A 57671-nucleotide genomic window follows, 5' to 3' on the forward strand; every position below is an offset into this window, starting at 1 on the left:
TCAAGTCGGAAGAAGCCTGTGCCACCCTTGGGTGAAGGCTTTACCTTCAGCCCACCGAATTTATCCAACAGAATCGTACTAGCGCTAGCAGCTTTCGTCTCCGAATGTGCGTCCCTGCTACTACAAACGGCATACGCTACAAGTACCGCCAGCAATAGGCCCAGGCCGTACTGAGACTGAAGAACTACCGCCCTCAACCTATGACGTAAACACCGCCAAAGGAGCAGAAGGTCTTGACGCCTCGATATCAACCTTCTCCTACCTGGGGTAGTAGCACTCTGTCGACAAAACGCGATCCTCATGGCAAGTCCCACTCCATGAGCTTACAAGAGTCCGTACATGTTTGAAGGATGCCTTCAAAACCTTCTACTTTGAGTCCGCTGACGCTGAATAGCTTGCTGCCGCATGACGCACGTTTTTGATCGGCCAAATAGGAGCATCTCCCCGCAGTGCCGGTGGAAAGCTCGCAATGATTCGAACACGAGTTTGTCGGAGCTCGAAAAACCGGGATCAAAGATTCGAAACCCCATCCCGGGCAAGAGCAACGTCGCTTGTATACCTGAATCTCCTCGAGGTTTCACCTTTTTCAACCGACTTGCTCTAAATGACAAAGCGCAGTAGGAACCTTTATGCGTCGGGTCACAAAAACGTCGTACCAGAGTTGGAAGCACATAAGTGCCCACAAGATACGGGTCTCCTTTGGACCCTGCAGGCCGTGGTCGAAGTAGTCGCGCAGGTGCTCTTGAATGGTCCCGGGGTTCAAGAAGCCATGATCGCGCCCCTTCTCCGGACCAAGGATGTCATAGATAAAGGGTCGTAGCGGGCCGATGAACCACTCGCGGTAGGGCACTGCAAACGCGTGCTTGCGACGCTGGCAGATGGTCTCCGGCAACAGGGGCTGGGCCAACCGGCGCAAGATGTACTTGAATACTCCGTTTCGTATCTTCAGCCTGGCCGGCATACGGAAAGCCCCCTCGACGAGCTTCTGGTCGAGGTACGGTGCCCGGGCCTCAAGAGAATGGGCCATGGTCATTTTATCTACCTTCATGAGTAGTTCATCTGGCAACCAGGTTTTGGTATCGACGTACAGCGCCTGATCGAGAGCTGGTCGGTCAAAAACGTGGGAGAAGTAGCCAAGACGCGGATCGTCTCCAGTTTCCTGATAACTTTCCAGCAGGCGTTTAAGCTCTCTCGAGTACAGTTTGTTACGCTGGTGGCTGTTCATTAAGTGACCGTACTGGGTGTAGCTTTGAGCAGGCGGATAGAGGAGGCCCAACAACACTTTGCGGCCTCGCTCCATCCACATACCCCCACGGCCGCCATCGGGAAGTAGAGGGAACAGATGCCGTCCCAAGCGGAGAATCGGCAAGGGTAACTGAGTCTGTAGCTCGTTCAACCGGTGGACGTAAAAATACTGCCCGTAGCCAGCAAACAGCTCGTCCGCACCCTCGCCCGTCAACACGACTTTCACGTGCTGGCGAGCCACCTCTGATACGAGCCATGTGGGTACCGAGGCCTCGTCGGCGATGGGTTCGTCGAGATGCCAGATCACCTTCGTGAGCAGGTCTGGCGACGATCCCTTCACGATGACCTCATGGTGGTCGGTGCTCAGGTAGCGGGCTACTTCCCGCGCGTGTTGCCGCTCATCATAGTCACCGTCCTCGTCGAACGCCACCGAGAAGGTCTTGAGCGGGCCGGTCGCGTGTCGGCGCATGAGCGCCACAACCACGCTCGAATCGAGCCCGCCGCTCAGAAACGCGCCGACGGGAACATCACTTACCAAGCGCAGGCGGATGGCTTCTTGCAGACTATCGTCCAACCACTCGAGCCAGTCCTCCTCCCGATCGTTGCAAGGCATCTCCGAAGCCGCCGTTGGCAGGTCCCAGTACCGTCGGATGCTCGCACGTCCCTGTGTGAATGTCATCTGATGTCCCGGCAGGAGTTTACTAATCCCCCGAAACATAGTCCGCGGACCAGAGACATAGCCCAGAGTAAAGTACTGATCGAGGCTAACGGGATCGATCTCGCGGGAGACCTCATGGCAGGAGAGCAAGGCTTTGATTTCTGAGGCAAACAGGAGGGTGTCTCCCAGTTGCGCGTAATAGAGCGGCTTCTCGCCCAATCGGTCCCGGCCGAGAATCAACTCCCGCGTGGACTCGTTCCACAGGGCAAATGCGTACATGCCGCGCAGGGACGCGCACAGCTCCTGGCCGAATTCCTCGTAGCTGTGGACGAGCAGTTCGGTGTCGCTGCGGGTGTAGAAGCAGTGCCCGCGCGATTCCAGATCCTTCCGCAGGAGCTGGAAATTGTAGATCTCTCCATTATATACGGTCCAAATAGTTCGATCCTCGTTGTGGATGGGCTGGTCGCCACCGGCCAGGTCGATGATGCTCAGGCGCCGCATCCCCAGCACCACCCCTGGCTGCACATAGAAGCCTTGGCTGTCCGGCCCCCGGTGGACGATGGTGGGGCACATCGCTTCCACTACTCCGCGGTTGGCTCGCCGGCCAACCATTCCAACAATCCCACACATGATCCGAGTCTATCCCTTCACGCGGCCAGAAGTGTGTATAGCCTGGAATACAGTTTCTCGGTTTCGGCTACCAGCCGATCGAACGAGTACTCTCGCATGACATAATCCCGCGCCCGCTCACCCATGCGCGCACGCAATGCTGGGTCAGCAAGCAGCGCGCACATTGCTTTCGCCAGCTCAGCGCTATCGGCAGGCGGCACCAACCAGCCTGTCTCGCCATGCAGGACGACCTCGGGGGTCCCATCTACCGCAGTAGCTACGATAGGCTTGCCGAGGACACCGGCTTCGATGGCCACCAACGGCAAGCCTTCGTAGAGGGAAGGCAGGACCACAAGGTCGGAAAGACGCAAAATGTTGTATACATCGTTTCGGTAGCCCGTTAGCACCACATGGTCCTTCACTTTTCGGCGTTCGACCTCCGCGGCGAGTTCATGACGGAGGGATCCCTCACCGACGATTAATACGCGGAGCTTAGGAAAACGCCGGAGGACATCAGGCAAAGCTTCTAACAGGTACCGGTGTCCTTTCTGATTCTCCAAGCGGCCGGGGACGCTGACCACCAACTCATCGCGAGGTACCTGGAATTCCCTCCGGAGCACCTCGACATCCCCGTCTGAGGGAGCCACGACGCGTGAAAGTTCGCGGCCGTTTCGAATCAGCACCACTTTCTCCGGCGGGAACAATTTGTCCTCTAACAGGTAGCATCGTAAGGAGTTCGAGATGGCAATATTCGCATCGACGCAACGATTCACCCAACGATCGATCCCGTAACCCTTCCAGATTCCCCGCCGCCACCCCTCTCGGATGCGGCAGGTCTCAACCACGACCGGTACACCGCATAGCTTTGCCACTGGGGCTACACACAGACTGGTCACGAACAAGTGGGTATGGACGATGTCGGGTCTAACCGCCCGCAGGGTGCGAGCCAGTCTTGCGAGGGCGACAAAGTTATAGGGCCGACTTAAAGGCGGCATGGCATGGATCGCAAGGTCGAGTCCCTCCAAGTCTCGCCCATACGCCTGCAGCAGCACGGGCGGGCAGGCGAACGCAACAGAAAACTGGTTTCGGTCGAGGTTGCAGAGGAGCGACAGGACACCCTCTTCAATCCCCCCGCGCACCTCAGTGGTCAGAATGTGCAAGACTCGAATTTTCCGCATCTCAGCCGCCGCCGCCTCTGCCCGGGTACTGAGCCCGGTAAGGATTCGCTCTGTGTAGCCATGCCTCGGCTCGACCATCGTTCTGGGCGTGCTTCTCATCACCGCTCACTTGATAGCGGATTCCATGAGCTTGTGCACATCGGTAATCGTCGTAACAAGCATAGGCGGCTTTACTGTTGCCAGCAGTGCGCCGGACGAATATGGGACCGACGGGTGAAAACCGTGCATTCCTGCCAGCGTCCCCCTGCCCAAAAAGCTGGGGACGATCAGGCAGCCCGCGTTCATCAAGAACACAACATCGCCCCGGTGTGAATGTGGTCCATCCAATCCTAACTCCTTCAACTCAGCCTCGCTCAGAATACGGCCGCAGGACAGGGAGGCCAGGTAAGCCACAATGCCCTCCCGGGCCTGGTCACTGAAAAACCAGAATCGCGCCATGGTAGAATCGTAAAAAGGCAAGTATTCCTGGGGAACGTGAAAGCCCAAGCGCTTTATCGCCGACCAAAGATCGTGGGTGCTTTTGGTCGGTACCATCCCGTGGTCGGAGAATACGTACATCTGCACATCGTCCCGCACCGCCTGCGCTCTTCTGTACAATTCGCGAAGCCATCGGTCGTATAGGGCCACTTTCTCGTCCACCCTGTCAGGTTCGTGACAGTGCCGATGGAGGAACATGTCTATTTCATTAAGATAGAGAAAATAGAACGCGCAGTCATCCTGGCCAATATCGCGCATCACCTGTTGAATGATCCTGTAATCCTTGCTGTATCGATGATATGTATACGAACGGAATGGGATCTTATATTCTTCGAGCGTATCAAAGATGGATTTCCCCTGGTTGATGCCTCCTGGGCGGAAGATGTCCCTCTTCTCGCAGTAGCTGAAGTACGGCAGAAGCTCCACCGGAACCGCGTAGAGGTAAAAATATCCCTCATATCCGGTCAGGTGGTGAGCCGCCCAATTAATGATTTTACGAGAGATTCGGTTATTCAGCAGCGCTGAGGGCAAAAGTGAGAGGGGGCGAGCCCATCGAAACGGCGAACTTACCGAATCGTGGTAAAAGAGGTTCCAATGCCCGTTGCTGGCCGGCAGCGCACCTGTCAGGATAGCGGGAATGGCGCCGGAACTGTAGCCGAGAATGGTGGTCAGCTCACCCCGATATTTGGCGATGTCGTTCAAGAAAGGCCGAGTGCGGATATATTCCCAGCCTAAGGCATCGACTAAGACGAAAATCGAAACGACTCGTGAATTTCGCACTGTTCAATGTCCCTAATGGACTGCGCTCTGCTCGCTTGTCTTGCAACTAATCACGGAGGAAGATGCGTCGGGCCACCAGCAATTACGCACAAACGCCGCCTCCGCAATCGGTGGCATAGATATCACCATATGTCTCCCTGGTTAGAGCAACACCCCTCTAAGATTGCTGAACACCAGTTGCTCGTGACAACACATTTACGCTTTCGAAGAGGGCGGGGCGACCACGTTTTGCCCACCCGGATTCGGAACTTGCCGGAAACCGCTCCATCACCATCGAAAGAGCGACTACTAGCCAAAGGTACCGCTGGTATTCTCCTGAGATGAAGAGGGCCGCCACTAGAAAAGCCACCAGACTGCCTTCAAGGCTGAAGCAAACGCTTTTCAAGTGAGGTTGAAGAGAAGGCTCGCTCCGTCGTTGGATTTTGCGTAACGTTCGCCAACTTTCGCGCAACAGCGCGAAAAAAACCGCCAGCGCTGGTAGGCCGAGTTCGGCCGCGACCTCAAGGTACGTATTGTGCGCTACCAGAGCAAAATCTCTTTCCAAGAAGCCCTTCGATTCAAACTTGAAATTTCCCAGTCCTACTCCAATTAGGGGATGCTGTTTGACCATTTCGATACCAGCAACGAGGAGTTCTTTCCGAAAATCCACAGACTCAGTATCACTGCGATCTGGAAAAAGTAATCTGGCAATAGGGGACAATGGGACAACCATCATCAAGAGACTCAGGAGTAACGCCAGTGGGATGATCCGCTTGTGCCATCGGCCGGAGCAGAACGCAAATACCATGAAAGCACCCATAGCCAGCAACCCGCCTCGCGAGCCTGTTAGGACAAGCGCAATTACGGTAACTACTGAGCACCCGAGGATCACGAAGCGATGCAGGTTACGTATTTCTAGGTCGAGCAAGGCCAAACCGAAAGGGAGACAGACTACTGCCCCCGTGGCGTAGTAATTTGGATCCCCCACAACCCATCCCGGCCGCATATCGGGAAAGATGCCATGGTAGAGTTGGAACTCCCGAATGACGTACAGCCCCCCAAACGCGACCCCCACCAGACTTGCTCGTAACGTATTCTGAAGCTTAGAGAAAGAGTCGACTAATAAGAGAGTCGAGATCACGAGGCTCAGCATCGATACATAGCTCTGAAAAGGAGCTACACTGGATGAGGTTCCAAGAAAAAGATACGAAACCGTTGCCATCAAGAATAGCCACATGAAAAGTGTGGTGGTACGATTCCAAAGAAATGCTGAGTAGCTGTGTCGGACGGCATAACATAGTGCGTATATTAGAACAATGACGCCCAGAACTTTAAAAACCGTTACAGTTCCGACTAATTGCATATTCCAAAGCCAGTGATTCTGCAACGCAAACAACGCTATCATGAGATAATATAGCCACATGTCCTTACACCCAGCTTGTCTTTAGAAAACGGTCCCACCCAGAAACGACTGCCCGACTCGCTTCGAGCCAGGTGGTCACCTCGTTAGCTCTCATTCGTCCAAATGGGAAATATCGCATAGCACGTTGGGCAGCTTCGTCCGGCATACTTGATCGAATATCCAGCCAGCCGCCCCAGTTGAAGTACAGCGTCGCGGCGACACCATATGTCAGAAAGCGGGGACTCCCGTAGTTTACCAATCGTGCTACGCTGAACCAGAAATCCGAATTTCGCCACCCAGCCTCAAGAAGACCCAGACGTAGCCAACCGCGCAGTCGCCATCGCCAGTCTTGGGCGCGAGCTAATCGTAGGGCAATATTAAGTGGGTCTACGGACTCGTCTAGTTTGCACTTCAACAGGCGCTCCGCTCCCCACACCCAGACAGATCGAACTAACTCCATCACTCGCAGGCATTCCTCTTCCACAATCCGATGTTGATCGACTTCGGGACATGCGCCTCTAAATATCTCCCCATAGGGAGAAGATTTGTTCGGATCAAGCTTAAAATACGTACAAGCTTCTACCCGCGTTGTGAGCTCCGACAGCCATGGAAACTCGCGGTGGTCAGAATGTTTTTCCAACTGCTTGAGCGCTTCCGCTCGTTGTTGATAGGTAGGCTGGTACGCTCCGAGGAAGTGAAGGACCATCGTTGCTAGCTCCAACTGAATCTTGAGGCAACTATACAAGAGTTTCGATACGCCTCCCGCTCCTTCGCTCCTCAGCGCATCCGCATAGACCAACTGTTCGATCATGCGATTCGCAACGCTACGCCATGCATCCCATTTCGGAATATCCTTTGGGCCGAAAGGTGGGATGAGAGCAAGGATATCGTAGTCTCCCCATAACACCTTACCGGTTGTCCGCAACTCAAACCCCATTATATGAGGGGGCATACACCGGAGAATCCTACAAGAAGGAACCCCGAAACTGACTGGGCAGTGGATCTCCCTTGTGGCGAGCTGCTGCTGAATCTCTTCGGCCAGCAGATGGGCAATGTTGAGAAACGGTTTTGTATCTGAGGGGGTTTTGAACACTGCGTACAATTCGGCGTCCCCAATTACGGTGGCGGACCCATTTTGTACCAAAACTGTTTCCTCGCGTCTTGCGAAGCTCCCGCTCATAACAATAGCGATTGGTCGAACGCGAGAGCGAGCCAAGATCATATCTACTGCGGTCTTCTCGATTGTTTCCCTGACAAAACTCAGATCGCAATTTAGCAGTGATTCTGTTTGCATCATCGATAACATTTGATTTCAAGATGGCACGTCTCTTAGCGAACCGTTCTTACGATGGCTGTCTTCGCCACATCTCGTGACTGGGCCTTAGCGCATATTGAACAGCCGCCACCACCGACGCCGCATTGAGTAGGACAAAGGTTGATGCCGCCCTGAACAAAAGTCCACCACGCGAAGCGAGACACAGGCCAATAGACCCGATCCCGTACATCACAAGTTGTAACACCAAGACCGACGAAAATATTGGACCGGCAAGGGTGACATTTGAAAGCAGTAACAACATCAGACAGTAAGGCATGAGTACCCTCGGCAACAGCATGTGTGACCAGTACCGCCAAATAGGCTCTCGTCTGAGTGGATTGAGCAGTGCGAGTTCAACGTGAAGGATCTGAATGTTGCCTGCAAGGGTCCGAACCTTTCGACGGAACTCGTGGCTATTCGACGGAGAAAGGCTATCGAAGGCGCAGGCCCCTGCCTCGAATACCACCCGGTAGCCGTTCAGGAGGATGCGCATAGGGGTCAACAGATCGTCAACGAGTGCCCCTTCCGGCAGCGGTCGGAAACAGCTATATCGGATGGCATAGATGGCGCCGGTACACACGACTGTGGACCCCGATAAGCTCTCGGCCTTGCGCAAGAACTTTTCATACTGCCAATAGAATCCCAGACCCTTTCCGATCTGGGCGTGATCCGTAGCCTCAAAGAGCAGTTCACCGCTCACGGCTCCAACCTCCGGATCGGCGAAATTCGCGACCAGGGCGCGCACGGCATCAGGTGCGAAGCGCTGACGGGCGTCGGCAAAGAGGATGACCTCGCCGGTTGCCGCCGCTACCCCCATGTTGAGGGCGTAGGCCTTACCGTGGTGGGTAGGGACGGTCAGCAACCTCACCCGACTCGGGACCTCTTGTGACCGTTGGTTAGAAGGTTCCCCCCACCCTTTTCCAGGCTCAATAGGACGTGAGGCGTAAGGGGGGGGTGACTTCCCCTTCCATATGCAGTATTCCTCCACGAGGCCCGCCGTGTTGTCTGTGGAGCCGTCCGAGACGATGATGATGTCGAGTCGATCTGAAGGGTAGTCTTGCGCCAGAAGATTTTCCAGCTTGGCCCCGATGGTCCGCTCCTCATTGCGCGCCGCGATGATACAGGTTACGGTTGGAAAGATCTCCCGTTTGCGAACAGGCTTGGGCGCAATCCGCCCGAGGAGCCAGATCAGGGCCGGATAGCCGATGGTTCCGTAGGCGACCAAGCTAGCTGAGAGCCAGAACAGCCATTCTATGAGAGACATGCTAAACTCTTACCCCTCACCTCCGTCCTCTCCCGCAAGGGGAGAGGAGATGTGCTTTGGTGCTCACCTTCATCCTCTCCACACCCAGAGGGTACCCGGGGGAAGGGGAGAGTATTGGATAAGCATCGAAAGTCATGATTCAAATTCACTCCGAGGTAGACCCGACTGTCGTATAATCGATTGGAGTGTTCCAATTCTAATCTCATCATGGTCCGGAACGGGGACCGTTACTGTGCCTTGAGGAAGGGTCTTTTGCATGACAATGTGGCTACCTCGCCGGCGACGTACCTCCGCAAAGCCGTGTTTCGTGAGAATATCGCACACCTCTTTGCCGGACAGTACACGAAGCCTACCCAACAGTTACCTCAACCTGGGTTACAAAAACCTCGCCGTGAAGACGCTGTTTGATCTCTTCTGGCGATGCAGCTTCAAAAAAGAGTTCCAGGGCCTCACGAAGATTGTCCCGCGCCTGTTCAACCGTATCGCCTTGGCTCGCGATGTCCAGCTCAGGACACAAGGATACGTACCCCTCGCCTTCACGCTCAATGACCGCCGTCAGTTTCATTACTGATCTCCTTCAACCCTATGTCGTCAGGCATCCTTGCATGCCCCATACTCCTTCAGTCGAGAACCGATCTATCTGGTCACACCTTGAGACTGTCACAGCGTCCCTGCCGGCCCGGCAGATAGGCGGGGTGAACCCCGCCCCTACATCCCCCAACGGCCCCCTCACCCGCACCCTCTCCCCCACAGTGGGGGCGAGGGGGAATGAGCCCCCCCATCCTGACCTTCCCCCGTCGAAGCCGTAAGGCGGGAGGGGATACGCCGCAATTCTACCCCTCACCTCCGTCCTCTCCCGCAAGGGGAGAGGAGGCGTATTTTTGGCGCTCGCCTCGATCCTCTCCACACCCAGAGGGTACACGGGGAGAGGAGGCATATATTGAGGTATTCCATCATATCGTCACGTGAGGCGTTAGGGAAATCATTTCGCTCTTACCCTCCCCCGGCTCTGGTTAGCCGACCTTTTTCGTCGTCGTACACCTGTGGTTTGTAGTGTTGACCGACCGGCATGGCGGAAGAACGCGATGATCTCTTCCGGAGTCTTATTGGCCAGTTTATCCGCCTGCTGGTCGCGAATTTTCCGAACCATCTCCACTGCGTGAACCGTAATCGTTTTCATATGTTATCACCTCTCGGGGCGAGTAAATCGTCCTGCGCGGATATCGTCAATCAACCATGTTGACCATTCCGCGAATTCATCGTCGAAGCAGCCGCCCAGAACCGACGTATCAAGATACACCTGCAAACGTTTCAATCGTTGTCCTCAGAACGCTACGGTTGCGTCCCCTCCCAACGCCCCTCCTACACCTTCCCCCCATCCTGACCTTCCCCCACCCAGGGGGGAAGGGACACGAGAGGGGTGACCGTTCCCCGCCACCAGGGGGGAAGGGCAATACGATTGTTAGCCCCCGGTCACTGGCTCCTCGATCGGGAACTTGCTCACGACAAACTCTTTCATCTCTACTTTCTTGCTGGCATTATCGATGTCGATACCTACGATATTGCCATTAATATCGTAGTCGAGAACAATTCCTTCCGAGATCTCTTTACTGTCGGCGCTGACTTTGCCGGACAGATCGATATACAGAGAATCGGTGTCTGGGTAGTATTTTAACCTCATGGCTTATACCCTCGATCCGGAAATGCGTTGTGTATGGTTATTTTATCAGAAAGCGTGACCACTCTCAGCACCTTGCCGTTCAGTTCATCGACCGCGCCCCAAAATCGATACCGATTGTGTTCCTGCGGTTCACTTCGTCGCGGATTTTCAACAATACGAATACACCACGCCTTTTTGATGTATGGCCTTTTGCGTAGCACCTCATTTTCGAAATACTTCGTGAACTTATACTTTTTCTTCGATTGCATCGAGCTAATGGCCAGGTCCCCTCATGTTGTCATCGCCTTCGTACGCCAACGCCGAGAGGCGGGAGGCGATGCGCCTCGATCTTACCCCTCACCTCCGTCCTCTCCCGCAAGGGGAGAGGAGGTCTATATTGAGGTGTTCCATCATATCGTCACGTGAGGCGTGAGGCGTTAGGAGACCGATCATAAGCCTGATCCCCCCCATCCTGACCTTCCCCCCGCCGAAGCCGTGAGGCGTGAGGCGGGAGGCGTAAGGCGTAAGAGGGAGCCCCGTATGCCTCTCGATCACAGCACCCTCCGTGAGGCGGGAGGGGTGAGGGGGAGCCCCTTAGGCCAGACGCCCATACGCGCCAGTTACGGCGTTTCTAATCCGAGATACTTCCGAATGTGTCGTGCAAGGACGTTGTCAATTTCTGTGTGTCGTGGTACTGCCTGCTTTTGACCAGTTTTGGGATTCATATACACATCGTGACGGGAACCAGGCCGAAGCATGATGCACCCCTCCCTCAGAAGTTGACGGACGAATTCCTTCCGCTTCATACGGTGATGGCTTTTTCATGATGCTCAGCAGGCACGTCTTCCATGACCATCATGTCGTACGCGTCCTTGAGGTTTTCCTCGAGCTCCTTCAGGGTTCTGCCCTGCGTCATGATCTCGGGGTGCTCCTTGAGTTTACCAAGCCAGAACTTCTCACCTTTCCAGTAGATCATCGTCATATGGAGACCCATTGTTTCCTCCATACTCTATGGGTGAACCGGGGATACGATCTCTACCCGCTTGTACTCATAAGAGGTCAACGCGACAGACGGGCGGGGTGAACCCCGCCCCTACGCCCCCCTCCCCCCCATCCTGACCTTCCCCCACCATGGGAGAAGGGACGCGAGAGGGACCGTGGCCCCAGGCAAAGCCGGAAGGCGGGAGGCGGGAGGGGTGAGGGGGAACCCCAAGTGTCGGCTATAGCGAGTACACGGGAACCAACACTTCGCGCGCTGCTTGACGGCGTCCACGCAGGCTTTCTCCGACCGTTTTCGGTACGTTCGCGGCATAGTAGCGTGTGCCACATTGGGTACACACGCCAGCGGGTACATTCTCGATCAGCACATACTGTCCGCGTACCTTACGATGCAGCGTGACCCGTTTCTCGACAATCTGGCTACCACAGTATTCGCAGCCTTCGCCTTCCCAGAACTCCATCAACGTTTTTCAACCCAAGGCCAGAGAGGCGGTACGGAGGTTCACAAGGGCAAATTCATCCGTCTGCAGGGTCTGCTCGGTCGCGCCAAACAGCTCGGTTTCCTTCCGGGTCAAGTCCTCACCATGCAGTTTATCAGCCATCAGGAACGCCAAGTCGACATCGCTGATCGGTGTCGCTTCATCCCGGGCAAAGGAGCCGTACAGCCAGAGCGCAACCAGACCCTCTATCGGGGCCACCCGCCAGGGCAGCGCTTTTACCCGATCGACGACATCCGTCGGTAATAACCGAAGCTTCGTCGTCATAGGCGAACAACCTTGCCTGTGCCGATGGACCGTCGTCCCCCCTCACCCATACTCTCTCTCGCAACATGAGGGCGGGGGATAATCACCCCCCCATCCTGACCTTCCCCCGCCAGGGGGGAAAGGAAAGCAGAAGGTAAACTGTCCCGCGACTGGGGGGAGGGAAACAATTGGGTACGATACGCGTGGGGGGCGGCAGCCCCTCGGCCGAAGAGGACGATCTTGACGGTGTCGATCAGGATGCGGAGGTCGAGGCTCAGCGACAGGTGCTTGATGTAGTACAGATCGTACCGTGTCTTCTCGGTCACATCCTCCTGGTTCACCGAATAGCCGTACTTGATCTGCGCCCATCCGGTGATCCCAGGCCGAACGACATGACGAAGTGCGTAAAATGGAATCTTCTCGGTCATGGATTTGACGTTGCCGGCTATCTCGGGGCGTGGACCGATGAAGTCCATATCGCCCTTGAGGATATTGAAGAATTGAGGCAGCTCATCAAGTCGGAGCATTCTCAGCCATCTGCCCACCCGCGTCACCCGTGAGTCGTCATTCCGCTCCCAGACCGACTCGGCCTGAGCGGATTCTTTAACACGCATCGTCCGGAATTTCAGCAGGGAAAACACGCGTCCTCTCAGCCCGACACGTTTCTGAATAAATAGGGCAGGGCGGCCGGAGTCGAGGAGAATGAGTACGGCGATGATGCCCATGAAGGGCAGGCTCAGGACCAACCCGATAGCCGCCCCCATGATGCTGACAAGACGTCGAGTGGCCGTTCGCCACACCGGGCGTTCGAAGTCCCGCGAAAAGATGAGATAGCTTGGCACCAGATTTTCGATGGCCAGTTTGCCCGTAAGGTATTCATAGCTGGTGATCCCGTCCACGACGACGGTGCCGCGTACGCGCATCTCCAGGAGATCCCTGACGGGGAGCCGTCCGCGACGCTCGGCCAGGGCGACCACGATCCGGTCGGGGCGCAGTTCCTCCACCAGGGGTGTAAGCCGCTCAAGGGATCCGAGGATCGGCGGCCGAGCGGACACCGCCGGTGTCAACGGGATCGAGTCGCCATCGTCGACGAACCCCAGCACCGTATAACCGAGATGCGGGGATGCCTCCATCTCCGCCGCGATCTTCCACGCCAGGGGCGATGTCCCAAGGATCAATACCCGTTCGGAGATCGCCCGGCTCCTCATCAGCGCATAGAATCCCGCCCTCACCGGGATGACCAGACCCCCCAGAATCAGCAGGCTTGAAAAGAACGGCCCGCTGGCGAGCCGGAGATCGGGAAAGATGGCATAGCAGAGGGCCAGGAGGATGAACGAGACCCCGATGGCCTGGATCAGACGGGCGGCAAACTCCCCGAGCCGCCGTACCTTCCGGATATCGAACAGATCGTTGTAATAGAAAGCGGTAACGCACGAAAGGGCCAGGATCGATGCCTGCCCCAGATAGGCGGCCGCATCGATCCAGTCCAGAATCAGCGGCCGATTCCACAGCAGGACGGTGCCGCTGATCCCAAGGACCAGCAGACTGACCTCGATGAACGCTAAGCGAAGAGCCATGGGAAGACAGTTACCAGTTACCAGTGTTAAGTGTTGAGTGTTGAGTTGTCGAGTGTTAAGTGTTAAGTTGAGGTGCGGGAGAAGGGACGGCGCAGCAGTTGCCGTAACCCACCGGCCATGCGGTCCGCTTCGTTATCCCGCCCATTCTGTTGGTGATCGTCGTATTTGTCGTATTTGTGATAATAGCCCGCCAGCGGTCGGTCATCGTTGTTGAAGACGATGCCCAATACCTTGGCCGGATCGAGCAGATTCAATGCCTCTTCCACCAGCTTGCGCGGGGTCTGGTGCGCCGCCACCACCAGGATCAGGGTATCGACCATCTTCATGATCAGGCGACAGTCCGACAGCGGAATCAGCGGCGGGGTATCCAGCACCACGTAGTCGTACTGTTTGCGTATCTCATCCAAGAGCGCATCGAAGCGCGGCGAATTCAGCAGTTCGTAGCTCGTAAGTTGCGGATGGCCCGCCGGCAGCACGGTCAGATTGAACTGCGGGCAGCTCATCAGATGGACCTCAAGCGGCAGGTCCGGTTTCAGAATCGCATCGACCAGCCCGCTGCCGTGCCGATGGCCGAGCCCCAGATATCGGGCGAGCGACGGGCGGCGCAGGTCGGTCTCGACCAACAGGACCCGCGTCTTCGGTCCCTGTGCCAGCGACCCGGCCAGGTTGATGGCGGTGATGGTTTTGCCGTCGCCCACGGACGGACTGGACACCCCTACCACCGAGATGCCCTTGGTCAGGCGCATCTGTTCAATCAGGTGTCGCAGGGCGCGGTACTGTTCGGCCTCAAAGGAGGTCGGCTGCAGCAGGCTGACGAGGTGTTGGTCCACCTCGGGAGGGGTGAGGCGGGAGGCGGAAGGGGGAGATGCGGGCTCGGCCGCGATCTGTTCGCGATCGTCCGATTCCGCCTGCCTGCGCAGGGCCCGATCCCGTTCCGCCTGCTTGAGCGCCTTGAAGAATTTACTCACGTGGTCCCCTTTAATCGTAAGGCGTGAGGCGTGAGGGGTGAGGCGTCATCTGAGGGCGTAAGGCGTAAGGCGTGAGGCGGGAGGGGTGAGGCGTCATCTGAGGGCGTAAGGCGTGAGGGGTGAGGCGGGAGGGGAGACAAGCGATTCGATTTTTGATGACGGATCAGACCGCTGATCATCTTGTCAACCCGATCCATTTGAGCATCCAGAATGCCCCACATGTCTCCCTGGAGATACCCGAGCCGCTTGGCTAAATCAAGCTGGGTATCTAATTCGCTCAGCGACCCTCGTGCGATGTGCAAATAATTCACGAACTCCTTCTTTGTTTGTCTTGCCGCACCTTCGGCGATGTTGCTTGGTATACTGACGGCCGCCCTTCTGATCTGCTGAGTTAAACTATATCCTTCCCTTGCAGGCAAGGATTCCGTCACCCGATACACCTCACTCACCAGATCCATCGCCACCTTCCACACATCAAGCCTCTTGTGCGGTTTCTCCATTTTCTCCCGCCTTCCGCCTTACCCCTCACGCCTAACGCCTTACGCCTTCCGTTACTGAGCCGGCCAATGCGCCAGCTTGGCGAAGATCTCCGGGTACAGGAGCATGGCGCCCACACCGATAAAGGCTACCGCTAGCATTATCGCCAGGATCATCTCCAGCCTTGAGCCCCTTCGACGTGCAGGCTCGGTCGATTCGCCGGTCGGTGACGACGGAGCCGAACTCACGGCCGTCGCCGGCGATCGAGACGTCCCCTGCTCCAGGTAGTCGATCGCCTGTGCGACGATCTCCCCGTCGATCTGCCGCTTCTGATCCGCAAAGCCGAACAGCAGACAGTGATCGCAGACCATATTCACCACCCTGGGGATACCGGCGGCATATTCCGCGATCCGGCCGATGGCCGCCTCGGTAAAGATCGCGCCGCCCGTGGCCCCGGCGATGCGCAACCGGCTGACGATGTAGTCTTGGCTGTCCGCCGGGCTCAACGGGTGGATGCTGCACCGCAGGCCGATCCGTTGTCGAAGCTGACGCAACTCATCAAGCGCCAGCCGTGCGTCAAGCTCGGGTTGGCCGACCAGCAGGATCTGCAGCAGCTTCGTCGTCGGGGTCTCAAAGTTCGAGAGCAAGCGAACCTGCTCCAGCGTCCCGGGTTCCAGGTGCTGCGCCTCGTCGAGGATCAGGACACTGTTCCGACCGACCCGGTGCTGCTCGATCAGAAACTCGTTCAATGCAAACAGCCGCTGCACCGACGACGTCGTCTGGGTTTTGACGCCGAAATCCTCGATGATGTATTCCAACAGTTCGTCAAACTGGAGTTTCGAGTGGACGACAAACGCCACCTCTGTCGTCTCCTCCAGTTCCTTGATCAGACTTCGCAGCAGCGTCGTCTTACCCGTTCCCACCTCGCCGGTCAGGACGATGAACCCCTTCTCCTCCCGAACCCCGTAGAGGAGTTGGGCGAGCGCCTCGCCATGCACCGGGGTCAAGTACAGGAACCGCGGGTCCGGCGTCAGGTTGAACGGTTTTTCTTTGAGTCCGTAGAAGTCTAAGTACATAGTACCAGATAGGAAAAGATAGTGTTAAGTGTTGAGATATAGTGTTAAGTTACCTGTAAATATAGGAACAGATAGTGTTAAGTGTTGAGCGCTAAGAACTTAACACTAAACACTTAACACTGCTTTTCACGCGCCGCCTTTCACCAGCATCCAGGCCAACTGCTCGTTTCCCTTGGCTACGAGATAGGACAGCGCGACAATGCCGATGATTCCCGCCGCCACCGACAGCGCCACTACCTTGGTTCGCCACTGTCTCTGAGCCAGATCGGCCGCCGTGATCAACGGCGGAATACTCACCAGGACCGGGACGGTGGTAAAGCCGCGCAGATCGTCCACCGTGTGAAACGAGGTATCCAACTGCTCGACCGCCATCACGACACCGACCGCCAGGCCCACGGAGAGTACCAGCCCCATCAGGATCAGGCGCAGGCGGTCCGGTGCGACCGGCCGTTCTGAGGGTGTGGCGGGATCGAGCACGCGGAACAACTCTCCCTTCTGGCGCTGCTCCATACTTTCGGCCAGTTTCGCCTCTTCGTATCGCTTGAGCAGCGACTCATAGGTCTCTTTTGTGGTCTGGTAGTCCCGGGCCATCGCCTGGAATTCCTGTTCCCGTCGCGGGGTATTTTCGACGCGCGACTGATAGGCCCCCAGGTCTTTCCGTAACCGCCCTGCTTCCGCCTTGAGGGCGGCGATCTCGCCATCGACCTCCCGCAGCGCCTGCTTCAGCCGCTGGGCGGCCGGGTTCATGAAGGTGGCGGTGTCGCCCTCCTCCTGTTCGCCCTTCTTTGCGGTCTCGGCCTGCTGCCGCTCCAACTCCTCAAGCTCGGCCTTCAGGCGGATGACCGTCGGATGGGCCTCGGTATACCTGGCCCGCGCCATCATCAACTCGTGGCGAGCCCTGCTCAGCGGATCGGCGGCGACACCGGGCGTATCGGACGGGACGCCCGCTTCACGTTCCGCCAATTGCGTCAGGATGTCCTGGCGACGCTGCTGGGCAAGGGGAAGGTTGTCGCTGTTGACCCGAAGCTGCATATTCAGCCTGGCGAGGGTCGAGAGGTTGGCGTCCAACTGTTGGGGCAACTCCCCCATGTTCTGTCGCTTGAAGGCGCTGACGAGCCGTTCCTGCCCATCCAACCGTGTTTTCGTCTCGTCGAGCTGTACCTTGAGGAACTCGGCGGTCCCGGCAGCCTGCCGTTCCCGGACCTTCAGGTTCTCCTCGATGTAGTAGGAGGCCAGCGTATTCGTCACCTGCGCCACGGTCGTCGGATCGCTCCCGCGAAAGCTGAGACTGAAGGCGATGGTGGCGCGATCCTTCTCCATCGGCTTGACGCCTTTCAGCTCCAGTTGGATGTCGCGCCGCATCCGCTCGATCACCTCTTCGAGGGAGATCCGTTTGCGAAGGTCTTTGTAGAGGCCGAACTGGGTGATGAGCGCATCCAGACGGGACCGACTGAGGATCTCCTGCGTGATGGCCTGCAGCCGCGTATCGACGGCGCTGGTGACGGTGGATCGAACGAACGCCTCAGGCAGTTGCTGCCCTTCGATCAGGACCGTAGCCGTCGAGCGATAGATATTCGGGAGAAAGAGAATGCCGCTGACGACCGCCACGAGAGGAATGATGAGGACGGCAATCGCCAGCCACTTACGCCGGCTCCATATCGCCAGTACGGATTCGAATCCCGGACTTTTTCGGACCTCGCTGTCCATGTGCGTGCGTCCCCCCCCAAGGACCCTACACGCTCAACACGATGAGGCGACTATCCATTCGGGTTCTTCCGGCGGGATCGGCCACTCGGTCATGGCGATCAGCTCGTCGATGATCATGGCGATCAGTCGCCGTCTGACCCATACCTCTCCCTGCTGAACGGCTCGAATCGCTTTGTCCATTGGGATATCATCGCTCTTGACGATGTATCCTCTGGCCCCAAGTTCAATCGCCTCCCGGATCGTCGCTTCCTCCGCACGACTCGAGTGGATGATCACCTTTGTGTCGGGACTCCACCATCGCACCGCCGGCAAGAGCTCCAACCCTCCGATCCCAAGCAGGTCGATATCGAGAATCAGGATATCCGGGTTCAGCCGTCCCACCGCCGCAATGACCTCTTTGCCATCGCACGCCCGACCGGCGATCTCGATATCCGGCGAGCACTTCAATTGCTCACACAGCTCCTCGTATGAGGGTCGCTCATCCGCAGTGACGACGATCCGTGTCGATGCTATCATGACATCTCCCTCCGAAGCCTCCATGGCTCATCAACACCCCATACGCCGACAGCGCGCCTACCGGAAATCGCCTCTCGCCACACCTCTACACTATAACAAATAACAACAGATACCCCCACCGACAATCGGCCATTCGGCGTATTTTCCACTGAAAAGATACCGGCATGGAGTAGTAGGGGTCTGTTGGGAATGGGGACGGGACCGGATAACGTGGCTACTCCACGATACGGTTAAGAACCAATTGCAACCGACGACTGATCTTTAACTTCCCGAAAATATTGCTTAGATGCGTCTTGACCGTCTTGTCGCTGATTCCAAGCCCGGAGGCGATCTCTTTATTGGTCCGGCCCTGGATCACCCACTTGACGACCTCCTGTTCGCGATCGGTCAGCGTATTTTGCATCTCTTGAAAGGACGCGTTTGCGCCATATACCTTTCGGCGCAGGTTCTCCAATACCCGAGTCAGAACCTTGCGCTCGGCCCAGATCTCTCCGTTATGGGTGGTCCGGATGGCCCTGATGAGATCCTTGTGACTGAGGCTTTTTGCAACACATCCCTTTGCGCCCAATTGCAACACATTGATCATGTGGTCATCGTCGGAGGATTCGCACAGGATCAGGATACGTGTCCGAGGAGATTTCTTGCGGATCAGCGGAAGCGACTCGATTCCTCCAAGTCCCGACATCTGGGCATCCAGCAGCAGGATATTCGGCTGAAGGGCCTCGACCATTCCAACGACCTGGAAGCCGTCGCCTGCCTCCCCGACGACCCGGATGTCGTCGGTCTGCGCCAGGAGCATTCCGAGTCCTTCTCGGAAGAGCGCATGATCATCAGCGATCAGCACCGTAATCTTCGGCATCAGCCCCTCCTGTCTCTTCGGCAACAATCCGACAGCTCAGCCGCCTCTTATCGGCCGGACATCAGCCGCAATAATACCCTATGCTACTATAATAGGTAGGGCGTGCGTCACGTACAATGGTTCGAATCAACGATATCCCTTTTATATGAGCCGGTCTTTAATTATCTTAAGTATTTTCAGCCAGTGTTGGTTAACTGTCAAGAAAAATGACAGTCAAATATCATCAAGATATCTCAGATTACACGCTACTGTAAATACGCATTTTGGCGCATATGGCCTGTGTGGAGAGGGGTGGCGAGTGTTAAGGGGTGAGTGGAGAGTGGTCAGTGTTAAGTGCAGAGCGGAACCCGGAATTGCACGCGACGGTAGGCGTGACGTGCCGATTGGGTGGTGGGCGGTATTGGGATCGAACCAATGACCTCCGCCGTGTGAAGACGGCGCTCTCCCGACTGAGCTAACCGCCCAACCATTTGCAGAATGTATTCTACATCCCACCCACAGGAAGTCAAGTAATTCCGACGGCGCGCCTATGTCGCTGCCTACGCCTACTGGTGTCGTGTGCTTGATATTTGTCGTATATTTCCGGACGTCATTCCGCCCCCGATCAGGTCGGGGGCCGTATCGCGGGCGCGAGCCAGAATCCAGGAAACAGCACGAGTTCTGGATGCCCGCGTTCGCGGGCATGACGGCTTTAGAAATGATGTCGAGGAGAGCGACAGAACGCTAACGCGGATTCGCCTTGAAGTTTCAGCGGTACGGGCATAAGATACGGTTGTTATTAGCGAGTTAGTGATTAGCGGATAGGAAAATGCCCCATGCGCCGCTGGTGCGCCCATGGGCATGAACGTCAGAGGCCAGATCGCCTCCGCTCCGTCGTCATTGCGAGCGACCAACGGGAGCGCGGCAATCTCACCGTCGTTGCCCCGAACGACTGTGAGATTGCTTCGGTCGCTACGCTCCCTCGCAATGACCCACACGGGGGACTTTCGGAACAATGAGGGATCGAGCAGGTGGACACACGACGGGTCGCGGTGATTACCGGCGGGACGAAGGGAATCGGCAAGGCGATTGCGCATCGCCTCGCCCAGGATGGGTGCGATGTCGTCCTCAACTATCACGGCGACGACGGCGCGGCCCAATCCGCCCTCCGGGAGTTCAACGACCTGCCGGTGAAGGCGATGGCCGTGATGGCCGATGTCTCCAATTCCGGCGGCGCGTCGCTTCTCATCGACACCGCGACAAAAGAACTTGGCGCTCTCGATATCCTGGTCAATAACGTCGGTCCGTTTCTGGTTCGCGCGTTGTCCGATACCACCGATGACGAGTGGAGACAGACCCTTGACAGCAACCTGAGCAGCACCTTTTACTGCTGCCGGGCGGCGCTGCGGGTGATGCGGGAGCGACGGGGCGGCAGCATCATCAACATCGGGGCGCTTAACGTCGAGCATTCACCCATCGGGGTCTTTGAGGCCCCCGCTTACTACATCGCCAAGTCTGCCGTAATCATGCTGACCCGGTCGCTCGCGCGATCCGAAGCGCCGTGGGGCATTCGTGTAAACGCCGTCAACCCCGGCTTCATTGAGACCGAGAGCTACGATCATTATCGCGCCGGAAAGAAAGCAGCCTGGGCACAGATGATCCCTCTTGGTCGATTGGGCGCACCCGACGAGGTCGCCGAGGCAGTGGGTTTCCTCGTCTCTGAAAAGGCGCGCTACGTGACGGGAACCATCCTTCACGTCCACGGCGGCCTCTGGGTCTAACGGGTCGGCGTATCACGCGCATGAAGATCCTCTTCATTACCGGCAAGCTGGCCGAGCGCGCCCTGAAAGAGACCTTAGCCGGGATGCAGGCGGACTTTGACTATGAGGTGACGGCCCTGAAGATCAGCGTCGCCGCCCTGATGACCACCCCCTTTATCCTCCATACGCTCCGCACACCCAGCACCGATCTGGTGATGATCCCCGGACTCTGTCGAGTGGAACCCTCCGAGTTGGAGCAGGCGCTGGGGGTGAAGGTTGAAAAGGGGCCGAAGGATCTGCGTGACATCCCCTACTACTTCGGGGCAGAGAAAACACGAGAAGGATATGGCGAATACGACCTGACCATCCTGGCCGAGATCAACGATGCCCCCACCCTACCGGTGGGCGAGATCCTTCACAAGGCCCGCTACTACACGGCCTGCGGCGCCGATGTCATCGACGTCGGCGGCACGCCAGGGCAGCCGGCGACCAATATCGGCGAGATCGTCTCGGCGCTGCGGTCCGAGGGGTTCCGGGTCAGCATCGACAGCGTCGATCCGCAAGAGATCCTGGCCGCCGACAAGGCCGGCGCCGAACTGCTCCTGAGCCTGAACGCGCAGAACCTGCACTTGGCCCCGGATCTTCGGTGTACCCCCGTCATCATTCCCGATTTCGGCAAGGGGCTGGATTCGCTGGCGGCGAATGTCGAGGCGGTAGAACGGCTGGGCAAAACGCACTACCTTATCGATCCGATTCTCGCGCCGATCGGCTTCGGATTTACCGAATCGCTCGTACGCTATGTCGAGGCGAGGCGTCGATTTCCGCACGCCGAGATCCTGATGGGGGTGGGCAACATCACCGAGCTGACCGATGCCGACAGTACCGGGATTAATGCACTGCTCACGGGGGTCATGTCGGAGTTACAGATCCGGTATGCGCTGACGACGGAGGTCGCCTCGTGGGCGGTAGGATCTGTTCGCGAGCTGGACCTGGCCAGACGCCTCATGTTTTACGCCAGGCAGCGAGGGGTACTGCCGAAAGGGATCGACGACGGCCTGCTCACCATCAAGGATCGACGGGTCGATTGCCCGTCCGAGGCGGAACTGCGGGACATGCAGCGGATGGTGACAGATCCCAACTTCCGCATCTATGCCGACCGCGAGGCGATCTATGTGTTCAATCGTGATCTCTTCATGAAGGACACCGATATCCATCGGATTTTCGATCAGATCAGGGCGCATCTTGGCCATGAACCGATCGGCCACGCCTTTTATCTGGGCCGCGAGTTGATGAAGGCGCGGCTCGCCATGCGACTCGGGAAGAAATATATCCAAGAGGAAGACCTGACATGGGGATATCTCGACCATGACCTTCCTCAATGACATGCAGGTCCACGGTGTGGAACACGAATGCTGGTGGAACACGAATGCTGTAGGGGCGCAATTTATTGCGCCCACGAATGCGAGGTGTATCGTTGATGCGGTGGGCCGACGGGCGCAATAAATTGCGCCCCTACGACAGGCGGCGCGTCGCCACCCGCCCCCTACACCCTACACCCTATTTGTAACTCATGATTATTGAGAGTATCGTCACGACGCTGAATGAGGCGGGAGAGGTAAACTTCGCCCCGATGGGGGTCACCATCGGCGAAGGAGATATTGTCATCCGCCCCTATGCTGATTCGACCACCTGTCGGAATCTTCTGGCGACTGGCGCCACAGTCGTCAATCTGACCGACAACGCCCGCCTGTTTGCTGAGAGTGCTGTCTCCAACCCCCAGTTCCCGACCTTTCCCGCAGAGTTAATCACTGGCGTTGTCTTGAGCGACGCCTGCTCCTATTACGAGTGCTCGGTTGGGCAGACCGATACGACACCCCCGCGCACCACCTTCCACTGTCAGATCGTCAAGAAGGGGGGCCTGCGCGAATTCATTGGGTTCAACCGCGCGAAGAACGCCATCATCGAGGCGGCCATCCTCGCCACCCGGGTCCGACTGTTAGGGGTAGCGCCGATCCTTCAGGAGTATCGCCGACTGTCCGAGATTGTCCAGAAAACCGGGGGTGAACAGGAGACCTTGGCGATGGCGTATCTCCAAGAGTACGTGGAGCGGCAGCGTCGATGAGGGTCACAGTCAAGGCCCATGGCCGGCTGCACTTCGGATTCATCGACCCGGATGGCTCATCGGGTCGCAAGTTCGGAAGTATCGGCCTGGCCATCGGCCAACCCGCAATCATCCTCGAGGCGACACCGGCCGGTCGCCTATCGGTCGTTGGACACGAGCGAAACCGCGTCCTTACGCTCATGCGCCGCTTTCTCCGCCACTATACGATCCGCGACGGGGCGCAGATCGCCGTCAAGGCTATGATCCCAACCCATGCCGGCCTCGGCTCGGGGACGCAATTGGCGCTGAGCGTTGCTGCTGCGCTGGCCCGACTGTTCTCTATCGACGCTGACGTTCGGGAGCTGGCGGCCGTGATGGGCCGAGGGGCGCGATCCGGGATCGGGATCGCCGCCTTTGAGCGAGGCGGGTTTATTGTGGACGCCGGGCGGAAAACAGTGTCGAGTGTTGAGTGCCAAGTGTTGAGCGGGGTAGAAAAGGGTGGAGGGTGTGGGGTGGAGGGTGTGGGGACGAGGCGTGACGCCTCACGCCTCACGCCTCACGCCTCACGCGCGGACTGCACGCCGCCGATACTTGCGCGCTATCCCTTTCCGGAGGACTGGACCTTTGTTGTGGCGATTCCCCGCGTCGGACGCGGGCTCGCTGGAACCGCTGAGACCAACGCATTTCAGGGTCTCGTCAACCGTCACAGCACCAGTGCAACAGACCGCCTCAGTCGCATTGTGCTTATGCGGATGCTGCCGTCGGTGCTTGATCGCGACCCCGTCGTCTTTGGTGAGTCGCTCACCCGGATTCAACGGATTGTCGGGGGATGGTTCCGTCCGGCGCAGGGTGGAATCTTTGCGACCATAGAGGGGGCGACGCTGGTCAAGGCAATGTCTCGGGCGGGAGCGTTAGGCGTGGGGCAAAGTTCCTGGGGACCGGCCGTCTATGGGTTGGCGAGAGATCGCCAGATGGCCGCATCGATTATAGAAAAGATGAGAACGATCGTACCCGCACAAATCGACGCTGACATCTTTCCGGCACGGGCCTTCAATCGCGGTGCGACTATTCGCGTATCGTCCCCCTAGTCGACCTCTCTATCCAATATCCGTACTATCCCCTACTTCGTATCGGCCCCATGTCCAGCTACTGACCTCGGGCTGTCCTTACCGTACGCAACGATGTACTGCCTATGCTCGATACGCTCGTCGCGGATCACCTGCTTTGGCATACGCGGCCCGGGCGCCCACGAGCGCTTCTCTCAGACCGCATCTGCAACAAAGAGCACGCAGGACGATTATTCCAGCCGTTTCTGGAAGCGGAGCGTGCTGGCCGTAAAGAGGACAGCGCCCAGGATCGCCAGGGCCAACATCTGGGGCCAGAGGACGGCCGGCCCGTTACCCTTGAGGAAAACCCCCCGGATGATGACCAGGAAGTAGCGGAGCGGGTTCACATAGGTCAGGTACTGGACCGCCACCGGCATGTTAGCAATGGGGAACATAAAGCCCGAGAGCAGGACGGCCGGCAGATAGAAGAAGAAGGTGGACATCAGCGCCTGCTGCTGGGTCTTGGAGACGGTGGAGATGAACAGGCCGATCCCGAGCGTCGAGAGCAGATACAAGGCCGTAGCCCCGAAGAGCAGAAGCAGGCTCCCCCGAATAGGCACCGTGAACCAGAAGACGGCAGCGGTGGTGATCAGGGCCACGTCAAAGAACCCGATCAAGGCGAAGGGGAGCGTTTTCCCCAGGATGAGTTCGGCGGGTCGGATGGGGGTCACCATAAGTTGCTCCATGGTACCGATCTCACGCTCCCGCACAATGGCCATGGAGGTGAGCAGCAGCGAGGTCAGCATAATGATGATGGCGATAACGGCGGGCACATTGTAGTTTCGGCTCCGCAGATCGGGGTTGTACCAGGCCCGCGACCTCAGATCGACTTCACCCAGGCGAGGCCGGAGGGCATCCGCGGGAGGTGTCCCCATGGCCACTTCCCGGACAGCGAGCGCCTCGTGCGCGGCCTGGCGATTGTACTGGGCGATGATCCGATTGGCGTAGTCCATGACCACGCCGGCGGTGTTAGAGTCAGTTCCGTCCACCAGGACCTGCACCACGGCGCTCCGGCCGCGCTTGAGATCCCTCGTGAACCCGGGATCGAACTGCAGGGCGGCCTTCACCGTCCCCCGGTCGATCAGCTCCTGCAAAGCCCGAGCCTCGCCCACCCGCTGGACAACGCGGAAGTACCCCGAGCTTTCGAACCGCCGCACCAGCTCCCTCGACTCCTGGGTGTGATCGAAGTCGGAGACCGCCATGGTGATTTGCGTGATGTCGGTGGTAACCGCGTACCCGAAGACCAGAAGCTGCAGGAGGGGTGTCACGAAGATGACGGCCTTCATCCGCGGGTCCCGCAGGATCTGGATGAACTCTTTGATCAACATGTGCTGCAACCGTTCCCACATCACGCGTGCCCTCTATTCCAGGTTCTTGGTGAACATCCGATTCGCCGCCACGGTGACGATCAGGGCGAAGAGGCCAAGGAATACCGCTTCTATAGCCAGCAGACGGAGACCGATCCCCTTGAGGAAAATCCCTTTCAGGATCGTGACGAAGTATCGGGCCGGAAAGGCGTAGGTGATCGCCTGCAACCACCCCGGCATGTTCCCGATGTCATACATGAACCCCGACAGCAGGAAGGAGGGCAAGAAGGTAATCACCATCGCCACCTGACTGGCCACGAGCTGCGACTTGGCCCTGATGGAGATCAGCATGCCCAGGCTCAGGGCGCCCAGGAGGAAGATCAGGGAGAGGCCGAGCAGCAGCACCAGATCGCCCCTGAAGGGTACCCTGAATATCAACGTGCCGGCCAGCACGGCGAGTGTCACATCGATGAAGCCGATCGCGAAATAGGGCAGCAGCTTCCCGAGCACCAGTTCCGGGACCTTGATCGGGGTGGCAATGAGCTGTTCCATGGTGCCCCGCTCCCATTCCCTGGCCACTGTGAGAGAGGTCAGCAGCGCGGCGATAACCATCATGATGACCGCGATCAGGGCCGGGACGATATAGTTCTTGCTTTCGAGCTCCGGGTTGTACCAGACGCGCAGACGGGTCTCGACGGGGGGATCGAGGCGGGTCAGGCCAGACTGCTCCGTGACGAGCTGCGTCGAGTATCGGCCGCTAATGGCTTCCAGGTAGCTGATCGCTATGGTCGCGGTGTTGGAGTCGCTCCCGTCGAGCAGCGCCTGAACGGGCACCTGACGACCGAGATCCAGGTCACGCGCGAAGTTCCGGGGGATCACCAGCCCGACCTGGGCTTTGCCGGAATCCAGGGCCCACTCCACATCCGAGTAGTTTCGGGCGATGGCCGCTACTCTGAAGTAGCCGGACGCCTCAAACTGCGCGAGGAAGCCTCGGCTTGCCGCGGTCCGGTCCTGATCGTACACAATGGTCTGCAGGTTGTCCACATCCAGTGTCAGCGCATACCCGAACAGGAAGAGCAGGATCATCGGGATGACGAAGGCCATGCCCAGGCTCCGTGGGTCGCGACGGATCTGGATCACTTCCTTTCGAGAGACGGCCAGTAGCCGCGCGATGCGCATCTCAGTTCTCCCGCAGTGGCGTCCTGGCCGCTGCCCGATCTTCTGCCTCGATCAACGACACGAACACGTCCTCGAGCGACGGGAGGATCTTCTCAATCTGGTCCACGCGGATGTTCCCGCGCTCCAGCGCGCCCCGGACGGCCGGCCCATCGGCGGCTGCATTGGCCACCACCACGTGGAGCAATTTCCCAAAGATGGCCACTTCGCGGACTACCGGTTCTCGCGACAAGAGTTCCAATGCTTCCACGGGGCGATCAACCGTCACCTCGAGGACATCCTCCGGCATGTGCTCCTGCTTCAGTTGATCCGGCGTCCCAAGGGCAATGATCCGTCCCCGGTAGATCAGGGCCAGCCGGTCGCAGTATTCCGCCTCGTCCATATAATGGGTGGTGACAAAGATGGTGACCCCCTGGTAGGCCATCTCGCGAATGAAGTCCCAGAAGTTCCGTCTGGAGATCGGATCCACGCCAGAGGTCGGCTCGTCAAGAAACAGGATCGCGGGCTCGTGCAGAATCGCGGCGCCCAGGGCCAGCCGCTGCCTCCATCCGCCCGCTAGCTCCCGAGTCAAGCTCTTCTCGCGGCCGGTGAGACCGGCCATTTGAAGCGCCCAGGTCTTGCGGGCCGGCTTCTTGTCTTTAGGAATCCGGTAGATTCCCCCATAGAAGTCCAGGTTCTGCTCCACGGTCAGGTCCTCGTACAGGGAGAACTTCTGAGACATGTAGCCGATGATCTCCTTAATGGCCTCGCCTTGGGTTCGGATGTCCCGTCCCCCGACCCAGCCGGTCCCACCGCTCGGGGCGAGGAGGCCGGTCAGCATTCGGATGGTGGTGGACTTGCCCGCCCCGTTGGGCCCGAGGAAGCCGAAGATCTCGCCCCGCGACACCTCGAAAGAGACCCGGTCCACTGCCACGAAATCCCCAAAGCGCCGTTCCAGGTTCTCCACCCGGACGGCGAGCTCAGGCTGTCCGCTCACCATCACTGCGTTCCCTTCGTCCGATCATCGAGATAAATACGTCCTCTAAGGATGGGACGACCCGGCGGGGATCATGGGGTTGAAGCCCTTCGGCCTCAAGGGCAGTCAGGACCGTCGGCAGGTCGCGCCCTACGTCTTCAAGCGCCACGTGGAGCCTGTGGCCGAAAAGGGTTGCGCCTTTCACGTGGGAGACGCCGCTCAGGAACTGGCGGGCCCGCCAACCATCCGCTACCGGAATCTCCACCAGGTCACCGGCCATCAGTGCCTTGATCTGGTCCGGCGTGTCCAGAGCCAGCAGGCGACCCTGGTGTATCAGCCCCACCCTGTTGCATCGCTCGGCCTCGTCGAGGTAAGCCGTCGTCACCAGGATCGTGACCCCCTCCTGTAGCATCTCGTACAGGATGCGCCAGAAGTCTCGGCGCGAGATCGGGTCCACGCCGTTGGTCGGTTCGTCGAGCAGCACAATCTCAGGCGTGTGGATCAGGGCGCAAGCCAGGCCCAGCTTCTGTTTCATCCCTCCCGACAGCTTATCCGCCAATCGATCCTTGAACGGGGTCAGGTTGCTGAAACCGAGTAAGCGTTCGATCCGCACTGTCCGCTTCTTCGTCGGAACCTCGAAGAGGTCGGCGTAGAAGTGGAGATTCTCCAACACTGTGAGATCGCCGTACAGGCCGAAGCGCTGGGACATGTAGGCGATCCTGTTCTTGAGCGCCTCAGGCTCCTTCCGAACGGAATGGCCGGCCACGATGGCGTCACCGCCGGTGGGGGTGAGGATACCCGCGAGCATCCGAAGGGTTGTGGTCTTACCACCTCCGTCTGGACCCACCAAGCCGAACAGTTCCCCCCTCGGAATGGCGAGGCTGAGATGATCCACGGCCGTGATCGGCCCAAACGTTCTCGCGAGGTCCTGCATCACGATCATAGCGCCTTGCCCCTCCATACCGTTCACCTTAATTCAGCAGGACCGTTGCATCCGCCGGCATCCCCGGCTTCAGTTCCTGGTTCAGGTTGTCCACGGTGACCTTCACGGCAAAGACCAGCTTGACCCGCTCCTCCTGGGTTTGGACATTTTTCGGGGTAAACTCCGCTTCCGAGCTGATGAACGTCACCGTGCCCCTGTACACCTTGCCCCGGTAGGAATCGGTTGTGATCTCACCCACCTGACCCAACTTGATCAGACCAAGTTGCGGCTCCGGGATGTAGATTTTGAGCCAGATGTTCTTGAGATCGGCGATGGTGACAGCCGGGGTGCCCGCGGCGATCATCTCGCCCGGCTCCACATGTTTGCGCAGGACCACACCGGTCTGGGGGCTTCGGAGAACGGTGTAACCGAGCTGTGCCTCAGCCGCCGCCAGCGCGGCTCGATCCCTGGCGATGGTGGCCTGGAGCGTCGCCAACTCCTGGCGCTTTCTGGCCACCTCCAATTCACCCGCCTGCGCAAGCAGCACCCCCGCCTTCGCCTGCCGGACCTCCGCCTCGGCACGGCGGATCTCTTCTTGCCTTGGGCCTTCCTTCACGAGATCCCAGCGCTCTATCGCACTCTTGTGTCGCTCGACGGCGACATCGAAGGCGGTGCGGGCGGCGTCGCGGGCCTGCTCCGCGATTCCCCCTTCCCGAAAGAGATAGACCATACGGCAGAAGTCGGCCTGCGCATTTTCCATCACGGCCTTGGCCTCGCGCACCTCGGCCTGAGCCTTCTGCAACTCCTGGGGACGGGAACCGCTCCGAAGCTCTGCCAGCCTCTCCTCCTTGACGGCGAGATTGGCTTGCGCATCGGCGATTCGGCCCCGGGTGAGCTCCTCCTGTAGGGCGATCTCCGTTCTGAGCTGCGGCACCCTGGTCTCGGTGGCCTGCAACGACGCGCGCAGCCGGTCCACCTCCGCTTCCAGCTCCCGGCTTTCCAAGCGCCCAACCAGGGCACCACGCTCGAGACGATCACCTTCGTCCACGGGTCGCTCGATGACCCGACCGGCAATCTTGAAGCTTACGTTTACCTCGGTGGCCTCGATGGTGCCGGACGCTCTCAGGACACCTTCAGGCTCCCTGCTCCACCAGTGCCAGCCCAGGGTTCCGATAAGAGTCAGGAGCGCCGCTCCAGCAATCACCAGGACACGCCGCCGATTTCTCACGTTTACCATGCCGATCACCCGTGTCACCTTACACCATCTCGATCCTGCCCGAACGAAATACCCTCGTGATTGACGCATCGTGAAGATGGCCCTTTCATGTGATAAGATAGGCCATAGGGTTTGATTGTTCTGCAACCTACATCACGCAGGTGGTCTTTCTGTCGGTGTCTTTCATGGGATAGCGCCCATCCCTCTGCTCACGCACGCCTAATCTACACGCTCCCATACTGAAGAGAGACGCTTCAAAAGAGAGAGGGCTTCTCTTCGCCGTAACCTCGCAGATAAACCGTCGCACTGCGGGGATCAGCCAGGTCGTGATATAGTGGAAGGGAGACAGACCGGAAGGAGGACAACACGGGGATGAGCGTAACAGTTCAGGCGCTACGACAGATCCCGTACTTCGCCGAACTGGGCGCCGATCTCTTGAGAGATCTGGCGGGACAGGTGCGCGTGCGCACATACCGAACCGGGGAGATCATCCTCCTGGAGGGAGAGGTGTGCGAGGGTCTCTATTTCGTGCTCACCGGTCGCGTCAAGGTCTTCAAGCTTTCTAGCGAAGGCAGAGAACAGGTCTTGCGAATTCTGGGGCCGGGACGCACCTTCAACGATGTCCCGGTCTTCGATGGCGGCTCGAACCCTGCCGGTATGGCCGCAATCGAGGAAAGCGCCGTCGGCTTCGTCCCCAAAGAACAGATCATCGCACTCGTAGAGAAAGAACCGACAGTGGCGAAGGCGGTGATCGGAGTGCTCGCCTCCCGCCTTCGGGCGCTCACCCTCTTGATCGAAGATCTGTCGCTGCGAAGCGTGGTCGCCCGGGTGGCCAAGGTCCTTTTGGACTACACGCGCGGTTACGAGACACTCGTCGAGGGCGGGGCCGGCGCGAGCGCCAAGCTCACCCAACAACAGATCGCTGCCATGACCGGCTCCGTACGCGAGGTGGTGCAGCGCGCCCTGAAAGTGCTGGAGCGCGACGGGGTCATCAAGCTGGAGCGCGCCCATGTCTTCATCGTAGATCCGAAAGCCCTCGAACGCTGGAGTGAATAAGGACTTGGGCCATCGATCCTCCGATCCGATGCTTGCTCGGATAGTATCCGCGATGTCGCGGGTGAGATCGCCCAGAGCCTCGCTCACGGCGGTTGCCGATGAACGCGTTCCCAACTGCCCTGCAAGTTTTTTGTGGATAGCTTCGACCTTCCGGCGAGGATAAAGCCAATACAAGTGGAGATGAGAAAAACGCTCCTTCGCCTTATTTCACCGCCAGCCTGACCTTGCTTACGCCTTCAGGCTGATGCGTGGTCCGGAATCCGAGGGTCTCACAGACCCGGAGCATACTCGTGTTGTCGGTGAGGACGGTACCGGTGACCTCCGCCAACCCTTTATCCTGGGCTACACCAATCAGCATATCCACCAGTTTGTAACCCAGGCCCTTTCCCTGAAAATCGTCGTGGACCACGACGGCGAATTCGCTGCTCCTGAAATCCGGTTCGATGATCAACCGCCCGATACCGATAATCCGCCTCTTCTCTCCCGTCCTCAGCTCCGCGACGATCGCCATCTCCCGGTCGTAGTCGATATTGCAGTACCGAATCAGCATCTCGTGGGTGATCTTCTTCAAGACCTGAAAGAATCGCCCCCGCAATGTCTCCTCTGACAGGGTCGAGAGCATCTCATGTTCCAGCGGTTCATCCTCCGGCCGGATCGGCCTCAGCAGCACCTCGGTGCCGTCGGTTAATCGCCAGGGGATGACATATTGCGTGGGGTAGGGGGCGATCACCAAATGGGGATACGCGCCGGTGTACTCGACAGCCTCCTTTTCAAGAACAATCCTGGCGTCAAGGGCGTGTGCCTTGCCTTCTGAGATCGCGAGCGGGTTGATGTCGATCTCGGCAATCTCCGGAAAATCGATAATCAGATTGGAAAAGCTGACCAGGATCTGCTCCAACTGCTTCATGTCCGCAGGGGGCCTCCCTCGGTACCCCTGGATCATCCTGAAGACCTTCGTCTCCTCCATCATCCGTCTCGCCAGGGTCTGGTTTAATGGCGGCAGACCGATGGAGAAGTCCTGAAACATCTCAACGCCGATCCCCCCCATCCCAAAGAGGATGACCGAACCGAAGTCTTTATCCTTCTTCATTCCCAGGATCAGTTCGTAATCGACATGTTCTATCATCTTCTGAACGGAGATCCCGGCAAGGGTCGCCTCCGGCGCCTTCTTCTGTACCCTTTTGATCATACGTCCATATTCAGTCCTCAACTCACGGTCGGAGGCAATCCCTGTCACGACACCGCCGACGTTGCTTTTGTGAGGGATGTCCGGAGACACGATCTTCAAGACGACCGGATAGCCCACCATCTGTGCGGCACTGATAGCCTCCGCTGTACCCTTTGTCAGATACGGTCTGACCGTGGGGATACCGTAATTTGTTAGAAATCGCTTCGACTCTTTCTCAGTCAGGAGCACTCTTCCCTCTTTGCGAAACTCGGCGATAAAGGCCTTCAGGTTATGTTTGGGCGGCGCCTGGTCGACCGGCAACGTCTCCGGCGTCTCATACAGGAGCTGGAGGTTCCGTCCGTACCGATACATGTAAAGGTAGGTCTTGACCGCCTCTTCCGGCGTCTCGTAGGTGGGGATGTTGTGCTGAAGGGTGATCCGCCTGGCCTCTTCCACCTGTCCGCCACCCATCCACACGGTAATGAACGGTTTATGGCTTCGATCGGCAATCGCTGTGAACCGTCCGGCAAGATCTTCCGGTTGCGCGGCCCCCTGCGGCGTATAGATCGTAATCACGCCGCCCACACCGGGATCGTCCAGACAGGTCGTAACGGCCTTCTCGTAGCGCACAATGTCCGCATCTCCCAAGATGTCGACCGGGTTCGCCTTGCTCCAATAGGCGGGGAGATGGTCGTTCAGTGCCCCGATGCTGTCATCGGTCAGTTGCGCCAGCCGTCCGCCCAACTCCATCAACCTATCGGTTGCAATGACCCCGGCGCCTCCCGCGTTGGTGACGATGGCAATCTCCGGCCTCTTCGGCAGTTGCTTCGCGTGCAGGACCTCCGCGACGTTGAAGAGATCCGCAATATCTCTGACCCGTACGACGCCGACCCGCTTAAAGGCGGCATCATAGGTCTGATCCTCTCCTGCCATTGATCCGGTATGAGACACCGCCGCTTTTGCGCTTTCAGCGAACCGTCCGGGTTTGAGCACGATGATCGGTTTATTTCTCGCAAACCCCTTCGCGGCGCTGATGAACTTCTTCGCATTCCCGACCCCCTCCATATAGAGCATGATGCTTTTGGTCTCCGGGTCATCGCCCAGGAAATCGATCAGATCCCCAAAGTCGATATCGATCATCGAGCCAAGCGATGCAAAGAGGCTGAAGCCGACGCGGGCATACATGGCCCAGTCAAGGATGGCGCTCCCCAGCGCCCCGCTCTGGGAAATAAACGCGATCCGCCCCGCTTCAGGACGCACATTCAGAAAGGAAGCGTTCAGCCCGGTAATCGGTCGGATGACGCCGAGACAGTTGGGCCCGACAATCCGCATACCGTACCGTTTCCGAATCTCCCGGATCTTATCCTCCAGCGCCTGACCCTTTTCACCGGCCTCCTTGAACCCAGCCGAGATAATAATGATCCCGCCTACGCCCGCCTCTCCACAGACCTCGACCATATCAGGTACGGAATGCGCGGGGGTGGCAATGACGGCAAGATCAACCGTGGCCGGCACATCTGCAATCCGGGTGCAGGCATCTATCCCTAGAATAGTTTTCCGTTTTGGATTGACCGGAAAGATCGACGCCGTCTTTTGCGCGAGGAGGTTCTCCATAATCGCCCGTCCCACGGAACCTTGCTGCTCGGAGGCGCCGATAACGGCTATTGTCCGCGGACTGAAGATCTTGTCGAGGCCACCCATACCACTTCCTTTCTGGTAAGCGTTGATACCGTTCGCTTCGAATTGTCTCACCGCAAGGTATGATGAACTATAGTATAAAACGGTGTTTGAGGCAACGAGCACACCGCCCACACAAGATCAGGCGGAATCCCCTTTGTATAACGAAGCGGAGAATGCTGCGGAACCCTGCGATGGCAGGACGAGCCGGACACGCATCTGGGTCTCAAGAGAGGTTTGCGGATCCGGAACTGCTTGGATGAACCGACGACAATCAGACTACGGTGCTTTCCTTCTCGCAGCCTAATGCCAGAGCTGTAACACTTCCGCAACAGGAAGCATCGCCCGCGCTCCGAACACGACGCCGCCGAGTGGATCATTGGCGCGAGAAACATTCAAGCCGGTTTCCGCTTCAATGCGCGCACGCATACCACGGAGAAGCGAGCCTCCCCCTGAGAGGACGAGTCCGGAGTCGATAATGTCACTTCCCCAGGAATGAGGGATGTCTCGGAAAAGCGTCGTAGCGCTGGTGAGGATTTTGCCGAACGGCAATTGCAGCGCGGCACGCAAAGGAGCGGTCGGAATCGGTAATACGACCGGCGCGCGAGTACCGTCGTCGAATGCGGTGATCGTCGCCAGCTCCTGCTCATCGGCCGTCCGCTCAACGCCGATGCGCCGCAGGACGGCCTCCGCCTCTTCGGTACCGACGGATACGCCCCATTCGTTCTGAATGGTTTTCCTCACACCATCACGCAGGTCGCTGCAGCCGACACGCGCGGCCCGGGCAGCAACGATCCTCCCTTCTTTGATAATGGCGCAATCCGTAATCCCTTCACCAATATCCACAACCATATGAGCATAGGGAGAGGATACGTCTATGCCGGCGCCGACCGCCGCTGCAAGCGGTTCGGGAATGAGCAATACGGCTTGCGCGCCGGCCTCGGATACGCAATCCAGCACGGCGGCGCGTTCCCTATCATCGGCGTCAGTTGGGACGCAGGCAAGAGCGCAGGGGCGTGAAAAGCGGTTGGTGACCGATCGAATGAGCGTCTTCAGGACGGCCACAGTGGCATCCGTATTCACGATGACCCCGCCGCGTAACGCGGATCGCCCCCCCACCGTCGAAGGAAGTTCGAGCGTCGACCGATCACCCCGAGCGACGCGGGTGTGCGCTGTGCCGAGATCGACCGCAATTGCCGGGTACCGCAAAAAACGGGGCAGAACTGCCACTGGCATCGACTCCGTTCGCTGAGTCTCTGACACACGAACCGACGGTACGGCGCGACGACGGCACGCGCCATCGCGTCGCGCCTCCTGCCGTCATCCTGCACTATCGATCATAGTGACCCGCAGCTTCCGGCTGGTAAATGACCTCTTCCACCTGCAATCTTCTCAGCCCGGCCGGAACCTCCCAGGTTATAACATCCCCGACCCGGTATCCGATCAGGGCAGTGCCGATAGGTGCCAGGACGGAAATCCTATTCCGGCCTGCATTCGCATCGGCCGGATAGACCAGGGTGTAGGTCAGTTCTGTGTTCGTCTCCAGGTCTTTCAGGCGCACAGTGGAATTCATCGTAATGACATCATGCGGAATCTTGTCCGCCGGAACAACTTCGGCGCTCATTAATTCCTGTTCTAATCTCGACAGATTCCCCTGATCACGCTCAGGAATGGCTCGGGACTCCAATAGACGCTTCGTCAACCGCTCCATGTCAAGCTCTGTTATGTAGATCGTTCTTTTTTCCACGTCATATTCTCCTGTTTACCCCCACAAAAGACGCCGGCTTTCTGCCCCTATCGGCTGGTCTCCAGGAATTCATGCGACGACATCAGATAGCTATATCAGGCAAAATGACTCATGAGCTTCGACTTATCGATCTTTGTGAGGTTCGCTGAGACGTTCTTTTTCAACTTTGCCTTCACCGCCGGGGTCAAATTTTCGAGTATCTGATTGTTTATAGCCCTGTCGGCGGCCAAGAACCATTTCTCACAGTCCTTTTCCAGCACCAATTGATTGATGTCTTCCGCGATCTGCTTGATCAGTCGCTTTTCGGCTTCCAGTTCAACCGCATGCGGTTCTCCGAACCCCCCTGTTGTCCCACTTGCGCCACCGCCCTGATAGAATCTGCCCGCAGCATCCCTGAATTTATCCGAAGCCCTCAATCGCGGTTCGATGGTCACATGGCTTTTTATTGTCTCTAATTTGTCACTTTCTATTTTCCAAGGATCCTTGACGATTTCGTAGGCTATCATCGTACCCAGGTCAACCGTGATGATGATCTCGCTCATACATGCCTCCTTGTTGCACTGTTCGTGTCAATACACTGCCTGAACACAGCAGTTTCTTACCCGCACGACAACGATCCCCGGGCTCCACACTGCTTTCTTGGGGCCACGTTACGCGATCCAAGGCCTCATCGACCATCCGAAGACCGACGGGCGGACCACTCTTTTTATAAACCGGCTCCTTTCGGTGTGGGGTTATCGGTTGTGAGCAACAACTGCCTCACCTCATGGAGTTGTTCCGCTTTTTGAACTATCGCACACTTTCTCACCCGACTCAATCCCCCTTTTCGTTGGAAAACGGTGTCTCAAGATGTTTGCTTCACCGCCTTGACTTATGACATAATGCCGGGTAAGCGACACACGCTCACAGACAGTACGAGCAGAGGTCGAAACCCTTGGCAAGCGCGACACGGCGATTCCCGGTTTCAGGCAGGCAATGTCATCACATCGCGAGCGACGCCACCGTGTGTAACCGCGTAGCCGTAGGAGAAAATAGGATGACGACACAGATCAAACAGGATTCGTTGGGATCTACGGAGGTGCTCCAGGGATTTTCGCTGTTTTCCGCTCTGCCCGAGGACATCCTGCAGCATGTGTGGCAAGGAACTGATAAGGTGAGATACAGCCGAGGCGACACCATCGTGACCGAGGAGCAGCAGTGCCAACATCTGCATCTGGTGGCGTCCGGCGTCGTGAAGATCTATAAACTCTCCGAGGACGGACGAGAGCAGATCATCCATGTGATGAAATCCGGCGGCTTCTTCGGCGAGGACATCGTATTCGGTGGCGAGCGTTATGAGGCTACCGCCGAAGCGCTCTGCAAGACCCTTCTCTATAACATTAAGAGGACGGCGCTTGAGGCATTGGTTCTGGAGTATCCACCCTTTGCCTTGGCGCTCCTGGCGAGTTTCGGTCGCCGCCTCAAGCGGCTTATGATGCTTATCGGTGAAGCTGCCCTTTTGGATGTGCGGAAAAGACTGTGTCGTGTCCTCCTGGAGCTGGCCGAGGAAGAACGAGATGGCCACGCCGATAGATCTGTCATCCGGATTCGTCAGACCGAATTGGCCGCTCGCGTCGGAACGGCGAGAGAAACACTCAGTCGAATGCTGGGCAAACTGGAGCGCGATGGGTTGATCACGCGAAAAGGCTGGGGGATCGTTCTTCTGAACATCCCTTCTCTCCATAGAGAAGTCCCCCATTGGCGAGAGGATCTCCAGCTCTTCCCCCTCGGTCCCAGCCAGTCACGCCAGTGATAATCCGCCAGACGGGCTCCTTATTCCGCCGCACCGCCCTACTTAACCGCTCCAGGATATCTATGTACCGTTCATAACCGGGCACTCAACCTGCATCTCTTTTCGGCTCGCGCCCGCAACCGTTCTTATCTGATCGTCTCAGACGGTCCGCGTTCATGTTTCTCGTCGAACTCGGTGATCCGCCAGGTTTTATCAAAACGCTTTACGGAGAGTACGACCGACTTATGTACGGGCTGGGCACCTTTGGCTGCGATCTCTACTGCATAAATATAGCTCGCTTGACCCCATTGTGGCCTAGTCCACGAATTAGTCGAGCTCTCCTTCATGGTAAACGAGGCCTTGTGACTGCCGCTATTTTCTACCGGCACGGTCTTCGCCAGAAGTGCGAACTGCTCGTCGATCTTTTGGGCCATACCATCCGTGGCCAGCGCTTTCGCCTCTAAGACGTTCGCCTGGACATAATACCGATCCATAAACTGATTCGCCACTTTTTGCGGGGTCCCCCCACCCTCCCCGCAACCGGACAAGAACAGGAAGGTCGCTATCGGAGTGCCTGCAATTACCTGTTTCAGCTTCATCATGCTCTCCGTTGAAATAAAACGTCGTTGGCCGATGAGTGATACTTCCCCCATGAGACTACTCCCATGCAGCCAGACTACTGCGATGTCTCACGTCTCGCTCTTGCCTGCTCGCTCTGTGGCCGTTTCCTCTCACATCAACCGACGCGGTGTCGGGTCCGCGCGATGACCGTTACTTGAGTGCGGCCAGATCGGCCCCGAAGTTGATGTGAAAGACCTGCCCACCAAGGACCAGCGCCGGCACCGACTTGACCCCTTTGGATTCGGCCTCCGCGATGCGAGCCTTCTCTTTACCGAGGTCAACCATTTCGATATCGAACCGGTTCGCGTCAAGCGCCGGAAGCATCCCGTGCTCTGCGGCGAGACATACAGGACAACCGGCATGGTAATAGATACCTCGTGTTTTCATCGGAACCCTCCTGTTCATGGTGTGTTGGTGTTATGCCGGCGCATTACCTTTGGTTCGTTCTCTTCTCCGCCGGTTCCTTGATGACCTTCAGGGTATCGGTGTACTCGCCGTGCGTCCAGAATTCGGACGGTTGATACGGCACACCGACCTTCTGCTCGATCCTGGCCAGCCGTCGCATCTTCTCCGCCTCGCTCTTGATGGCGGCCAGATACTTGTCGGCCTCAAAGGCGCCGAAGGTGTAGGTGGCTGAGCCGCCTGAGCTGTGCGCCGCGCCCTTGAAGGTATTGGTCGTGGCATAGGCCACCATCTCGTAAAAGAGCCGCTCGATAGCGGGGACGTTATAGTTCATGCCGCCGAAGCTCGCCGCATGCCCGCCCTTCCAGCCCGGGGCCAGGAACGCGGGCATCGGTTCCATGAGGCCCTCCTTATACAGGTCTTCGAGAATCTGTTTGGCCTCCCGCACCTTCTGAAAGCTGATGCCGACCGCTTCATCCATGTACTCAAGCTGCGCCCGTGCGAATCTGGAAGAGTGGCAATCGCTGCACACCCCGATCCATCGATCCCGTTTTGCCTGATGTTCCGGCGCCCCGCGATTGACCTCCTGCATCCCCATGGCGGCATAGACGGTATTGCGTACCGTATTGTGGTCGCCCCCCGGCATATGACAGTAGGCGCAGGTGGGGAACCGGTAGTTACCGCGGGCCAGCGGCTTGGTCCAATCCGTCTCCTGCTGTTCTGCATGCCAGATATTGCCGTGCTTGGCGTTCTCCCAGACCTCGTAGTCCCGATGATCCACCCCGCTGTGACAGCTCATGCAGGCGCTGGGTTTGCGGGCCTCCGCCGCCGAGAATTTGTGCCGCGTGTGGCAGCTATCGCACCCGACGCTGCCGATCCGATGGCACTGCGCGCACCCGACGACCTCAGCCGGCGGCTTGTGCATCTGCCAGGCATTCTCATACACGTCCGGGTCCATCGCGCGGGCATGAGCCGGGTGACCGGCCTTCAACTCTTCCCTGTATTGGGTGACCTGGGTCTTATGACAGCCTTCGCAGGTCTCCGGCTTTGGCATAGAGAGCTTCTGATGGTCGTTGCCGTGGCAGGCGGTACAGGAGACCTTGGCCGGCGCGTGTTTGCTCACCTTCCAATCATTGACGATGGTCGGTGTGATCCCGGTATGGCAGGCAACACAGGCCTCCCCCTGGAAGACCCCCTGAATGGGATTGCGAGGGGTGAAGAGATTCGGATCCAGCCACTGAAAGACCGATGGGGCCAGCCACTGATCCCGGTATGCGCCAGCCCCGTGCGGCAAATACGGGGATTCCGCCGCACCCGCGGGATTCCACCATGGGGCGATCATGATCGCAACGACGATCGCGAAGATCGGCAGCAGCGTCTGCCGCCGCTCTTGATCTCTATAGCTCATAACAGCCCCCCTTTCGTCTACCCCTGAATCGGAAATCATTATTCTTGGTTTGCGTACGTCGTATGGGTCCACAAGCATATGGATTCATATTATGAATTTGCCGACATCTCGAGTCAGTGACCAAGGTCACATTCTCCGTATCGCGGAGTCGGCCAGACCCCTTATTGAGGTCCTGCGCTTCGTACCACGGGGGGTCAGGAGACAAAACGGCTCCGCACGACAGGATCCGGTCGATCAATGCGCCCGACGTTACCCGACAACACACGATCAAGCACGTGGGCGTCTACCCAGCACGAATGCTGTCCCCTGCTCCAACGTTACGACGAAGAGGGCGGCGGCGGTCAGGTCTGCGGTCGTTCCTGGATTGAGCCGGTTGCCGTCCTTGCGGAGCGCGCGGTCCCACCGTTGAAGTCGTCGCCACCCCTGCTCTGTACAGACCCCACCGACGGCGAGGATCTTTCCTGCCTCCCGCGAGATTCTGGCGGCCTCGTGTGCCCCGCATTTGCGCGCGATGAGGGAGTCGGGCACGCGCGACAGAATCGTCAGATAGGTCTGAACGACCGCTGGTCCGGCGTCGCCAAATTCTCTGAGACAGTCTGTGAGTGTCGGCGCGCCGATGGTGAAGGTGATCTCGAAGTCGGTGATGTACTCGCGCGCGATCGAGTCCCGGTCGGCGGCGGCGCGCATTGCGTTGAGGAGGGATACCCTGCCGCGAACGGCTCGCACGTCTAACTGATCCGCCTGCCCGAGACCGCCCGGTTCGGCCAGGCGGATCGCCTCGTATACTTTCTGCCCATCGTAGGGTGTAAGGGCGGCCAGGACACGGTGAAGTCGGATTCGCAGCGGTTGCCGCCCCTTGCGCAAGGCAGCCTTAGCGAGCGGAGCAAAGAGAAGGGCAATGCCCAGATTGGTGTTCCGGCCGACTGATCGCGTCGTCTCTCGAACAGTGTCGAGAACCAGCGAGCCGGTTGCCGCAGCAGCCCCGTTCCGAAGGACCTGCCCCAGGATGACGGAACTGGCCAAAAAGTCGGTGTAGCTGGTGTCGGCGAAGTCGGCGAACGGGGTGACGTTGCCCGGCTTATCGGCGCTCACCTCCAGAAGGCAGGCAAGCTGGGCGGCGAGGGCGATAGAATCAGGGGTTGGGGGTTGGGGGTTGGGGGTTGGGGGATTCAGTGACACCTCAGACCTCACATCGGGCGCAGCAAGCAGCGCCCCTACGCTGCTCGGTGTCCGAGCTGACTGAGCAGGTGATCGGCGATTGCCTGGGCGATCTCGACCTCGGTGGTCCGCTGCAGGCCGGACCAGCCAGGGATACTGTTGACCTCGACGACCGTATAACCGTGAGCGGTCCGGAGCAGATCGATCCCGGCATAGTCGGTCCCAAGGAGTCGGCCGGCCTCGAGGCAGAGGCGGGTCGCGTCGTCATCCATGACGTGAGGCTCCGGTCGCGCGCCCTGAGAGACATTGTGCCGCCACCCGTCGGCCCGGCGCCGCATCGCCGCAACGACCCGATCTCCGATCACCAGACCCCGCAGATCGTAGTCGCCGTGGGGGACAAACTCCTGGATGTAGAAGATGCTTCGCGTGAGCGTCAGGGCGCGAAAGACCCGATAGGCGACGTCGGCGTCGCTGACCCGCACCATCCCCCGGCCACCGGCGCCGAAGAGCGGCTTGACGATGACGTCGCCAAGTTCCTGGAACGCCGCCATCGCGTCGTCGAACCCCTCGGCGACGACAGTCCGCGGCGTCGGTACGCCGTGGGATGCCAGCAGACTGGACGTATAATATTTATCGACGGTCTGCTCCAGCGGGCTGGGTCGGTTCATGATGCGCACACCGGCCGCCTCCAGCCGGTGCAGCGTATTCATCCTGAAGACGATCTGCTCCAACGACCCTTCCGGGATCGTCCGGATCAGCAGCGCATCATACGATTCGAGCGGTTCACCGTTGATGGTGACCAGCGGACCACCGGGTACGCGGGCCGTCAGCCTGGCAATCGGCAGAAAGTCGGCCCGGCAGCCGCGTCGCGCCAGCGCCTTCAACAGGACCTCGACGTGCCACCCGGCTCTATCGGCAAGGATTCCGATCTTCATGCGTAAAACGTGAGGGGGAAGGCGTGAAGCGTGAGGGGTGAGGCGTTAGGGGAGAAAAGCATGTGGGCTCTCGTTTCACGCCTTCCGCCTTCCGCCTTACGGTTTTCCAGGTGCGTAAAACGTGAGGGGGAAGGCGAGAGGAGATAAGAGTTGCGAGTAAGAAAAAGCGGACATCCCCGTTTCACGCCTCACGCCTTTCGCCTGACGGTCTTTAGCTAAGGAGGGAGGCGTGGAGCAGGTCGGCGTTGAAGCGGCCGGCCCTGAAGGTTCGGCCGGTGGCGGCGTTGGTGATGGCGATTCTCGCCGGGCTGAAGAGGAACGGATCGATCTTGTAGAAATCCCCGTCATACCGCTTGAACAGTTCGCGGAACAGTTGGCCGTAGTCCCGCGACGCACATGACGGGACCTTATCGATCAACGCCGCGATCTCGTCATCGGTCGACGACACCGTCAGATAGACCTTGCTGCCGTACAGGACGCAGTCGTTGGTCCGCCCGATGGCCGTCAAGTCGTCGGCAGCGGGGGTCGCGATGGGGCAGGTCCCGAACCCGCTGAGTGTCTTGGTCACGTCAAAGTCAAGCTCGAACAGCTTATGCATCGCCGTCTCGACCGAGCGCGCCGCGATCTGTACCGCCCCGGCGACGCTTCGCGTAGCCGCGACCGCCAGGGATACGCGGTCTGCCTTGACACCGCACTTTTCTGCGACGTAATCCGCCACCTCTTCATCCGGCAGGCGGCCGCTCTCCAGCACCAGAACCGCCACGTCGGCATCATCCCGGATACGGATCGTCTCAAACAGCTCCTCGGTCCGCGCCAGCGCCCGAGCCGGACCGGACCCCATCCCGAAAAACTTGCCGCGATGGATCCGCCACCCGGCGTACTGTGAGCCGAGGCACGGGAGCACCGGGCCGTCGATCGCGACACTGATGCTGGAAAACGAGAAGTCACCGTAGTCGAGCGGGAGAAAAGAGACCTCGCCCAACCCGCCGAGACAGATCTCCGCCAGCCCCTTCCCCGCCAGCAGGCCGCCCGGCGCCTTGACCCCAAGATCGACCAGCCTGGCGCCGTTCTTGAGCGTCGAGACCGAGATCCCGAGCGCGGAGGCCCGATCAGCCATGCGGTTCAGGATCTCAACGGCTTGGTGATTCAGACTGAGCGACACGACGGCGTCCTCCTCAGGCGGCGATCAGGATTTCGCCCTTGCCCACATCGGCCAGGTCGCCGTGATAGCGCCGAACCGAGCCATTGCCAGGAACCGGGGTCTCCACCCCAAGTTGCTTCAACCCCTTGAACAGCATCTGGAGAAAGACCGGCGCGTAGGTGCAGTCGTACGCGAAGGTCGGCAGCAGGTCTACGGGCCGCCGGCAATAGATGGTCCCCTTCTGCATCCCCGCCCCGGTCCTGATGCCGGCTTGGCCGAAGAGGCAGATCGTCCCGTTGGTCATCATGGCGCCCAGGAAGTCCTCGGCATTCCCTTTGATGACGATGAGGCCACGTCGCATGTAGGCGCCGACCTCGTGCCCGACGTTCCCGTCGACGACGATGATGCCGCCCTGCATGCCGTACTTACTGCCACGATACGAAGCCCCGGCACGGTGCCGGGCATTCCCTTTGACGTGAATCAGCCCGCCCTGCATTTCGACGCCCAGGAAGTCGTCGGCATTGCCGTCAATGAGGATCTCGCCGCCCCGCATATACGAACCGGCGTGCATCCCGACATCGCCGTGGACCGTGATGCGACCACGGGTCATGCCCGAGCCGATCCACTTGACCCGCCCCGCGCCGCCTTCGATGACGATCTCATCCGACCGCTCCCCCTCTACCCTGAAGAAATCGGCAAGCCGGTGCGTCTCATTCCCTAACGCCACAGGCATCGCCTCGATTTCCGCCTGCGCCCGCTCGGCGAAGAGATCGGGGCAGATCGTCTCGGCCTCGAGTGGTATGTTTGTGGGGATCTCTTGCATATGAAGTACGACTGGTGACATATGACCCTCGCGTATTAATTGTAGGGGCGCTGCTTGCTGCGCCCTCCTTGGGCAGAGCAAGCCCTGCCCCTACTAAACGGCCAATAACTGAGAACCCGATCAGCCCGCCAGCAACTGGTGCAGGTGAAAGTGATGTTTGCCCAACTTGCCGCCGTAGTTACCGGCGGAGATCTTCACGACGCCTGGACCGCATGCAGCCCGGATGCCGACCCGCATCGCCTCTCCCACCGCCTCCGGCGTCAGGCCGTCGACGACGATTTCGAGTACCGCCCCGACGCCCTCCGGCAGTTCGCTCTTGACCGCGCCTCGCAGCGATGGGCAGAAGGCCGTATTGCTGGAGGCGTTCAGGAACTTGTAGCGCGAGCCGACCTTGCTGCCGGATCTGACGACGCCGCCAGGAAACGGCATGATGACGCCAGGTACCTTCCGCATCGCCTCAATCGCCCGCTCGGCGGCCTGCAGCGTGACCGACAGCTCACTCCCCAACAGCAGGAAGTTGCCGCCGCCTACACCCTTTTGCACGCCGAACCGGTCTTCCACAATGAACTCGCCGTCCATCACGGGAATCCGCCAGAACCGCCGAGGGCCGCTTCCGTTGCCGAACATCCGCGGCTCGAAGCGCTTGCTGATCTGAAACCCATCGCCGAAAAATTTGAGCTTCCCCCCGATTGACAGACGGTCTTCGGCCTCCAGATCGTTATAACAGGCCGACGTCGGGGCCGTCATGACGCACTGGCCGATTCGGTTGATAAGCTGTTCCTGCACCGCCTTTTTCGACGTGGCGAACAGCATCACACTTACGCCGGGGCGGTCGTCGGGCGTCTCAGTCGCCTCGGTTCCAATTGCCACCTCACAGCCGCAGCCGATGACTGAGGTGCCGAAACCGGCCATGCTGCGGGCCGCCTCCATGGCCCACCCCTTGCTGCACGCAGTGATGAGCACCCGGCTCGCATACATGCCGAATGCCTCTGCATAGGTCTCGTCGATGCAAACGCCATTGATCTCCATTGCGTCTCCGTCAGCTCACCATCAGGATCATCGAGCCGTCCCCAGGGGAATCGCCTCCCGATAGGGGATATCCTCGATATCGATCGGGAAATTCTGGTACCGGATCGTATAGAAGTTTTCGAATTCGGTCTTGAAGCTTGGGTCCATCTCGCCCACATCCGGCGGGATGACGAACAGGGTCTTGCCGTCTGGACTGGCCACGATCTCGCCGTCCCGCAGCACCGTCTCGCCGCCCTTGATGGTATAGACAGGATGTTCGAACATCTGCTCCCGGTCGGTATCCTTGGCGTAGATGGTGATATCGGCATCGGCCCCGACCCCCAGGTGGCCCTTATGATGAAGTCCCAGCGCCCTCGCTGGGCCGGCCCTGGAGATGATGGCGATCTCCGACAGGCTGTATTCGCGGTCGAGGCTCGACAGGATCGTCTCGGACGCCACGCGCTTATGCACACGCTTCAGCATCTCGTCCCGGAACGGCTTGTCCATGAGCAGTCGAATGATCCATGGATAGAGGTAGAAGGGGCCGCCGTTGGGATGATCGGTAGAGAGAAAGACCCGCCACGGATCACGGATCAGGAGGAACAGCTCCAATCCGATCGCCCATTGCAGGGCATTCACAAAGTTGTTTTCGCGATAGGTATAGGGGACGATCCCGCACCCGGTCTCGATCTCTACGTCCTGGTTGTACCATTTGTTCTTGCTGAGCTTGTACAGCCGGTACTGCCAGGGTCCGTCCGCCGTGATGGTGGTGGCGTCGCCAAAAACCACCTGGCCAATATCCGTCGTGATGTTGGGATGGGTGTTGATGTACTCGGCAATTTCAGGAGCCTTTGAGCAGAAGCCGCCCCAGTTTTCGCCGCCGTAGCTGTGGAACTGGGCGTGCGCCACATGGAGTCGGCTACCCTCCAGTGTCCGCATCGTATCCAGGGTCGTCAGATAGTTGTTCGGCGTACCCAGGCGATTGGCGTGCAGGTGGATCGAGTGGGGCAGGCCGAGACTTTCGTTGACCGAGGCGAGCGTCTGCAGGATCTGGCGCGGTGTCACATCGAAGTAGTGGACCTTGTCGTCCAGGGTCTCGACGTCCTTGCCGTACTTCCACTGCTCGACCCCTCCTGGGTTGACCAGCTTGACGCCGTATGCCTTCAACGACCGGAGGAGCCAAGCGACGTAGCGCTTGACCTTGTCCAGTTCGCCCGCCTTGATGAACTTCAGGATAAACTCGTTGCTTCCAAGCTCAATGTATAACCCTTTATCGACGATCGGGATGTCGATCAGCTCTTCATGGGTATGTCGAACCCCAATGGGCGCGTTGGCGCCCTCCATGACCGTGGTGTAGCCCATCTGGGCGTAGAGGTACCCCGTTGCAAAGGTCGAGGGAACGGTCGAGCCCACACCGGATCGTATACCGGCACCGGGCTTCGCGTTGAATAGCATGTGCCGGTGGTCCTCTGGCCTGAACCCGCGGGCCGCGTTGACCGCCGGACTCGCGATGTGGGTATGGATATCGACGCCGCCAGGCATCACTACCAGGTTGCCGGCGTCGATCACCTCGGCAGGCCCGGTGCAGGACTCGACGACCTTTCCATCCTCGACACAGATCTCTTTTACCGTACCGTTAATCCCGTTGGCCGGGTCGTACACCTCGCCGCCGACGATTCGTAATGAGCGTGCCATATCGATTGTCCTCAGCCTCTGCCTGCCGGGGCGGGAGCACCGTTGCCGGCGCGACTCTTTATCGCCTTGATCTTTGCGATAATGCGCTCAAGGATCTCCCGATCCGATGGATAGGGTGAATCAACGACCTTTTTGAACATCAGGGGGATATGGTCCATTCTGTACGCCATGCCGCCGGCGGCAATGGCGCCCTGCGCCGCTGGAATAACGATATCGGCGACTCTGGTCGTATCGCTCTCTTTGGGATCGATGGCGATCAGCGGGATCGATTTTAGGTGCTCCGCCATCCCCCCGGGAAAGTTGCCGATGGCGTCGCCGGCAATAATCAGTGCCGCATCAACCTCTTTGCGGGCCAACATATCGACGACCGAAAATTCGCCGGGATTGAATCGCGGATAGCCGCGACTCATGTTGACATGGAAGGGAAAGCCCGTCTGCCAAGTCAGCACCTGCGCCATCCCCACCACGTTGCCGTGACCTCTCATGGCCGCGCACGAAAACTTGGTGAACTGGTTCAGGTCCTGGGCGAGCTTGAGCAGCGCCACAAGATTCAGATACTTGCCCCTGGTCTGGGTCAGACCCATCCCCCAATAGACGATCCCGAACTTGGCGCTCTTCATCTTCTCAACCAGCGCCTTCAACTCATCGATCGGGATGCCCCCAACCTCGGTCACCGGCAACTCGTGACCCTTTACCAGCGCCCGGAGCGCCGAGATGACCTCGTAATCCGAGTTCGGTTTCATCTGGATAAAGGCGTCGGCGATGCGCGTGGTCGGCGTCGGCCTGACGTCGACCTGAATGACCATCCGGTCCTTCTTCCCCTTTGGGGTAAACATCCCCTTGACGGTCACCGAGTAGCGGATGGCGTGCCGCGGGTGCGCCTCGGCCGGATTACACCCCCAGAAGATCACCAGATCGGCCCGGTTCTTCGTCTCTCCAGATGTGCAGGTGGGGATGCCGACGGTCATCACCGCCTGGTAGCTGGGCGCGTGACAGACCGAAGAGGTATGATCGATATTGGCGCCGATCAGATCGGCCAGCTCAATCGATTTGCGCTGGGCGCCCAGTTCGGTCGAATCGAGTCCATAGATGAGGGGATATTTGGCCTTGGCGAGAACCTCCGCCGCCGCGTCGATACACTCATCAACGGTGGCCGGTTTGCCATACAGTCTCGGGGTCGACAACCCTTCCAGATGATGGAGGAAGGTGTCTTTCCCGAGGGTACAGGCGTTCTTGACCTCGGTGATCTTTCCGTTCTCGACCTTGACCTCAAGATCGTCACAGGTCACCCCGCAATAGGGGCAGACGACCCCCGTCATCACATACGGTTCTTTTTTTGTAGCCGGTTCTTGTACGGCAACGCTCTCAGCCATGGCGCTTCACCTCCACCGTAATCCCCTTGGAGTCAGGCATCCCCGTCGCCTGGGTATCGGAACCGATCAGGGCATTGCTCAACTCTCCATACGGTATAAAGACGATTCCCTGCGGGATATCGGTCTTTTTCAATTTGACGACGATCGAACCGTAGCTCGATGTGACCTGCGCCTGACCCCCATCCTGCAGACCCAGGGCGTCCATATCCTTGAGGTTCATCTGCAAGGTCGACACCTCTTCCCGGTACTCTTCCGCTTCCTTGCCGAGATGGAGCGATTTGCCCTGCTTGGTCGATCGACCGGTAATCAGAACGAACTGTGTGTCAGGCACCTGATTCTTACTCCTATGTTATAATCTTATCACAGAATCGCTACCATTAAAGGGATCTGCTCAGGCGTAGAGACTGAAGGCTGAAGGCTATACTGGCGCCTCAGCCGGCCAGCCGTCTCTGCGCGATCTCCAGGGCGTGATTCTCGTCAAGCATCACAAACTTCTCGGAGGTCCGGATCGTCTCGAGCATCTCGATCTCGACATCGTATTTCAGGACGCCGACCGCCAGCGCACCGACCCCCTTAATGCCCGGTACGACCTCTTTCAGGTCATCATTCGGCGCCAGGTTGAAGATGCCGGTCGGAGGAACCGCGTTCACGTCGGCCACAAGCTTCCCCGACGGCAGCGCCTCCAGAACCGCCTTGGAAATCATCTGGATCCCCGCCTTACCGGTCGTCAGGATCACATCCACGTCGCGCAGGTGCGAGATCTTATCATCGTCCGTCGCCATGGCGGCGCCCTTCACCGTCCCCCCTGTCTTGGCCGACAGTCGCTCCGCCAACTGCTGCACGCCGCTCAGTTGCCGGGAGCCGATAACGACCTCCGCTCCCAGCTTGACACACAGGGTCGCCGCAACAATGCCGACCGGGCCCGTTCCGCCCGGGATGGCCACCCGCTTGCCGCGCAGGCCGCCGACGGCCTTTTCCGCTTTGGCGACCAGCGCCACCGCCGTCGTGTACGACCCTTTAGGATCGATCATCATCGACACCTGAAAGGGGGGGAACATGCTCTTCGCCGCGGCCTGACGGACACGCTCGGCCGAATCGACGTCGTTGCCCCCGATGAACAGCGCGCTGAATTTGGCGCCCTTTGGCCCCCTGGAGAAGATGATGTCCTGCACCAGCAGGACCGCCGACTCCTCATTGACGCTGCCGTATGGAATGACGGCGTGGAAGCCGGCATCATACGCCATATTGATGTCGAACGGACTCGGTTGGGCTTCCGTCGTTAAAAAATAGAGCAGATGCTTTCGCTCGTTCGTCATAGGTCCTCACTCAGCAAAACAAATCAAAGGGGCCGACGGGCGAGAGACCGATCAGGCCTTCACGCTCACCCGGCAACCCCTTCGATATGGGTGATCCGACTCTCTATCTAATCTTACCTCGTATCGATCCCACTACGCAAAGGGATGCTTGACCTTGTCCTTCGCGGCGAGGATGTCACTCATCGACGGCTGCTCGGCCAATGCCCGCGCGATCGACTCCTTGGTCGCCTGATAGTTAAAGTCGAAGATCTTTTTATTGTCGTCGGCTTCCCAGTGAATAAACACGCCGACAACGATCGCCAGATCTTCAGCATCTTTCGCCGGAATAACGCCTTCCGCGACGCTATCCACCACAGCCTTGGCCACAGCGGCCTGGGCCGGGCCGAACATCTGAACCGCCTGTTTTGCCCCTTTAATCGTCACTTTGTTGAACATCACCGTCGCAGGCTTCGCCAGCAAATTCGGCGCCACCACCGCCAGAAGGGCGCTGTGACCCGCAGACTGCTGAGCGAGGCGCTGTGCGAGGACGGCGCCGACCGGACCGTTCTTGGGGCCGATCATCAGGTCAATATGTGCCACCTCGTTGCCGTCACCTACCAATGACTCGCCAACCATGATGTCGCGCATTGCCATTCCTCCTTCTCCTTTCCACCTTGCCGGTTAACGTTCTCAGTTCTTACCCAAACGTCCTATTGGGGCTTAGTCGCAAAGCCTAGATTCTAATTTTAGCAGACCATCGTGTCAAGCTTTTTTAGCTATCCGGAAAGTCTATGAAAATGGGCTATCCTGGTGGAGACCAGGGTGGGAATCGAACCCACATCCGCCCGATTTGCAGTCGGAACGGCATCACGGATTTGAAATCCGCGCCGCACGCCAGCACGGTCGCCTGGTCATTCGCTAGCTATTATCGGCCAAACGAATCCCCGTGAATTGCTACCGCTTCTCGGGCTGAAAGTAGTTCCGGTAACTAATCCGGATATGATCTCGTGGTGTGACGCAGGAACCACCCCTGAGAACCATTTGGTTCGCCATAAACTTACCGTTGTACTCTCCCAGCGCGACCAACCCGCTGAAATCCGACCAGTGTTCTTCTGCGATCTCCTCAATTAAATCATGCATCCGGCGGTCGATCGAGGACCGGTAGTTATAGGTCTCCTTGACCGTCGGGCGTGAGAGGTATCCCCGTCGAGCACGCTCAACTCGCGCGCCGAGAGACTCGTAGTAGGAGTTGAATAGAAAGCCGAACAGCGCATGATAGGGCCGGTAGTTGCGGGAGTATCGCTGCAGAAGAAGCGTTTCGAAGAACCAGGTAGTGTGACCGAGGTGCCATTTGGGCGGACTCACATCGACGATCGGCTGAATAACGTAGTCCTCGATTTCCAGGGGGAGGCAGATCGCTTCTGTCAGTTCGCGGATTTCAATATACTTCTTGAGCAGTCCCGTTCGTTCGTTTACCGTTTCTTTCCTCATTGGTCCTTGCGTGTCCCCTCAGCCTTCGTTCGATCCTGCTGTTGGCTCGTGCCGCACACGCCTGGTATGTTGCTCAACCTACCTCTTTCCGGTTGTCGCGTTCCGTTCCGCACTCCGGTCAGAACGTTCGCGGATGCTTTCTCACGGAATTCTTATAACAGCATTATTCCTATATCTCAAATAGAAAATACCGATATCTAAGGATACCGCTTTTCTATCTCCCACGCGACGCACTGGCCGCACAGGGCAACAGCCCCGAAGGTTAGAGCGGATACTTATCGGTCGACCAGCTTGGGGCGAAACGGCAAGCACTTTCTGCTTGCATACGATTCGCGTATCCGACAAGATGGGGGTGTAGAAATCGAGGCTGGCGAACCCCCTGAGCGGAACCCGTGAGTATGCAGCCTATGCCATTCGTATACACCATAGATGGCACAATGGAGGGGATGTTAATGGAACGAATCGATTGGAGATACCACCGCCCCGGATGAAAGTCCTGCGTCAAGACGCAAGAGTTTCTTGCGAAACATCGTGTCGAGATTGCGTTGCAGGTGGATGCGAAGAAAACAACCCTGAAGGAGAAGGAAGCGCTCGCGCTGATCCGAGAGGTGGACGAGATCTACGCGACGAAGGGGCAGAAAGTTATCCACGTTGACCTGCAGAAGGACAAGCCGGATAAGTCACAGCTCCTGGCGCTCCTGCTGGGGCCAAGCAGGAACCTGCGAGCCCCGACCCTCCGGAAGGGTCGCACGCTCATTGTCGGCTTTGACGCGGCGATTTACGGCAAATTATTTCGTTAACGGCCGTTAGGCATCCAACCGTTGCTTGGGCTCTCGCCAGAGGAGCTGTACCGAAGACTGGCGCACGAGTGGCTCAATGATCGAACGACACGATGTGTCTGTCGCGTGACGCGTCTAAGGGGATTGAACGATCGGCGGGATATTCGAGTACACAATGGTATCAGACACCTCGGCCTTGTAGATGGACGGCGGCGGCGATGGTGGGGACGGAGTCGCCGCCCGCCTGACTGCTTTGATCGGCAGCTCGGTCGCCTGGCGCTCCTGCCGACCGCGCCGGTACAGGCCGAGGACTTTGGTCACGTAGTCCCGGGTCTCTGCATAGGGCGGTACGCCCTTATACCGAAGTACGGCGTTCTCGCCGGCATTGTAGGCGGCTAACGCCAGCGTCACATCTCCCTCAAACAGGTTCAGAAGTTCGCGAAGGTATCTGGCGCCGGCGCCGACATTCTCGTGGGGATCGTAGACATCGCCGACGGAAAAGCGCCAGACGGTCCCCGGCATGAGTTGCATCAGCCCTTGCGCCCCCTTCGGCGAGATCGCCTTACGGTTGAAGTTCGACTCCACCTGGATCACCGCTCGAATCAGGGCCGGATCAAGCTCGTACTCGGCCGCCAGGACATCAATGAGTCCGGATATGTTCGCGGCGGTGAGTTTTGTGGTGGCGGGCAGGACACCAGGCCGGAGCAGCCTGTGTTGCGGCGTTGTCGGCGCATTGGTAAAGTAGACCAGCCCATCCGTGTCGGTCCGGTAATAGATCTCTCCCAACGCCGGTCCCGCCGACAGCAGGATCAAGCCCGCCAGCGCTATTGCGATATGCCATCCCTTTCTCACACCGCCTCCTGATTGGTCGACCGCAATTAAACTTTGTAAAAATATACCAAATCCGGCCGCCGTGTGCAAGCACAATTAGCCCCTCCAGCCAGTCTGCGCCGGACCGGACTCAGTGACCCAGACCGGAAAGCAACTGTTCGGTGACATAAAACAGCAGGACCCCAACGAACACCATGACCGCCATCAGGATCCCTTTCTCACGATTGACCTCCGGCATCAGGTCGGATGCCGCTACATAGATCATGACCCCTGCCGACACGGCCAGCCGATACCCCAGCAGCCCCTCAAGGTACGACGCAAACAGGACGCCAAAGATCGTCGAGAAGGCAAGCGCCACCGATGATGCGACAGCGATCGTACGTGTCCTGCCGGACGCCAGCATGATGGAACCGACCGTAAATCCCTCGGGAATCTTGTGAAGCGCTACCGCCACGAAGATCAAGACCCCCAGCTCCGTGCTGACATGGAAGCCCGATGCGATCGACACCCCATCGAAGAAGGTATGGACCAGCAGACCGGTCAGGGCGAAGAGGCTGACCGCCGGCGCCAGGACCGCCTCTACGTGGGTTTCCTCGCCGAAGTGAAAATGGGGCGCCAGGATATGCTCGGCAAAATGGATGAGCAGATACCCGCCGAGAATCAGCAGGGGCGCGTGCTCGGTCAGGCGCACGCTCTCCGGCACCATCCCAAGGAAGGCGGCCCCCAGCATAAAGCCGGTCCCGAGGGCGAGGAAGTATTTCAGCAGCACCTCGTCCCATCGTCGTTTGATCGTGATCAGCAGTCCGCCGGCCACGTTCGCCGCGGCAGCGGCGCAGCCGAAGGCCAAGCTTATGTAGAACGATTCCATCATCGCCTCATGAAGATAGTGTAAACACGGTACGTTAGCCGTTCACCCTCGCCTTGTCAAAGCAATTTATCCCGGCCTCAACGTATCCGGAGATTCGCTTTGCCCGGATGACAAACGAAGACTATACTTAATGTAGAAAAAACAGCCGATTTATAACCTCAAGGAGGCCCAATGGCGGAGGCGAGCGGAGCGCAGTTCGAGGCATTGGTGCGAATTATGGAGCGATTGCGGGAGGACAACGGGTGCCCGTGGGACCGGGAGCAGACACGGCAGACCCTGAAGCCGTTCCTGATCGAGGAAGCCTATGAAGTGGTGGAGGCGATCGACGAAGAAGACCCCAAACAGATCATGGAGGAGTTGGGTGATCTGCTGTTTCAGGTCATATTTCACGCCCAGGTCGCGGCCGAACAGCGCGAGTTCACCATCGGGCAGGTTTTGGCGGCGATAACGGAGAAGATGGTGCGCCGTCACCCCCATGTCTTCGGCGACGGAACCGCCTCCACGGCCCACGAGGTCCTGGAACAGTGGGAGGAACTGAAGCGCAAGGAGCGTCATGCCGTATCGACGGCCCCCGTATCGGCCCTGGATGGTGTCCCGCGAGAACTCCCCGCTCTCCTGCGCGCTCAACGGCTGCAGGATAAGGCATCGCGGGTCGGGTTTGATTGGCACGAGATCTCCGGAGTCAAGGCAAAGCTTGAAGAGGAGCTTGGCGAGCTGACAGAGGCGATCGAGTCCGCCACGCCGGAGGCGATCGAACAGGAATTGGGAGACGTCCTGTTCAGTCTGGTTAACCTTGCCAGATTCCTGAACCTGAACGCGGAGGAGGCGCTGCGTAAAAGCGTTGTGCGCTTTACGACCAGGTTCCGGTCCATGGAGGAAGCGCTGCGTTGCGATGGTCGTCGCTTCGACGAGATCGGCCTGGAGGAGATGGAGCGGTTGTGGCAGGACGCCAAGCGTCAAGCGCGCACCTCCGACGCATGATATGCTTGACGATCTGCTGTGTTGACCCCTCACCCCAACCCTCTCCGCACCCAGAGGGTACTCGGGGGCGAGGGGGAATTAAATAGTTTTCCTCTCCCCCACCTTGGGGGAGAGGATGAAGGTGAGGGGGGGAAGTACCAATTTTTTCACCCAAGTTGAGTAGGCACATGACCAAACGGCTCGTTGTCTGGTGTACGTTGATCGTGGGCGCGTTGGTATGGTCCGCGATTACCGACGCGAAGACGGAACCTGCGCCTCGGCCGGTTTTGGCGATTCAGATCGAAGGGGTAATCTCACCCAGTACGGCCGATTATATCATCCGTGCCATCAAGCAGGCCGACCGCGAGGTGGCCCAGGCGCTGATTATCGAACTGGACACCCCGGGCGGCCTTGATCTCTCGATGCGCTCCATCATCAAGGAGATGCTGGCCGCCGAGCGCCCCATCATCGTCTATGTCTCGCCGAAAGGCGCCCGCGCCGCGTCCGCCGGCGCCTTTATCACCCTGGCGGCCCACGTGGCGGCCATGGCGCCCGGCACCAATATCGGGGCCGCCCACCCGGTCAATATGGGAGGCCCAATGGACAAAGAGATGACCAAAAAGGTGACCAACGACGCCGCCGCCTATATCCGGACCATCGCCGAGCAGCGCGGCCGGAACGTCCAGTGGGCCGAGGATGCGGTCCGCAAGAGCGTGTCGGCAACCGAGAAGGAGGCGCTCACGCTCAAGATCATCGACCTTGTGGCAGACAGGCTGGACGACCTGCTCGTGGCCCTGGATGGTCGGGAGGTCACGACAGCCGGCGGTACGGTCATCCTGCACACCAAAGGGGTCGAGGTCAGCCGTATCGATATGAGCCTCCGCGATAAGATCCTGAAGGTCATCTCCGATCCGACCATCGCGTACATGCTGTTGATGTTGGGCCTGGCCGGGCTGTACTTCGAGCTGTCGACCCCCGGGGCGATTCTGCCCGGCGTCCTCGGCGGCATCTGCCTGATCCTGGCCTTCTACGCCTTCCAGACCCTGCCCATTAACTACGCCGGGCTGCTCCTGATCCTGCTGGCGATTATTCTGTTCATTGCCGAGATCAAGGTGACCTCGTACGGCATGCTTGCCGTCGGCGGGATCATCGCCATGATCCTCGGTTCGATGATGCTGATCAAGAGCCCGGCGCCGTTCATGCGGATCTCGTTGCCCGCCATTATCCTGACTACCGGGGCAACGGCGGCATTCTTTCTCTTTATCGTGGCCATGGCGCTGCGGGCGCAGCATCAACAGACTACGACCGGCGCCGAAGGACTGATCGGGCAGATCGGCACGGTCAGGACGCCGCTTAAACCGGAGGGAAGCATCTTGGTTGGAGGCGAACTCTGGTCGGCTCGATGCGAGGAGGGAGCTGAGCCTGGCGATAAGGTCAGGATCCGGACGTTGAAGGGGCTTCTGTTATTCGTCAGCAAAGATCACGAGGCAGTGGCCGTTGAAGCCGATGCGATGTCAACGCAACGACAACAGGGAGGGCAGGCATGAATCCCCAGGAGATTCTCTCAGCGGTTTTCGGCTTGGTCCCGATACTCTTTCTCCTCATCCTGGCGCTCTTTGTACTTGCCAGCTCGGTCCGCATACTCCCTGAGTACGAACGGGCGGTGATCTTTCGCCTGGGCCGTCTTGCCAAGGCGGTCGTCAATCTGGGTGGAGCCGGCAACGGACCCGGCCTGATCCTCCTGATCCCTGTCATCGATCGAATGGTGAAGGTCAGCCTGCGGACGGTCACGATGGATGTCCCCTCGCAGGACGTCATTACCAAGGACAACGTTTCGGTAAAGGTCAACGCCGTCATCTACTTCCGGGCGATTGACCCGGAACGCGCGATCGTTCAGGTCGAGAATTACCTCTTCGCCACCTCGCAGATCGCGCAGACGACCCTGCGGAGCGTTCTGGGGCAGTCGGAACTGGACGAACTGCTGGCAGAGCGCGAACGGATCAATCAGCGGCTCCAGCAGATCATCGACCAGCACACCGATCCCTGGGGGATTAAGGTCACGGCGGTCGAGGTGAAACTGGTGGACCTGCCGCATGAGATGCAGCGAGCCATGGCCAAACAGGCAGAGGCCGAGCGGGAGAAGCGGGCCAAGATCATCCACGCCGAGGGCGAGCTGATCGCCTCCGAAAAGCTGGCGCAGGCGGGCAGAATCCTGGCTTCTGACCCTGTCGCCATCCAGCTTCGATATCTGCAGACGCTGACCGAGATCGGGACGGAACAGAACTCTACCATTGTCTTTCCGATCCCCGTTGATATCCTGAAGACGTTCATGTCTGACCAGAAAAAGGGCGCTGAATCATGAAGGCTGTCTGGCACGGAGTAACGATCGCGGAGAGCGATGAGACCATCGTCGTCGAGGGCAATCATTACTTCCCTCGCGCCTCGGTCCGATCCGAATATCTCCGCGAGAGCGCCACCCGTACCACCTGCCATTGGAAGGGCGAAGCCGGTTATTATGATGTTGTGGTTGACGATGCGGTGAATCCGGACGCAGCCTGGTACTATCCTTTGCCCAAAAACGCTGCCAAGCAGATCGCCGGCCGCGTGGCATTCTGGAAGGGAGTCCAGGTCATTGAGTGATACGTAGCAAACCGATGGAAAAGGCGACCTTTGGGGCGGGCTGCTTCTGGGGGGTTGAAGCCGCGTTTCGCCGAATACCGGGTGTCGTCTCAACGACAGTCGGCTATATGGGCGGCTCGTCTGAGAATCCCACATACTACGATGTCTGCACCGGTACCACCGGCCATACGGAGGTTGTCCAGGCAGAATATGATCCGTCACAGGTCTCCTACGACGATCTCCTCAATCTCTTCTGGACCATCCATGATCCCACCAGTCTCAATCGCCAGGGGCCGGACGTCGGCACCCAGTACCGGTCGGTGATCTTTTTCCATGATACGGAGCAGCGGGCCGCGGCGCTGGCCTCCAAGCAGAGACTGCAACTCAGCGGACAGTATCGGCGGCCGATCGTCACCGAGATCACACCCGCTTCAACCTTTTACCGGGCGGAAGAATATCACCAGCACTACCTGGAAAAGCAGACTCAGCCTCGCTGTACGATCTAGACAACCTCACCTTCGTCGTGTATCCTCACCCCCGTGGATACTCCCAGAGACCAACTCCTGCAATTGCTGGTTCAACACTCCTTCCAGTACAGCGCCAAGCCGATCTTTACCTTGGCGTCAGGCCGGAAGAGTCACTACTACATCAACTGCAAACAGACGACGTTTATGGCGGAAGCGATGCCGCTGCTTGGTTCACTGTTCTTCGAGCGGATCAGGGTGATAGAACAACACAACGGTGAGCAGATCGCTGCCGTTGGAGGGCTCACACTCGGCGCCGATCCCATCGCCTACGCGGTCGCCTATCACAGCGCGCTGCAAGGGACGCCAA

Annotated in this window: 60 protein-coding genes and 2 tRNA genes (1 of these 62 running past the window's edge); 13 read left to right on the forward strand and 49 right to left on the reverse strand. The window is 58.7% G+C overall.

Annotation, left to right across the window (positions count from 1 at the left end):
* Positions 1–586: 586 nt before the first annotated feature.
* The 23 genes from asnB to C3F12_01025 form a co-directional block, all read right to left on the reverse strand.
* Positions 587–2533 carry an asparagine synthase (glutamine-hydrolyzing) gene (gene asnB / locus C3F12_00915; GenBank protein PWB48676.1) on the reverse strand — a complete coding sequence of 649 codons (1947 nt, stop codon included), beginning with the start codon at positions 2531–2533 and terminating at the stop codon, positions 587–589.
* 17 nt (positions 2534–2550) lie between these two features.
* The gene (locus tag C3F12_00920) at positions 2551–3789 is read right to left on the reverse strand and encodes a hypothetical protein (protein ID PWB48677.1); all 1239 of its coding nucleotides are present in this window, start codon (positions 3787–3789) and stop codon (positions 2551–2553) included.
* Between the two features lie 6 nt (positions 3790–3795).
* The gene (locus C3F12_00925; GenBank protein ID PWB48678.1) at positions 3796–4947 is read right to left on the reverse strand and encodes a hypothetical protein; all 1152 of its coding nucleotides are present in this window, start codon (positions 4945–4947) and stop codon (positions 3796–3798) included.
* A gap of 157 nt (positions 4948–5104) precedes the next feature.
* On the reverse strand, positions 5105–6349 hold the full coding sequence (locus C3F12_00930; GenBank protein PWB48679.1) for a hypothetical protein: 1245 nt from the start codon (positions 6347–6349) through the stop codon (positions 5105–5107).
* Between the two features lie 4 nt (positions 6350–6353).
* Entirely contained in the window at positions 6354–7625 is a 1272-nt protein-coding gene (locus C3F12_00935; GenBank protein PWB48680.1) for a hypothetical protein, read from the reverse strand.
* A gap of 46 nt (positions 7626–7671) precedes the next feature.
* Positions 7672–8907: a family 2 glycosyl transferase gene (locus tag C3F12_00940; GenBank protein ID PWB48681.1), complete on the reverse strand. Its 1236-nt coding sequence runs from the start codon at positions 8905–8907 to the stop codon at positions 7672–7674.
* A gap of 132 nt (positions 8908–9039) precedes the next feature.
* Positions 9040–9264, reverse strand: coding sequence for a hypothetical protein (locus tag C3F12_00945; GenBank protein PWB48682.1), 225 nt, complete (start codon positions 9262–9264; stop codon positions 9040–9042).
* Positions 9257–9472, reverse strand: coding sequence for a hypothetical protein (locus C3F12_00950; GenBank protein PWB48683.1), 216 nt, complete (start codon positions 9470–9472; stop codon positions 9257–9259). The genes C3F12_00945 and C3F12_00950 overlap by 8 nt, the downstream gene beginning before the upstream one ends.
* An 897-nt stretch (positions 9473–10369) precedes the next feature.
* Positions 10370–10588, reverse strand: a complete 219-nt coding sequence (locus C3F12_00955; protein PWB48684.1) for a hypothetical protein — start codon at positions 10586–10588, stop codon at positions 10370–10372.
* Entirely contained in the window at positions 10585–10836 is a 252-nt protein-coding gene (locus C3F12_00960; GenBank protein PWB48685.1) for a hypothetical protein, read from the reverse strand. The genes C3F12_00955 and C3F12_00960 overlap by 4 nt, the downstream gene beginning before the upstream one ends.
* Before the next feature lie 88 nt (positions 10837–10924).
* Positions 10925–11122: a hypothetical protein gene (locus C3F12_00965; GenBank protein PWB48686.1), complete on the reverse strand. Its 198-nt coding sequence runs from the start codon at positions 11120–11122 to the stop codon at positions 10925–10927.
* A 65-nt stretch (positions 11123–11187) separates the two neighbouring features.
* On the reverse strand, positions 11188–11373 hold the full coding sequence (locus tag C3F12_00970; GenBank protein PWB48687.1) for an addiction module toxin, HicA family: 186 nt from the start codon (positions 11371–11373) through the stop codon (positions 11188–11190).
* A complete protein-coding gene (locus C3F12_00975; protein ID PWB48688.1) occupies positions 11370–11561 on the reverse strand; it encodes a HicB family protein in 192 nt (63 codons plus the stop codon). The genes C3F12_00970 and C3F12_00975 overlap by 4 nt, the downstream gene beginning before the upstream one ends.
* 226 nt (positions 11562–11787) lie before the next feature.
* Positions 11788–12027, reverse strand: a complete 240-nt coding sequence (locus C3F12_00980; protein ID PWB48689.1) for a YgiT-type zinc finger domain-containing protein — start codon at positions 12025–12027, stop codon at positions 11788–11790.
* A 9-nt stretch (positions 12028–12036) separates the two neighbouring features.
* Positions 12037–12330 (reverse strand): hypothetical protein, encoded by a 294-nt coding sequence (locus tag C3F12_00985; GenBank protein PWB48690.1) that lies wholly within the window; start codon positions 12328–12330, stop codon positions 12037–12039.
* Entirely contained in the window at positions 12327–13886 is a 1560-nt protein-coding gene (locus C3F12_00990) for a hypothetical protein (protein ID PWB48691.1), read from the reverse strand. The genes C3F12_00985 and C3F12_00990 overlap by 4 nt, the downstream gene beginning before the upstream one ends.
* Positions 13887–13948: 62 nt before the next feature.
* Positions 13949–14854, reverse strand: coding sequence for a hypothetical protein (locus C3F12_00995; GenBank protein ID PWB48692.1), 906 nt, complete (start codon positions 14852–14854; stop codon positions 13949–13951).
* Positions 14851–15354, reverse strand: coding sequence for a four helix bundle protein (locus tag C3F12_01000; GenBank protein ID PWB48693.1), 504 nt, complete (start codon positions 15352–15354; stop codon positions 14851–14853). The genes C3F12_00995 and C3F12_01000 overlap by 4 nt, the downstream gene beginning before the upstream one ends.
* A 51-nt stretch (positions 15355–15405) precedes the next feature.
* On the reverse strand, positions 15406–16407 hold the full coding sequence (locus C3F12_01005; protein ID PWB48694.1) for an ATPase: 1002 nt from the start codon (positions 16405–16407) through the stop codon (positions 15406–15408).
* A gap of 126 nt (positions 16408–16533) precedes the next feature.
* Positions 16534–18114 (reverse strand): hypothetical protein, encoded by a 1581-nt coding sequence (locus C3F12_01010; protein PWB48695.1) that lies wholly within the window; start codon positions 18112–18114, stop codon positions 16534–16536.
* A 33-nt stretch (positions 18115–18147) separates the two neighbouring features.
* Positions 18148–18654 (reverse strand): hypothetical protein, encoded by a 507-nt coding sequence (locus tag C3F12_01015; protein PWB48696.1) that lies wholly within the window; start codon positions 18652–18654, stop codon positions 18148–18150.
* Between the two features lie 190 nt (positions 18655–18844).
* On the reverse strand, positions 18845–19489 hold the full coding sequence (locus C3F12_01020; protein PWB48697.1) for a DNA-binding response regulator: 645 nt from the start codon (positions 19487–19489) through the stop codon (positions 18845–18847).
* 388 nt (positions 19490–19877) lie between these two features.
* A tRNA-Val gene (locus C3F12_01025) sits at positions 19878–19953 on the reverse strand.
* A gap of 537 nt (positions 19954–20490) precedes the next feature.
* Between C3F12_01025 and C3F12_01030 the strand changes: the two genes are divergently transcribed.
* From C3F12_01030 to C3F12_01045, 4 genes are all read left to right on the forward strand, one after another.
* Positions 20491–21249 (forward strand): beta-ketoacyl-ACP reductase, encoded by a 759-nt coding sequence (locus tag C3F12_01030; GenBank protein ID PWB48698.1) that lies wholly within the window; start codon positions 20491–20493, stop codon positions 21247–21249.
* 20 nt (positions 21250–21269) lie between these two features.
* Positions 21270–22610 carry a PTS mannitol transporter subunit IIABC gene (locus C3F12_01035; protein ID PWB48699.1) on the forward strand — a complete coding sequence of 447 codons (1341 nt, stop codon included), beginning with the start codon at positions 21270–21272 and terminating at the stop codon, positions 22608–22610.
* A gap of 188 nt (positions 22611–22798) precedes the next feature.
* Positions 22799–23350: a DUF447 domain-containing protein gene (locus C3F12_01040; GenBank protein ID PWB48700.1), complete on the forward strand. Its 552-nt coding sequence runs from the start codon at positions 22799–22801 to the stop codon at positions 23348–23350.
* Entirely contained in the window at positions 23347–24417 is a 1071-nt protein-coding gene (locus C3F12_01045; GenBank protein ID PWB48701.1) for a hypothetical protein, read from the forward strand. The genes C3F12_01040 and C3F12_01045 overlap by 4 nt, the downstream gene beginning before the upstream one ends.
* A gap of 209 nt (positions 24418–24626) precedes the next feature.
* Here C3F12_01045 and C3F12_01050 read toward each other — a convergent pair whose 3' ends face one another.
* From C3F12_01050 to C3F12_01070, 5 genes are read right to left on the reverse strand one after another with little or no spacing between them, the layout of a single operon-like run.
* Entirely contained in the window at positions 24627–25784 is a 1158-nt protein-coding gene (locus C3F12_01050; protein PWB48702.1) for an ABC transporter permease, read from the reverse strand.
* A 12-nt stretch (positions 25785–25796) separates the two neighbouring features.
* A complete protein-coding gene (locus tag C3F12_01055) occupies positions 25797–26921 on the reverse strand; it encodes a hypothetical protein (protein ID PWB48703.1) in 1125 nt (374 codons plus the stop codon).
* A gap of 1 nt (position 26922) precedes the next feature.
* Entirely contained in the window at positions 26923–27897 is a 975-nt protein-coding gene (locus C3F12_01060) for a multidrug ABC transporter ATP-binding protein (protein PWB48704.1), read from the reverse strand.
* Positions 27878–28816 carry a multidrug ABC transporter ATP-binding protein gene (locus C3F12_01065; GenBank protein ID PWB48736.1) on the reverse strand — a complete coding sequence of 313 codons (939 nt, stop codon included), beginning with the start codon at positions 28814–28816 and terminating at the stop codon, positions 27878–27880. The genes C3F12_01060 and C3F12_01065 overlap by 20 nt, the downstream gene beginning before the upstream one ends.
* Before the next feature lie 28 nt (positions 28817–28844).
* Positions 28845–30101, reverse strand: a complete 1257-nt coding sequence (locus C3F12_01070) for a hypothetical protein (GenBank protein ID PWB48705.1) — start codon at positions 30099–30101, stop codon at positions 28845–28847.
* A gap of 282 nt (positions 30102–30383) precedes the next feature.
* Here C3F12_01070 and C3F12_01075 point away from each other — a divergent pair, with 282 nt between their 5' ends.
* Positions 30384–31067, forward strand: coding sequence for a Crp/Fnr family transcriptional regulator (locus C3F12_01075; GenBank protein ID PWB48706.1), 684 nt, complete (start codon positions 30384–30386; stop codon positions 31065–31067).
* A gap of 202 nt (positions 31068–31269) precedes the next feature.
* On the opposite strand, the gene C3F12_01080 is transcribed toward C3F12_01075, so the two are convergent.
* The 4 genes from C3F12_01080 to C3F12_01095 all read right to left on the reverse strand — a co-directional run bounded on the left by C3F12_01080 (position 31270) and on the right by C3F12_01095 (position 36201).
* Entirely contained in the window at positions 31270–33936 is a 2667-nt protein-coding gene (locus C3F12_01080) for an acetyl-CoA synthetase (GenBank protein PWB48707.1), read from the reverse strand.
* 279 nt (positions 33937–34215) lie between these two features.
* Positions 34216–35148: a hypothetical protein gene (locus C3F12_01085; GenBank protein PWB48708.1), complete on the reverse strand. Its 933-nt coding sequence runs from the start codon at positions 35146–35148 to the stop codon at positions 34216–34218.
* Positions 35149–35242: 94 nt separating this feature from the next.
* A complete protein-coding gene (locus C3F12_01090) occupies positions 35243–35659 on the reverse strand; it encodes a nucleoside diphosphate kinase regulator (protein ID PWB48709.1) in 417 nt (138 codons plus the stop codon).
* Positions 35660–35754: 95 nt separating this feature from the next.
* On the reverse strand, positions 35755–36201 hold the full coding sequence (locus tag C3F12_01095) for a hypothetical protein (protein ID PWB48710.1): 447 nt from the start codon (positions 36199–36201) through the stop codon (positions 35755–35757).
* A gap of 494 nt (positions 36202–36695) precedes the next feature.
* Between C3F12_01095 and C3F12_01100 the strand changes: the two genes are divergently transcribed.
* Positions 36696–37451 (forward strand): transcriptional regulator, encoded by a 756-nt coding sequence (locus tag C3F12_01100; GenBank protein ID PWB48711.1) that lies wholly within the window; start codon positions 36696–36698, stop codon positions 37449–37451.
* 125 nt (positions 37452–37576) lie between these two features.
* Here C3F12_01100 and C3F12_01105 read toward each other — a convergent pair whose 3' ends face one another.
* The 15 genes from C3F12_01105 to C3F12_01175 form a co-directional block, all read right to left on the reverse strand.
* Positions 37577–38029, reverse strand: a complete 453-nt coding sequence (locus C3F12_01105) for a hypothetical protein (protein PWB48712.1) — start codon at positions 38027–38029, stop codon at positions 37577–37579.
* Between the two features lie 172 nt (positions 38030–38201).
* Positions 38202–38438, reverse strand: a complete 237-nt coding sequence (locus C3F12_01110) for a thioredoxin family protein (protein PWB48713.1) — start codon at positions 38436–38438, stop codon at positions 38202–38204.
* Between the two features lie 43 nt (positions 38439–38481).
* On the reverse strand, positions 38482–39939 hold the full coding sequence (locus C3F12_01115) for a hydroxylamine oxidoreductase (protein ID PWB48714.1): 1458 nt from the start codon (positions 39937–39939) through the stop codon (positions 38482–38484).
* A 189-nt stretch (positions 39940–40128) separates the two neighbouring features.
* Positions 40129–41166 (reverse strand): triphosphoribosyl-dephospho-CoA synthase, encoded by a 1038-nt coding sequence (locus C3F12_01120; GenBank protein PWB48715.1) that lies wholly within the window; start codon positions 41164–41166, stop codon positions 40129–40131.
* Positions 41076–41954: a hypothetical protein gene (locus C3F12_01125; protein ID PWB48716.1), complete on the reverse strand. Its 879-nt coding sequence runs from the start codon at positions 41952–41954 to the stop codon at positions 41076–41078. Before C3F12_01125 ends, C3F12_01120 begins: the two co-directional genes overlap by 91 nt.
* A gap of 211 nt (positions 41955–42165) precedes the next feature.
* The gene (locus C3F12_01130) at positions 42166–43116 is read right to left on the reverse strand and encodes a methenyltetrahydromethanopterin cyclohydrolase (protein PWB48717.1); all 951 of its coding nucleotides are present in this window, start codon (positions 43114–43116) and stop codon (positions 42166–42168) included.
* A 13-nt stretch (positions 43117–43129) separates the two neighbouring features.
* A complete protein-coding gene (locus C3F12_01135) occupies positions 43130–43939 on the reverse strand; it encodes a formylmethanofuran dehydrogenase subunit C (protein ID PWB48718.1) in 810 nt (269 codons plus the stop codon).
* Positions 43940–44038: 99 nt separating this feature from the next.
* A complete protein-coding gene (fhcD, locus tag C3F12_01140; GenBank protein PWB48719.1) occupies positions 44039–44947 on the reverse strand; it encodes a formylmethanofuran--tetrahydromethanopterin N-formyltransferase in 909 nt (302 codons plus the stop codon).
* A 27-nt stretch (positions 44948–44974) separates the two neighbouring features.
* Entirely contained in the window at positions 44975–46621 is a 1647-nt protein-coding gene (locus C3F12_01145; GenBank protein PWB48720.1) for a formylmethanofuran dehydrogenase subunit A, read from the reverse strand.
* Between the two features lie 11 nt (positions 46622–46632).
* Positions 46633–47994 carry a formylmethanofuran dehydrogenase subunit B gene (locus C3F12_01150; GenBank protein PWB48721.1) on the reverse strand — a complete coding sequence of 454 codons (1362 nt, stop codon included), beginning with the start codon at positions 47992–47994 and terminating at the stop codon, positions 46633–46635.
* Positions 47987–48325, reverse strand: coding sequence for a formylmethanofuran dehydrogenase (locus C3F12_01155; GenBank protein PWB48722.1), 339 nt, complete (start codon positions 48323–48325; stop codon positions 47987–47989). The genes C3F12_01150 and C3F12_01155 overlap by 8 nt, the downstream gene beginning before the upstream one ends.
* Positions 48326–48425: 100 nt before the next feature.
* A complete protein-coding gene (locus C3F12_01160) occupies positions 48426–49310 on the reverse strand; it encodes a methylenetetrahydromethanopterin dehydrogenase (GenBank protein ID PWB48723.1) in 885 nt (294 codons plus the stop codon).
* Positions 49311–49442: 132 nt separating this feature from the next.
* Positions 49443–49943: a formaldehyde-activating enzyme gene (gene fae / locus C3F12_01165; protein PWB48724.1), complete on the reverse strand. Its 501-nt coding sequence runs from the start codon at positions 49941–49943 to the stop codon at positions 49443–49445.
* Positions 49944–50100: 157 nt separating this feature from the next.
* A tRNA-Sec gene (locus C3F12_01170) sits at positions 50101–50202 on the reverse strand.
* A gap of 41 nt (positions 50203–50243) precedes the next feature.
* The gene (locus C3F12_01175; GenBank protein ID PWB48725.1) at positions 50244–50780 is read right to left on the reverse strand and encodes a hypothetical protein; all 537 of its coding nucleotides are present in this window, start codon (positions 50778–50780) and stop codon (positions 50244–50246) included.
* A gap of 545 nt (positions 50781–51325) precedes the next feature.
* On the opposite strand from C3F12_01175, the gene C3F12_01180 reads away from it, so the two are divergent.
* Positions 51326–51580, forward strand: coding sequence for a hypothetical protein (locus C3F12_01180; GenBank protein PWB48726.1), 255 nt, complete (start codon positions 51326–51328; stop codon positions 51578–51580).
* Between the two features lie 114 nt (positions 51581–51694).
* Here C3F12_01180 and C3F12_01185 read toward each other — a convergent pair whose 3' ends face one another.
* Positions 51695–52486: a lytic transglycosylase gene (locus C3F12_01185; protein PWB48727.1), complete on the reverse strand. Its 792-nt coding sequence runs from the start codon at positions 52484–52486 to the stop codon at positions 51695–51697.
* Positions 52487–52520: 34 nt separating this feature from the next.
* Positions 52521–53258 (reverse strand): ZIP family magnesium transporter, encoded by a 738-nt coding sequence (locus tag C3F12_01190; protein ID PWB48728.1) that lies wholly within the window; start codon positions 53256–53258, stop codon positions 52521–52523.
* 171 nt (positions 53259–53429) lie between these two features.
* Between C3F12_01190 and C3F12_01195 the strand changes: the two genes are divergently transcribed.
* The 6 genes from C3F12_01195 to pyrE all read left to right on the forward strand — a co-directional run.
* Positions 53430–54239, forward strand: coding sequence for a nucleoside triphosphate pyrophosphohydrolase (locus C3F12_01195; protein ID PWB48729.1), 810 nt, complete (start codon positions 53430–53432; stop codon positions 54237–54239).
* Positions 54240–54406: 167 nt separating this feature from the next.
* Positions 54407–55765, forward strand: a complete 1359-nt coding sequence (locus C3F12_01200; protein PWB48730.1) for a serine protease — start codon at positions 54407–54409, stop codon at positions 55763–55765.
* Complete coding sequence (locus C3F12_01205; GenBank protein ID PWB48731.1) at positions 55762–56580, forward strand: hypothetical protein; 819 nt, start codon at positions 55762–55764, stop codon at positions 56578–56580. Before C3F12_01200 ends, C3F12_01205 begins: the two co-directional genes overlap by 4 nt.
* The gene (locus C3F12_01210; GenBank protein PWB48732.1) at positions 56577–56858 is read left to right on the forward strand and encodes a hypothetical protein; all 282 of its coding nucleotides are present in this window, start codon (positions 56577–56579) and stop codon (positions 56856–56858) included. Before C3F12_01205 ends, C3F12_01210 begins: the two co-directional genes overlap by 4 nt.
* A 14-nt stretch (positions 56859–56872) precedes the next feature.
* The gene (gene msrA, locus C3F12_01215; protein PWB48733.1) at positions 56873–57343 is read left to right on the forward strand and encodes a peptide-methionine (S)-S-oxide reductase; all 471 of its coding nucleotides are present in this window, start codon (positions 56873–56875) and stop codon (positions 57341–57343) included.
* Positions 57344–57364: 21 nt separating this feature from the next.
* Positions 57365–57671 carry the 5' portion of an orotate phosphoribosyltransferase gene (gene pyrE, locus C3F12_01220; protein ID PWB48734.1) on the forward strand. It continues 296 nt past the right edge of the window, so the window shows 307 of its 603 coding nt (coding positions 1–307); it begins with the start codon at positions 57365–57367; its stop codon lies beyond the right edge, outside the window.

It is taken from the genome of Candidatus Methylomirabilota bacterium (assembly GCA_003104975.1).
Lineage (GTDB): Bacteria > Methylomirabilota > Methylomirabilia > Methylomirabilales > Methylomirabilaceae > Methylomirabilis.

Excerpts from the sequence above, each read along its gene's own strand:
- C3F12_01160 (PWB48723.1), bottom strand. The coding sequence starts at position 49,310 with ATGACGAACGAGCGAAAGCATCTGCTCTATTTTTTAACGACGGAAGCC.
- fhcD (PWB48719.1), bottom strand. The coding sequence starts at position 44,947 with ATGGAGATCAATGGCGTTTGCATCGACGAGACCTATGCAGAGGCATTC.
- C3F12_00920 (PWB48677.1), bottom strand. The coding sequence starts at position 3,789 with ATGAGAAGCACGCCCAGAACGATGGTCGAGCCGAGGCATGGCTACACA.
- C3F12_00970 (PWB48687.1), bottom strand. The coding sequence starts at position 11,373 with ATGAAGCGGAAGGAATTCGTCCGTCAACTTCTGAGGGAGGGGTGCATC.
- C3F12_01195 (PWB48729.1), top strand. The coding sequence starts at position 53,430 with ATGGCGGAGGCGAGCGGAGCGCAGTTCGAGGCATTGGTGCGAATTATG.
- C3F12_00980 (PWB48689.1), bottom strand. The coding sequence starts at position 12,027 with ATGGAGTTCTGGGAAGGCGAAGGCTGCGAATACTGTGGTAGCCAGATT.
- asnB (PWB48676.1), bottom strand. The coding sequence starts at position 2,533 with ATGTGTGGGATTGTTGGAATGGTTGGCCGGCGAGCCAACCGCGGAGTA.
- C3F12_01085 (PWB48708.1), bottom strand. The coding sequence starts at position 35,148 with ATGCCAGTGGCAGTTCTGCCCCGTTTTTTGCGGTACCCGGCAATTGCG.
- C3F12_01100 (PWB48711.1), top strand. The coding sequence starts at position 36,696 with ATGACGACACAGATCAAACAGGATTCGTTGGGATCTACGGAGGTGCTC.
- C3F12_01125 (PWB48716.1), bottom strand. The coding sequence starts at position 41,954 with ATGAAGATCGGAATCCTTGCCGATAGAGCCGGGTGGCACGTCGAGGTC.
- C3F12_00955 (PWB48684.1), bottom strand. The coding sequence starts at position 10,588 with ATGAGGTTAAAATACTACCCAGACACCGATTCTCTGTATATCGATCTG.
- C3F12_01015 (PWB48696.1), bottom strand. The coding sequence starts at position 18,654 with ATGGAGGCTTCGGAGGGAGATGTCATGATAGCATCGACACGGATCGTC.
- C3F12_01065 (PWB48736.1), bottom strand. The coding sequence starts at position 28,816 with ATGATCGTGATGCAGGACCTCGCGAGAACGTTTGGGCCGATCACGGCC.
- C3F12_01040 (PWB48700.1), top strand. The coding sequence starts at position 22,799 with ATGATTATTGAGAGTATCGTCACGACGCTGAATGAGGCGGGAGAGGTA.
- C3F12_01050 (PWB48702.1), bottom strand. The coding sequence starts at position 25,784 with ATGTGGGAACGGTTGCAGCACATGTTGATCAAAGAGTTCATCCAGATC.
- C3F12_01200 (PWB48730.1), top strand. The coding sequence starts at position 54,407 with ATGACCAAACGGCTCGTTGTCTGGTGTACGTTGATCGTGGGCGCGTTG.
- C3F12_01045 (PWB48701.1), top strand. The coding sequence starts at position 23,347 with ATGAGGGTCACAGTCAAGGCCCATGGCCGGCTGCACTTCGGATTCATC.
- C3F12_00960 (PWB48685.1), bottom strand. The coding sequence starts at position 10,836 with ATGCAATCGAAGAAAAAGTATAAGTTCACGAAGTATTTCGAAAATGAG.
- C3F12_01105 (PWB48712.1), bottom strand. The coding sequence starts at position 38,029 with ATGAAGCTGAAACAGGTAATTGCAGGCACTCCGATAGCGACCTTCCTG.
- C3F12_01070 (PWB48705.1), bottom strand. The coding sequence starts at position 30,101 with ATGCGTCAATCACGAGGGTATTTCGTTCGGGCAGGATCGAGATGGTGT.
- C3F12_01115 (PWB48714.1), bottom strand. The coding sequence starts at position 39,939 with ATGCTTGTGGACCCATACGACGTACGCAAACCAAGAATAATGATTTCC.
- C3F12_01175 (PWB48725.1), bottom strand. The coding sequence starts at position 50,780 with ATGAGGAAAGAAACGGTAAACGAACGAACGGGACTGCTCAAGAAGTAT.
- C3F12_01000 (PWB48693.1), bottom strand. The coding sequence starts at position 15,354 with ATGGAGAAACCGCACAAGAGGCTTGATGTGTGGAAGGTGGCGATGGAT.
- C3F12_01075 (PWB48706.1), top strand. The coding sequence starts at position 30,384 with ATGAGCGTAACAGTTCAGGCGCTACGACAGATCCCGTACTTCGCCGAA.
- msrA (PWB48733.1), top strand. The coding sequence starts at position 56,873 with ATGGAAAAGGCGACCTTTGGGGCGGGCTGCTTCTGGGGGGTTGAAGCC.
- C3F12_01095 (PWB48710.1), bottom strand. The coding sequence starts at position 36,201 with ATGAGCGAGATCATCATCACGGTTGACCTGGGTACGATGATAGCCTAC.
- C3F12_01080 (PWB48707.1), bottom strand. The coding sequence starts at position 33,936 with ATGGGTGGCCTCGACAAGATCTTCAGTCCGCGGACAATAGCCGTTATC.
- C3F12_01055 (PWB48703.1), bottom strand. The coding sequence starts at position 26,921 with ATGCGCATCGCGCGGCTACTGGCCGTCTCTCGAAAGGAAGTGATCCAG.
- C3F12_01150 (PWB48721.1), bottom strand. The coding sequence starts at position 47,994 with ATGGCTGAGAGCGTTGCCGTACAAGAACCGGCTACAAAAAAAGAACCG.
- C3F12_01145 (PWB48720.1), bottom strand. The coding sequence starts at position 46,621 with ATGGCACGCTCATTACGAATCGTCGGCGGCGAGGTGTACGACCCGGCC.
- C3F12_01005 (PWB48694.1), bottom strand. The coding sequence starts at position 16,407 with ATGTACTTAGACTTCTACGGACTCAAAGAAAAACCGTTCAACCTGACG.
- C3F12_00985 (PWB48690.1), bottom strand. The coding sequence starts at position 12,330 with ATGACGACGAAGCTTCGGTTATTACCGACGGATGTCGTCGATCGGGTA.
- fae (PWB48724.1), bottom strand. The coding sequence starts at position 49,943 with ATGGCAATGCGCGACATCATGGTTGGCGAGTCATTGGTAGGTGACGGC.
- C3F12_00975 (PWB48688.1), bottom strand. The coding sequence starts at position 11,561 with ATGGGTCTCCATATGACGATGATCTACTGGAAAGGTGAGAAGTTCTGG.
- C3F12_01190 (PWB48728.1), bottom strand. The coding sequence starts at position 53,258 with ATGGAATCGTTCTACATAAGCTTGGCCTTCGGCTGCGCCGCTGCCGCG.
- C3F12_00990 (PWB48691.1), bottom strand. The coding sequence starts at position 13,886 with ATGGCTCTTCGCTTAGCGTTCATCGAGGTCAGTCTGCTGGTCCTTGGG.
- C3F12_00930 (PWB48679.1), bottom strand. The coding sequence starts at position 6,349 with ATGTGGCTATATTATCTCATGATAGCGTTGTTTGCGTTGCAGAATCAC.
- C3F12_01020 (PWB48697.1), bottom strand. The coding sequence starts at position 19,489 with ATGCCGAAGATTACGGTGCTGATCGCTGATGATCATGCGCTCTTCCGA.
- C3F12_00940 (PWB48681.1), bottom strand. The coding sequence starts at position 8,907 with ATGTCTCTCATAGAATGGCTGTTCTGGCTCTCAGCTAGCTTGGTCGCC.
- C3F12_01010 (PWB48695.1), bottom strand. The coding sequence starts at position 18,114 with ATGGACAGCGAGGTCCGAAAAAGTCCGGGATTCGAATCCGTACTGGCG.
- C3F12_01035 (PWB48699.1), top strand. The coding sequence starts at position 21,270 with ATGAAGATCCTCTTCATTACCGGCAAGCTGGCCGAGCGCGCCCTGAAA.
- C3F12_00935 (PWB48680.1), bottom strand. The coding sequence starts at position 7,625 with ATGATGCAAACAGAATCACTGCTAAATTGCGATCTGAGTTTTGTCAGG.
- C3F12_01205 (PWB48731.1), top strand. The coding sequence starts at position 55,762 with ATGAATCCCCAGGAGATTCTCTCAGCGGTTTTCGGCTTGGTCCCGATA.
- C3F12_01060 (PWB48704.1), bottom strand. The coding sequence starts at position 27,897 with ATGGTGAGCGGACAGCCTGAGCTCGCCGTCCGGGTGGAGAACCTGGAA.
- C3F12_00950 (PWB48683.1), bottom strand. The coding sequence starts at position 9,472 with ATGAAACTGACGGCGGTCATTGAGCGTGAAGGCGAGGGGTACGTATCC.
- C3F12_01210 (PWB48732.1), top strand. The coding sequence starts at position 56,577 with ATGAAGGCTGTCTGGCACGGAGTAACGATCGCGGAGAGCGATGAGACC.
- C3F12_01135 (PWB48718.1), bottom strand. The coding sequence starts at position 43,939 with ATGTCACCAGTCGTACTTCATATGCAAGAGATCCCCACAAACATACCA.
- C3F12_01110 (PWB48713.1), bottom strand. The coding sequence starts at position 38,438 with ATGAAAACACGAGGTATCTATTACCATGCCGGTTGTCCTGTATGTCTC.